The sequence below is a fragment of the Streptomyces sp. NPDC059166 genome (genome assembly GCF_042755185.1).
Classification (GTDB): domain Bacteria; phylum Actinomycetota; class Actinomycetes; order Streptomycetales; family Streptomycetaceae; genus Streptomyces.
Genome location: NZ_JBHZCI010000011.1, coordinates 57,672 through 113,458, shown reverse-complemented (window position 1 = coordinate 113,458; position 55,787 = coordinate 57,672). Strand labels below are relative to the sequence as shown.

The following is a 55,787-nucleotide window of genomic DNA, read 5'->3' as shown; positions in this document are numbered from 1 at the left end:
CCGTGGCGAGGGGGAGCAGCTTCGTCCGTACGGAGTCGAGGGCCTCGGCCGCCAGGAGCGCGTCCCCGTGTTTGGAGACGCCGACGGGGTCGACGACGACGGGTGCGCCGGTTCCGGCGAGGAGTTCGGCGACGGTGTCGACCAGGACGGCCGAGGAGAGCATGCCGGTCTTCACGGCCTGTACGCCGATGTCGTCGACGACGCTGCGGTACTGGGCGCGTACGGCTTCGACGGGCAGGTCCCAGGCGCCCTGCACGCCCAGCGAGTTCTGCGCGGTCACCGCGGTGAGCACGCTCATCCCGTGTGTGCCGAGGGCGAGCATCGTCTTCAGGTCGGCCTGGATGCCCGCACCGCCGCCGGAGTCCGATCCGGCGACGGTGAGAACACGGGGCGGTGCCACGGCAGGTGAGGTCATGCCCCGGAATCTACTGCGCGTCCTCGATCGATCCGAAATGGTCCCAGCCGCCCTTGCTCGTCCAGGGAGCCCCGTCGACGGTGACCTGGGGCAGCGCGGAGGGGTTGACCACCTCTCCGATGACCTTCCAGCGGGCGGGGAGTTTCACGTCCGCCGGGAAGGTCGCCACGATCGCGTGGTCCTCTCCCCCGGTGAGCACCCACTGCAGCGGGTCGATCCCGACGGCCTGCCCGATGTCGGACATCTGCGAGGGGATGTCGATGAGTCCGGAGCGCAGGTCGATACGGACCTTGCTGGCCTCGGCGATGTGCCCGAGGTCGGCGACGAGTCCGTCGCTGACGTCCGTCATGGCCGTGGCGCCCAGCCCGGCCGCCGCGGGGCCCGCGTGGTACGGCGGTTCGGGGCGCCGGTGGGCCTCCACGAAGGCCCGTGGGGAACGGAACCCGCGGGAGAGGACGGCGAATCCGGCGGCGGACCAGCCGAGCCAGCCGGTGACGGCCACCACGTCGCCGGGCCGGGCACCGGCGCGGGTGACGGGTTCGTGGTTGCGCAGGTCGCCGAGGGCGGTGATCGAGACGGTGATGGTGTCCCCGCCGACGACGTCGCCGCCGACCACGGCCGCGCCGGCCACCTGGCACTCGTCGCGCAGCCCGTCCATCAGCTCGGCGGCCCAGGTGACCGGCAGGTCGGCCGGCACGACCAGGCCCAGCAGCAGCGCGGTGGGCACAGCGCCCATGGCCGCGATGTCGGCGAGGTTCTGGGCGGCTGCCTTGCGGCCGACGTCGTACGCGGTGGACCAGTCGCGCCGGAAGTGCCGCCCTTCGAGCAGGATGTCCGTACTGGCCACGACCCTGCGGTCCGGAGCGGCGACGACCGCGGCGTCGTCGCCGGGCCCCAGCCGCACCGCCGGAGTGGTGGTGAGCCGGGACGTGAGCTCTCTGATGAGCCCGAACTCCCCCAACTCGCCCACGGTTCCCTTCACCGAGTGTCACCTCTCATCTATCGCACCGGACATCCGTCCGGGCTGATTCAGCGGGCGGAGCCCCGGTCCGGGGCCGTACGGCCCCGGGGGCTCCCCGGCCCCGTGGCGTTCAGGCATCCCGTCCCCCTTCCGCCCCGGCGGGCTTGCGGTCGCGAGCCCCGTCTGCTGTCGGTACCGTCAAGAGATACGTCAACTTCTGTGGTGCGTACGCCACGCTGTGGACGTCTTCCGGCCCGCAGGTCTCCCCTCGGCGCGGGGCGACGCGATAACGTGGCGTCCCTTTCCCCCACATGATCCTCGTGGCCGCCCTGGAGGTTCCGTGGTACAGGCGTACATCCTTATCCAGACCGAGGTGGGCAAGGCGTCGATCGTCGCCGAGACCATCGCCAAGCTCCCGGGAGTGATCCAGGCCGAGGACGTCACAGGCCCCTACGACGTGATCGTGCGCGCGCAGGCCGACACGGTCGACGCCCTCGGCCGCATGGTGGTCGCGAAGGTCCAGCAGGTGGACGGCATCACGCGCACTCTGACCTGCCCGGTCGTGCACCTCTGACCCCTGTCTACGCTGGTCCGGTGACTCACACCCGCCGCCGGTCCCCCGGATTCCGTGTTCTCGCCCCGTCAGCCGCCGCTTTCGTGCTGGCCGTGGCGGGCTGTTCCGCGGGCGACGGACAGCCCTCGGTGCCGGTCCCCACGCCGTCCCCCGAGGCGGCCGGGTACTGCGGGAAACTGCACGAGGCGCTGCCGGAGTCCGTCGCCGGTCTGGAACGGAGTGACCCCTCGCCGGATTCGGACCTGACCGCCGGATGGGGGGACGGGGCGATCGTACTGCGCTGCGGCGTTCCCCGGCCCGCGAGGATGGACGATTCCCAGGCGAAGGCCGTCGACGCGGACGGCGTCAACTGGCTGCTGGAGCAGCGCGACGACGCCGGCCCGCGGTTCACCACCACCTACCGCAAGGCGTACGTCGAGGTGACGCTGGGCACGGAGTACGCCCATGACATCACCCCGCTGTCCGCGTTCGCCGTACCCGTGCGCAGGACGGTCCCCGACAGCCTGTGAGGCCGCCCCCGCCGGGGGCGGCCCCGTGCGGGGTCAGCGCAGGCCGGTCGGGCGGTCGAGCGCGGCCTGGATCAGCCGGTCCACGAGCTCCGGGTACTCCACGCCGCTCGCCTGCCACATGCGCGGGTACATGGAGATCGGGGTGAAGCCCGGCATGGTGTTGATCTCGTTGATGACGAAGCCGCCGTCCTCGGTGAGGAAGAAGTCGGCCCTGACCAGCCCTTCGCAGGCGGCCGCCTCGAAGGCCTCGACGGCGAGCCGCTGGACCTCGGCGGTCTGCGCGTCGGTGAGCGGTGCGGGGACCAGTCCCGCGGCGGAGTCGATGTACTTGGCCTCGAAGTCGTAGAACTCGTGCGCCGTGACGGGCGGGATCTCGGCGGGCACGCTGGCGCGCGGCCCGTCCTCGAACTCCAGCACGCCGCACTCGATCTCCCGGCCGCGCAGCAGTGACTCCACGAGGAACTTCGGGTCGTGCCGGCGGGCCTCCTCGATGGCCTCGTCGAGTCCTGCGGCGTCGTCGACCTTGGTGATGCCCATGGAGGAGCCGCCCCGGGCGGGCTTGACGAAGAGCGGCCAGCCGTGTTCGGCGGCGAACTCCATGATGCGCTTGCGGGCGGCGGGCCGGTCGGACTCCCACTCGCGGGGGCGGACGACCTCGTAGGGGCCGACCGGCAGCCCGAAGGAGGTGAACACCCGCTTCATGTACTCCTTGTCCTGGCCGACGGCCGAGGACAGAACCCCGGCGCCGACGTAGGGCACCCCGGAGAGCTCCAGGAGTCCCTGGAGCGTGCCGTCCTCGCCGTAGGGGCCGTGGAGCATGGGGAAGACGACGTCGACCTCGCCCAGGACCTTGGGGACCGCACCGGGTTCACCGACGACGACGTCGCGGTTGCCGGGGTCGACGGAGAGCGTGACGACGCCCTGCGCGGATGCGGCCAGCTGGTCCACGTCCGGCACCTGCCGGTCCGTGATGGCCATCCGGGCCGGGTCGTCGGACGTGAGGACCCAACGCCCGTCCCTGGTGATACCGATCGGCAGGACGTCGTACTTCGTCCGGTCGATGGCGCTCATGATGGCGCCGGCCGTGACGACGGAGATGCCGTGTTCGGAGCTGCGGCCGCCGAACACGACGGCCACGCGCGGCTTGCGGCCCGGCGCGGAGCTCCGCTCGGAGCTCAGGGGGCTCTCAGGGCTCTGGGGGAGGTTCTGGCTGCTCATATCGCGTTGAGCGTACCTGCTGGTAGGGCCGGAGTCAGCGCCGCTCGGGCTTGGCGCTGCGCGCCATCAGCTCCTTGAGCGCGACGACCGGCGGCTTGCCCTCGTGGACGATGCCGACGACGGTCTCGGTGATCGGCATGTCGACGCCGTGCCTGCGCGCCAGATCGAGCACCGATTCGCAGGACTTGACGCCCTCGGCGGTCTGGCTGGTGACGGCGACGGTCTCCTGGAGCGTCATCCCGCGCCCGAGGTTGGTGCCGAAGGTGTGGTTGCGCGAGAGAGGCGAGGAGCAGGTCGCCACGAGGTCGCCGAGTCCCGCGAGTCCGGAGAAGGTGAGCGGGTCGGCGCCCATGGCGAGCCCGAGGCGGGTGGTCTCGGCGAGACCGCGGGTGATGAGGGAGCCCTTGGCGTTGTCACCGAGGCCCATGCCGTCGGCGATGCCCACCGCGAGGCCGATGACGTTCTTCACCGCGCCGCCCAGTTCGCAGCCGACCACGTCGGTGTTGGTGTACGGGCGGAAGTACGGGGTGTGGCAGGCGGCCTGGAGACGCCGGGCGACGTCCTCGTCGGCGCAGGCGACGACCGCCGCGGCGGGGCGGCGTTCGGCGATCTCCTTGGCGAGGTTGGGTCCCGTGACGACGGCGACGCGGTCGGCGGTGACGCCGGTGACGTCGGTGATGACCTCGCTCATCCGCTTGGCCGTGCCGAGTTCGACCCCCTTCATCAGGGAGACGAGCACGGTGCCGGGCTCCAGATGGGGCGCCCAGTCGGCGAGGTTGGCCCGCAGGGTCTGCGAGGGGACGACCAGTACCGCGAAGTCGGCTCCGCGCAGCGCCTCGGCGGCGTCGGTCGTGGCCCGTACCGAGGGGGGCAGTTCGACCCCGGGGAGGTACTGGGGGTTGGTCCGGGTGGTGTTGACCGCCTCGACGACCTCGGAGCGGCGGCCCCAGAGCGTGACCTCGCATCCCGCGTCGGCGAGGACCACGGCGAAGGCCGTGCCCCATGAGCCGGTTCCGAAGACGGCCGCCTTTGCGGGGTGTGTCACGTCGTTCCCTTTCCCTCTGCCTTGCGCCGCTGTTCAGCACGTGCCTTGCGGTGATCGTAGAGCTCGGCGGGGGCCTCCTCGCCTCGTACCTCCTCCAGCTGTGCGGTGATCGCGGCCATGATGGTCTCGGTGGCCTGGCGCAGGACGTCGGGGGTGGGCTCGAGGCCGTGGAAGCGGGAGAGGTCGACCGGCGGCCCGGCCTGGACCGTCAGCGTCTTGCGGGGGAACAGCCGGAGCTTGTTCTCCTTGGCGTAGGGCGGCATCGCGAGGTTGGCGCCCCACTGCGCGACGGGGATGACCGGCGCCTTGGTCATCAGGGCGACGCGGGCGGCGCCCGTCTTGCCGGCCATCGGCCACATCTCGGGGTCGCGGGTGAGGGTGCCCTCCGGGTAGAAGGCGACGCACTCCCCGCGCTCGATGGCGTCGACGGCGGCACGGAAGGCGTCCAGCGCGTTGGTCGTCTCGCGGTAGACGGGGATCTGACCGGTGCCGCGCAGCATCATTCCGACGAAAGGCGCCTTGAAGAGCGCCGCTTTCGCCAGCAGACGGGGAACACGGCCGGTGTTGTACTGCCAGTGCGCGTAGGACAGCGGATCCAGGTACGAGTTGTGGTTGACCGCCGTGATGAATCCGCCGTCGGCCGGGATGTGCTCCATTCCCCGCCAGTCGCGCTTGAACAGAACCACCAGGGGCGGTTTCGCGATGACCGCGGCCAGGCGGTACCAGAAGCCGATTCTGCGGCGGGACACTCGGACGCCTTCCTCTAGGACCTGTGCTGCTGCGGGGCCTGCGGTCCGTGCTGCCTCGCCCCGGGGCCCTGCTGTTGTGGAGAACACCGTACGCCTCACCTGTGGGGGTGGACCTCCGGGTTGTCCTACCGGCAGGCGAGAATAGGGGCTGATGCGTACGGAGGGGGAGATCGCCACGAACACCGACCCGACCGGCCCCTGGTCCCTGGTCGTCCCGCTGAAACCGCTGGCACGGGCCAAGAGCAGGCTCGGCCGGGCGGTGGGCGGGGATCTGCGCGCGGGTCTGGCCCTGGCGTTCGCGCAGGACACCGTGGCCGCCGCCCTGTCCTGTCCCGGGGTGCGGGATGTGGTGGTCGTCACGGACGATCCGGTGGCGGGGGCGGCCGTGACGGCGCTCGGCGCCCGCACGGTGCCCGACACCCCCGCGGCCGGCCTGAACGCCGCTCTCAACCACGGGGTGCGCGCGATTCTCGCCCGGCGCGGCGGCGCGGCGGTGGCCGCGCTGAACGCGGATCTGCCGGCACTGCGTCCGGAGGAATTGGCGCGGGTACTCGAATTCTCTTCGCGATTTCCGCGCGCATTTGTTCCGGACGCCCAGGGAATCGGCACGACATTTCTTTCCGCCGCTTCGGGCACGGAATTGTGTCCGTCGTTCGGCGGCCCGTCACGGGCGCGGCATCTGGCCTCGGGCGCCGTGGAGATCCGGCTGCCGGGCCTGGACTCCGTGCGTCGCGACGTGGACACCGGCGAGGACCTGGAGGCGGCGCTGGCACTGGGGGTGGGGCCGTTCACCGCGGGTCTGGCGGCACCGGCGGTGCCGGTGGCGGAGCGATAGGCTGCCGCTCATGCAGGCGACCTCGTTCACGTACGACCCCGAGACCCGCACCGGCAGCGTGCTGCTCGACGACGGCACACCGGTGGACTTCGACGCGGCCGCGTTCGACGCGGGCGGGCTCCGGCTGCTTCGTGCGGGTCAGCGGGTGCGGATCGAGACCGAGGGAACGGGTGCCTCGCTGCGGATCACCCTGGTGACGCTCCAGACCCTCTGAGCGCCCTCCGCACCTCCCACCCCCTCCGAGCTCCCCTCCAGGCCCGGCACGGGCCCTGAACAGCCCGCGGGCCGGGCTCCCCGAGGGGAGCCCGGCCCGGCGCGTGTGAGGAACGAGCGGTGCCCGGTCTCACTTCTTGCGTGCGGTGGCCTTCTTGGCCGTGGTCTTGCGCGCGGTGGCCTTCTTGGCGGGCGCCTTCTTCGCCGTGGTCTTCTTGGCGGGCGCCGTCTTGGCGGCGGCCGTCTTCTTGGTGGCGGTGGCCTTCTTCGCCGGGGCCGCCTTCTTCGCGGCCGCCGTGGTCTTCTTGGCCGCGGTGGTGGTCTTCGCCGCGGTCTTCTTCGCCGCGGTGGTCTTCTTGGCGGCGGCCGTGGTCTTCTTCGCCGTGGCCTTCTTGGCGGTGGCCTTCTTGGCCGCGGCCTTCGCCGTCGTCCGGGTGGAAGAACCGCCCGAGAGGCTGCCCTTGGGGGCCTTCTTCACGGCCACGTCGTTCTTGGGGAGCTTCTTGGAGCCGCTGACCAGGTCCTTGAAGCCCTGTCCCGCGCGGAAACGGGGCACCGAGGTCTTCTTGACCCGCACGCGCTCACCCGTCTGCGGGTTGCGGGCGTACCGGGCGGGGCGGTCGACCTTCTCGAACGAACCGAAGCCGGTGACCGAGACACGGTCCCCGGCGACGACCGCACGGACGATCGCGTCGAGCACCACGTCGACAGCGTCCGCGGCCTGCTGACGGCCGCCGACCTTGTCGGCAATCGCTTCTACGAGCTGCGCCTTGTTCACGTCTTCCCCTTCGGAGACATTGCCGGAACGAAACTGTTCAGGCGTTTTCGCACGTTAGGCAGATATATACCGCAAATCAAACACGAAACGGGCGAATCACCCTAGTGCCGCAACGAAGTCGACCGCTGCGCTCTCCGCGGAGTCAGTCACCTTCGGGGAATCGGGCCTCATCGAGGTCCTTCATCAGCCGGTCCAGACGCCTTGCCGCGCCTGGGAGATCGTGCTTAGCCGCAGCCGTGACGGCCAACAGCTTCCGGGACAGCGCCATCCGTACGCCCTCCGGGACTTGCAGTGTGCGCACTTTTGCGTGCGCTTCCTTCAGTTGGTCGGCGACGTGACCGTAGAGCTCGAGTTGGCTGTCGCGTTCCATGCACCGATTGTGCCATCTGGGGCGAGTTGTCGCCCGAGGGGGTCTCAACAAGCGACTGCGCCCCCTGCCGGGTGGCAGGGGGCGCAGTTCAGGAAAAGCGCTGCTCAGGCGTCAATCGTGCGCGGCTTGTAGGACGGCCTGGCCGCCTCGTAAGCCGCAATGTCCGCTTCGTTCTGAAGAGTGAGGCTGATGTCGTCCAGCCCGTTCAGCAGACGCCAACGGGCGTTCTCGTCGAGCTCGAAGTCGGCCGTGATCCCCTCCGCCAGCACCTGGCGCTTCTCCAGGTCGACCGTGACCTCGGCGGTCGGGTCCGCCTCAGTCAGCGCCCAGAGGCTGTCGACGACCTCCTGGTCCAGGACGACGGTCAACAGACCGTTCTTCAGGGAGTTGCCCCGGAAGATGTCGGCGAACCGGGAGGAGATGACGGCCTTGAAGCCGTAGTTCTGCAGCGCCCAGACGGCGTGCTCACGCGAGGAACCGGTACCGAAGTCGGGTCCGGCGACGAGAACCGAGGCGCCCTTGCGCTCAGGGCGGTTGAGGACGAAGTTCTCGTCCTTGCGCCAGGCCTCGAAGAGCCCGTCCTCGAAGCCGTCGCGGGTGACCTTCTTCAGCCAGTGGGCGGGGATGATCTGGTCGGTGTCGACGTTGCTGCGGCGCAGCGGGACGGCCCGGCCGGTGTGTGCGGTGAATGCTTCCATGACTCTCAGACTCCGGCGGGCGTACGGACGTCGGACAGGTCGGCGGGCGAGGCCAGATGGCCCAGCACGGCGGTGGCGGCGGCGACCTGCGGGGAGACCAGGTGGGTACGGCCGCCCTTGCCCTGCCTGCCCTCGAAGTTGCGGTTCGAGGTGGAGGCCGAGCGCTCACCGGGGGCCAGCTGGTCGGGGTTCATGCCCAGGCACATCGAGCAGCCCGCGTGCCGCCATTCGGCGCCGGCCGCGGTGAAGACCTTGTCCAGGCCCTCCTCGACAGCCTGCAGGGCGACCCGGACGGAGCCTGGGACGACGAGCATCCGTACACCGTCGGCGACCTTGCGGCCGTCGAGGACCGCGGCGGCGTTGCGCAGGTCCTCGATGCGCCCGTTGGTGCACGAACCCACGAAGACGGTGTCGACGTTGATGTCACGCAGCGGCTGGCCGGCGGTCAACCCCATGTACTCCAGGGCCTTTTCGGCGGCAAAGCGCTCCGAGGCGTCCTCGTACGAGGCCGGGTCGGGGACACCCGCCGACAGGGGCGCGCCCTGGCCGGGGTTGGTACCCCAGGTGACGAACGGAGCGAGCGCGGCACCGTCGATGACGACCTCGGCGTCGAAGACGGCGTCGTCGTCGGTGCGCAGCGTCTTCCAGTACTCCACCGCGGCGTCCCAGTCCTCGCCCCGGGGCGCGTGGTCGCGGCCCTCGAGGTAGGCGAAGGTGGTCTCGTCGGGGGCGATCATGCCGGCGCGGGCGCCGGCCTCGATCGACATGTTGCAGATGGTCATCCGGGCCTCCATCGAGAGCTTCTCGATGGCGGAGCCGCGGTACTCCAGGATGTAGCCCTGGCCGCCGCCGGTACCGATCCGGGCGATGATGGCCAGGATGAGGTCCTTGGCGGTGACGTCGTCGGGGAGTTCACCCTCGACGGTGATCGCCATGGTCCTGGGGCGGGCCATCGGCAGCGTCTGGGTGGCCAGGACGTGCTCGACCTGGCTGGTGCCGATACCGAAGGCCAGCGCGCCGAAGGCGCCGTGGGTGGAGGTGTGCGAGTCACCGCAGACGACCGTGGTGCCGGGCTGGGTCAGGCCCAGCTGCGGGCCGACCACGTGCACGACACCCTGCTCGACGTCGCCCAGCGGGTGCAGCCGGACGCCGAACTCCGCGCAGTTCTTGCGCAGGGTCTCCAGCTGGGCGCGGGAGACGGGGTCGGCGATCGGCTTGTCGATGTCGAGGGTCGGGGTGTTGTGGTCCTCGGTGGCGATGGTGAGGTCGAGGCGCCGAACCGGGCGGCCGGCCTGGCGCAGGCCGTCGAACGCCTGCGGGCTGGTCACCTCGTGCAGCAGGTGCAGATCGATGAAGAGGAGGTCGGGCTCGCCATCGGCGCGCCGGACGACGTGGTCGTCCCAGACCTTCTCCGCGAGTGTCCTACCCATCGCTTTCCCTCCGGCCGGCGTCATCACCGGCCCAACTAGAGATTCGGGTGCCACCGCTCGCACCCCCCGGCGGGGCGGCGACTGTGGGCCGTCGTGCGGCCGCGGATACAGGTTCGCAAGTTTCGGGGAAAATTGAACTTGCGTTTCACAGAGTGAGACGCGAGTATCGTCGTATGGACAACTCTAGCGGCGTCGGCGTTCTCGACAAGGCAGCTCTGGTATTGAGCGCCCTGGAGTCCGGTCCGGCCACCCTCGCCGGGCTGGTCGCGGCGACAGGGCTCGCACGACCCACGGCTCACAGACTCGCCGTGGCACTCGAACACCACCGCATGGTGGCGAGGGACATGCAGGGCCGTTTCATTCTCGGCCCCCGCCTTTCGGAACTCGCGGCCGCGGCCGGCGAGGACCGGCTCCTGGCGACGGCCGGCCCCGTACTCACCCATCTTCGCGACATCACCGGCGAGAGCGCCCAGCTCTACCGCCGGCAGGGCGACATGCGCATCTGCGTGGCCGCGGCGGAGCGTCTGTCCGGACTGCGGGACACCGTACCGGTGGGCTCCACGCTCACCATGAAGGCGGGTTCCTCCGCGCAGATCCTGATGGCCTGGGAGGAACCGGAGCGGCTGCACCGGGGCCTGCAGGGCGCCCGTTTCACCGCCACCGCCCTCTCCGGTGTGCGCCGGAGGGGCTGGGCGCAGTCCATCGGCGAGCGGGAGCCCGGGGTGGCGTCCGTCTCGGCTCCGGTCCGCGGACCGTCGAACCGGGTGGTGGCCGCCGTGTCGGTCTCGGGTCCGATCGAGCGGCTCACCCGGCACCCCGGCAGGATGCACGCCCAGGCCGTCATCGACTCGGCCGCGCGGCTGAGCGAGGCGCTGCGCCGCACCGGCTGAGGGCGCCTGCCGAAACCCGGGGGCCGACACCCCTTTCACCGCTCATCACCGGACGGACCGAGGGCCACATGACCGCCCCTGCCCGCCGGCACACCTCCGAGGCCGCCCCAGCGTCGTGGCGGCCCCCTCCACGCACCTCCCGCAACAGGCCTGCCCCGCAAGGGAAGTGGCCTCGCGGTTCCCCGACTCCCCCGCCACCGGCGGATATGCGGGAACGGCGCGCCGTGGGAGCCATGCGAAAGGCCCTCCACCGAGGTGAAGGGCCTTTGCCGTACTGCTTGTTGTACCCCCGACCGGATTCGAACCGGCGCTACTGCCGTGAGAGGGCAGCGTGCTAGGCCGCTACACAACGGGGGCGTGGTTACTGCTGACTTGCGCTGGGCTACCAGGACTCGAACCTAGAATGACGGTACCAGAAACCGTAGTGTTGCCAATTACACCATAGCCCATGGTGTGACAAGTACCCCCGACCGGATTCGAACCGGCGCTACTGCCGTGAGAGGGCAGCGTGCTAGGCCGCTACACAACGGGGGCCCTGGCGATCCTCACCCAGCCGGAGCCGGGTGGTGTCACCGCTGGAACCTGGGTGCGACCCGATGTTCCTGCGGGATGGATCTGTACCCCCGACCGGATTCGAACCGGCGCTACTGCCGTGAGAGGGCAGCGTGCTAGGCCGCTACACAACGGGGGCTTGTTACTTCGGTCTTGCGCTGGGCTACCAGGACTCGAACCTAGAATGACGGTACCAGAAACCGTAGTGTTGCCAATTACACCATAGCCCACTGAAACGCAACCCCTGGGGGTCTTGTCTCTGTCTGCGCTTCCCGGCCGGATCTTTCGGCCCGCTCGGGCGGCGCAGAAAGAACATTACCCGAAGGTGTCCGGCGCTCCAAAACGGGTATCGCCGGCCAGCAGCATCGGCAGCTCGTCGAGGCCGGTGATCCGCGTGAGCTCGGGGCGGCCGCCCTGCCCGCGCCGGTCCAGCCACACTCCGACGAGACCCGCGGCCACGGCGCCGGCCGCGTCGATGTCCGGCTGGTCCCCGACGTAGACGACCTCGTGCGGATCCAGCCGGAGCGCCTCGCAGGCCACACGGAAGGCCCGGGCGTCCGGCTTCCACACGCCGAGCTCCTGCGCGCACAGCAGGACCTCGAAACGGTCACGCACACCGAGGGCCCTCAGCTTGCGCTCCTGGTGCTCGACGGAGGAGTTCGACAGGATCGCGTGCCGGTGCGTGGCGGCCAGAGCGTCCAGTACGGGCACGGCGTCCGGGAAGAGCTCCCAGGAGCTCTCGTAGTGCTCCACGTACCGGTGGAACCACGCGTCGGCGTCCTCGTCGCTCAGCTCCGCCTCCAGGAACTCCCGCACCCGGTCCCGGCAGTGCGCGGGCCAGTCGGACTCCCCGGCCGCGACGCGCGCCCAGTGGACGGACGCGATGCGCATCCAGCGGCCGTGGTGGTCCTCGTCGGTCTCGGGCAGCCCCTCCGCCCGGAGATGGCGCAGCAGACCGGTCCGGTCCGAGCCCGCGTAGTCGAAGATCGTGTCGTCCACATCCCAGAGGACCGCGCGAATCACCATGTCCGCGAACCTACCCGCCGCGGGACGCCGGGAAGCGGGAACACGGCAAACCGGACCGCGCTCACCCCCGCGGCCGTTCCGGGCGCCCGGAACGGCCGGAGGCCGGGCCCCCAGGGGGGACCCGGCCTCCGGTGCGTGAAGGGCGTTACGCGGCCAGCTTCGCCAGTGCCGCGTCGATGCGGGCGATCGTCTTCTCGCGGCCCAGGATCTCCAGGGACTCGAAGAGCGGGAGCCCGACCGTGCGGCCGGTGACGGCGACCCGGACGGGGGCCTGCGCCTTGCCGAGCTTGAGGCCGTGCTGCTCGCCGGCGGTGAGCACGGCGGCCTTCAGCGCCTCCGCGTTCCACTCGGCGGCCGTCAGTTCGGCGCGGGCCGTGACGAGCAGGGCGTCGGAGCCCTCCTTCATGGCCTTGGTCCAGGAGGCCTCGTCGTGGACGGGCTCGTCCAGGAAGAGGAAGTCGACGTTGGCGGTGATGTCGGAGAGAACCGTCACACGTGTCTGGGCATGCGGGGCGATCTCGGCGAACTGCTCCGCGTCGAACGCCTCGGGCGCCCACGGCGCGAACGGCGCCCGCAGCCAGGGGCCGCACGCCTCGGTGAAGGTCTTCACGTCGATCATGCGCAGGTGCTCGGCGTTGATGTGCTCGGCCTTCTTCAGGTCGAACCGCGCCGGGTTGGCGTTGACGTCCGCGATGTCGAAGGCGGCGACCATCTCGTCGAGGCCGAAGATGTCGCGGTCCTCCGCGATCGACCAGCCGAGCAGCGAGAGGTAGTTGAGCAGCCCCTCGGGCAGGAAGCCGCGCTCGCGGTAGAGGTTGAGCGAGGCCTGCGGGTCACGCTTGGAGAGCTTCTTGTTGCCCTCCCCCATGACGTACGGGAGATGGCCGAAGGCGGGGATGCCCTTGGCGATCCCCAGCTCGATGAGCGCCCGGTACAGGGCGATCTGGCGGGGGGTGGAGGAGAGGAGGTCCTCGCCGCGCAGGACGTGGGTGATCTCCATCAGGGCGTCGTCGACCGGGTTGACGAGCGTGTACAGCGGCGCTCCGTTGGCGCGGACGATGCCGTAGTCGGGGACGTTCTCCGGCTGGACCGTGATGTCGCCCCGGACGAGGTCGGTGAAGGTGATCGCCTCGTCGGGCATCCGGAAGCGGACGATCGAGGTGCGGCCCTCGGCCTCGTACGCCGCCTTCCGCTCGTCGCTCAGGTCGCGGCAGTGGCCGTCGTAGCCCGACGGCTTGCCGGCGGCGCGGGCGGCGTCGCGGCGGGCGTCGAGCTCCTCCGTGGTGCAGTAGCAGGGGTAGGCGTGCCCGGCCTCCAGCAGCTTGGCCGCGACGTCCTTGTAGAGGTCCATGCGCTGCGACTGGCGGTACGGGGCGTGCGGGCCGCCGGTCTCGGGGCCCTCGTCCCAGTCCAGGCCGAGCCAGCGCATCGAGTCGAGCAGCTGGGTGTAGGACTCCTCGGAGTCCCGCGCCGCGTCGGTGTCCTCGATACGGAAGACCAGGGTGCCCTTGTGGTGACGGGCGAACGCCCAGTTGAACAGGGCGGTGCGGACCAGGCCCACGTGGGGGTTGCCGGTCGGCGAGGGACAGAAACGTACGCGCGGGGGTACCCCCTGCCCGAGCGGGGTCGAGACCTTGGGGGCAGGTGCGTCTGGTGCGTTAACCACGCTTGATCACCTTGTTGGTGAGAGTGCCGATACCTTCGATGGTGACGGCGACCTCGTCGCCGACGTGCAGGGGTCCCACCCCTGCGGGGGTCCCGGTGAGGATCACGTCGCCCGGGAGCAGCGTCATCGCCTCCGTGATGTGGACGACCAGGTCCTCCACGGAGCGGATCATGTCGCTCGTCCGGCCGAGCTGGCGCTGTTCGCCGTTGACCGTCGCCTGGATGGCCAGATCGCCGGGGTCGACGTCGGTCTCCACCCAGGGGCCGATGGGGCAGGAGGTGTCGAACCCCTTCGCCCGGGCCCACTGGCTCTCCCGGCGCTGGACGTCGCGGGCGGTGACGTCGTTGGCGCACGTGTAACCGAAGACGACGTCCTTGACCCGCTCACGCGGGACCTCCCGGCACATGCGGCCGATCACCACGGCCAGCTCGGCCTCGTGGTGCAGTTCCTCGGAGAAGGAGGGGTACTCGATGGAGTCGCTGGCGCCGATCACCGAGGTGGTGGGCTTGAAGAAGGCGACGGGCACATCCGGGACCTCGTTGCCCAGTTCGGCGGCGTGTTCCGCGTAGTTGCGGCCGATGGCCACGACCTTGTTGGGAAGCACGGGCGGCAGCAGCCGGACCTTCTTCAGCGGGACCTTGGTCCCGGAGAGTTCGAAGTCGGTGTACGGGATGCCCTTGATGATGTCGAGGACGAGGCTGTCGGGGCTGTCGCCCTCGACCGCGCCGAAGGCGACATTGCCGTCGATGGAGAACCTGGCGATGCGCACGGGATGCTGTCGCCCCTCACTTGCTGGCTGGCTGAAGACTGACGCTCCAGGCTAGCGCGCGTGAGGGGGACGGACGTGCGCCTCGCCCCGCGGGGCTCCGGGGCTACCGGGCCGCCGTGACCGGGGCCTCCATGAGGATGGTGCGCCGCGGGTTGGCCGTCTGGCTGGGCAGGTCGACGGCGTGCTCCCGCTGCTCCGGACCCTGGGGCACGTCGGCGCCGTCGAGGTGCGCCAGCGTCGTGCGCCGGGGGTTTGCGATGTTGCGGGAGACCATCGTCGTCTTCATATGCCGTTCGGATCCTTGTCGCTGGGGCGCCGCCCTGAGGTGCGCCGGTTGTCGGATTCGCCATCCGTGTAAAGCGCCAGGCTAAACATCCCGATCCCCGGGTTGGCCGGGATGAGACGGCGATCATCGTGTGAGTTTGCTCACCAACTTGCCGACAAACCGCTCATTGCAGGCAGTTGATCACGTGCAGCAAACCCGGCGTTACCTGCCCGAATCTGGCATTCCGCTCCCGATCATGGCGTGTGGGACACCCTCCACCCCCTGGATGATCACCCTGAATGGACCGTTTTGACCGTGAACACGTTCCACACCTCGTGACACGGCCGTCACACCGTGTCATACACGTCACAGCACGGTACGCGGGCCTTGTTGGAGATCCGCCACTGTGCTGGAATTCCACGCACCGCCGCGGGTTTCAGGCCCAGCGCGCAGGGGCGCAACGCAGCGCCGAGTGGCGGCGGGAGGGGGAAGTACGCCGGTCACTCACGACCACCATCGGGGCGCGCCCAGTGCCCCACGACGCCGACACCGTCCCGCCGTGCCACGCGCGGAGGGGCGCCTGGTCAAGAGGTTGCGACGCTAGTGCAGGGACGTTTCAAGAGGGATGGCATGGGGTCGCCCCAGCCCCGCCAGGGCCGAGGGGACAACTCGGCCGATCAGGAGCCGCGCGGCGGGAACGACCGTGGTTCCTCGCCCCAGCACGCCCCGAGCCCCGGCCCCGCCGGTGACGGCGGCGACGGCCGGCAGCGCTCCGCCGCTCCGGGTGCCGGCGCCGCGGAGGCTTCGGCGCCCCTCAAGCCGGTCGGCCCTCCCGACGCGGGTTCTCGCATAGCCCTGCGCAACTGGCGCATCAGCACCCGTCTGGTCTCCCTGCTCGCCCTTCCCGTGGTCGCCGCGACCACTCTGGGTGGTCTGCGCATCAACGAGTCCATGAACGACATGGACCAGCTGGAGCACATGCAGCTGCTGACCAAGATGACGAAGCAGGCGACCGCGCTCGCCGACGCGCTCCAGCAGGAGCGCGACAGCTCGGCCGGCCCGCTGTCGAACGGCGTGAAGGCCACCGACTACAAGGTCACCCAGCCTCGTGACCGCACGGACCGTGCGAAGGACGCCTTCTTCGAGGCGACCGACGAGATAGGCAACACCCCCGGCGACGCGACGCTGGACAGCATCCACGCGAGCGTCAGCCAGATCGGCATGCAGCTGGGCAACATCACCAGCATCCGCAAGGACGCGTACGCGGGCGACAGCCCCAGTCTCAACACGGTCGACCGGTACAGCCAGCTGATCACCTCGCTGCTGAGCCTGTCCCAGGACATGGCGCAGGCCACCAGCAACCCCGAGATGATCAAGCGGACCCGTGCGCTGGCCGCCTTCTCCTCCTCGAAGGAGTACGCCTCCGTCGAGCGCGCGATCATCGCCGCGGCGCTGCCGGGCGGCGACAGCACCAAGACGCACCTGAACGACAACGACCAGGCGTTCGGCCGCAACGCGCTGGAAAAGGCGAGCACCACCCTCAAGACCTTCGAGACGACCTACGAGTCCACCGGCAACAGCTCGGCCGAGCTGCTGGCGCCGCTGGACAGCGGGAATCCGGAGATCACCGCCGCGGACATGTACGCGCGCAAGGTGCTCGACAGCCCGCTGGGCATGGAGGGCAGCAAGGCCCGCACGTACATGGACTGGTACGACCAGAGCTCCAACAAGATCCAGGCCATGAAGACCATCGAGCAGACGCTGCTCGGTGAGATGGAGGCCAAGGCGCGCGAACTCCGCGAGGAGTCGCAGCGGGACGCGATCCTGAACGGTGCGATCATCCTGATCGTCCTCGGTGTGTCGCTGGTCGGCGCCTTCGTCGTGGCCCGGTCCATGATCCGCTCGCTGCGGCGTCTGCAGGACACCGCGACCCGGGTCGCCCAGGACCGTCTGCCCGAGCTCGTCAAGCAGCTCTCCGAGACCGACCCGCAGGACGTCGACACCTCCGTCGAGTCGGTCGGTGTGCACTCCCGTGACGAGATCGGCCAGGTGGCCGCGGCCTTCGACGACGTGCACCGCGAGGCGGTCCGTCTGGCCGCCGAGCAGGCGCTGCTGCGGGGCAACGTCAACGCGATGTTCACCAACCTCTCGCGCCGCAGCCAGGGCCTCATCCAGCGTCAGCTCTCGCTCATCTCCGAACTGGAGTCGCGCGAGGCCGACCCGGACCAGCTGTCCTCGCTCTTCAAGCTCGACCACCTCGCCACGCGTATGCGCCGTAACGGTGAGAACCTCCTCGTCCTCGCGGGTGAGGAGCCGGGACGCCGGTGGACGCGGCCGGTTCCTCTGGTCGACGTGCTCCGTGCCGCCGCGTCCGAGGTGGAGCAGTACGAGCGCATCGAGCTGGCCGCGGTGCCCGCGACCGATGTCGCCGGCCGCGTCGTCAACGACCTCGTGCACCTGCTCGCCGAGCTGCTGGAGAACGCCACGTCGTTCTCCTCGCCGCAGACGAAGGTCCGGGTCACCGGTCACGCGCTGCCCGACGGCCGTGTGCTCGTCGAGATCCACGACACCGGTATCGGTCTCTCCCCCGAGGACCTGGCCGCGATCAACGAACGGCTCGCCTCGCCGCCCACCGTGGACGTCTCGGTGTCCCGGCGCATGGGTCTGTTCGTGGTCGGCCGGCTGTCGCTGCGTCACGGTATCCGGATCCAGCTGCGTCCCTCGGACTCCGGCGGTACGACCGCGCTCGTCATGCTGCCCATGGAGGTCGCGCACGGCGGCAAGCAGCCGCCGAAGCCCGGCCAGCAGGGCAAGGGCCAGGGGCAGGGCCAGCAGAAGGGCGCGCCCGGCGGCCTCCTCGCCGGCGGCGCTCCGTCCGGCGGCGGCCGGCGTCCCGCCGGTCCGGAGAACGGGCTGGGCGCGTCGGCACCGCGCGGCGAGGTCGGCGCAGGCGCCGCCCCGCGCGCCGCGCTGCCCGCCCGCGACGGTGGCCCCGGCAGGCCCCAGCAGGGGCCCGGCGGTCAGGGACCGCGCCAGGGCGGCGGCCTCGCCGGCGCCTTCAGCGGCGCCCGGGGCGGGGCACGTCCCGCGCCCGACTCCGCCACGGGACCGAACCTGTTCGGTCACTCCGGCCCGCAGAGCGGCCCGCCGGCCCGGCAGACCCCGCAGGCCTCCCAGCAGGCCCAGCCCGGCCGGCCCGGCCCGAACGGCCCGCAGCAGCCCGGTGGCCCCGGCCGTCAGCTGCCTCCCTCCGGCGGCCCCCGCGCCGAGCTGCCCGGCGGTGCCCCCCAGCAGCCCGGGCGTCCGGCGGGAACCAGTTGGGGTGCCCAGGAGCAGAACGCTCCCCGGCGTCCGCAGCAGGACACGCCGCGCGGTCACGAGGAGCACGACACCGGCCGGTTCGCCCGGCCCGGCACCTCCGCGCCCGACCAGCAGTTCCCCCCGGCGGACCGGCGTCCGCCCATGAATGACCGTCAGGGCCCCGGCAGCACCGCGGAGTTCGCACGTCCGGACTTCTCGGCACCGCGCCCGCAGGCTCCGCAGGCCCCCGACCCGGCGAGCACCGCGCAGTTCGCCCGCCCGGACTTCGACGCGCCCGCGCCCACGGGCTTCCCCGCCCGGCAGGCTCCCGCTCCCCGCCAGGCCCCCGACGCCGACTTCGGCGCCCCGCGGCCCCCGGCGCAGTTCGCCGCCGAGCCGCCGCGTCGTCCGGCCCTGCCGCAGCAGCCCGAGGTGCTCCCGCCGGCCGGTCCCGGTGACGGGCGTACACCGCTGTACGACACGCTGGAGACGAACTGGTTCCACGGCCCGCAGCAGGGTGGCCAGCAGCCGCCCGCGGCCGAGCCGCAGGCACCGGCCTCTCCCCAGCCCGCCGGCACTCCGCCTCCCGCCATGCCCAGGCGTGGCGCGGCCGATTCCGGTGCCACCAGTTCATGGCGCGCCTCGCCCAACGACGAACTCGTGCGGCAGGCGGAGCGCGTCAAGAAGCCCGCCGCGGGCGGGATCACCACGTCCGGGCTGCCACGCCGCGTCCCACGTGCCAATTTGGTGCCGGGCACCGCTCAGCAGCAGAATCATCAGTCCGGACCTCAGGTTTCGCGTGCGCCGGATGACGTACGCGGCCGTCTGACCAATCTCCGCCGGGGCATCCAGCAGGGACGACAGGCCAACAGCGGCTCGTCTACCGGCAGTTTCCAACTCGGCCCCACTCACCAGCAGGAGCGTTAGTTGAGCCCCATGAGTCAGGCCGCGCAGAATCTGAACTGGCTGATCACCAACTTCGTGGACAACACCCCAGGGGTGTCGCACACGGTGGTGGTCTCCGCCGATGGCCTGCTGCTGGCGATGTCCGAAGGATTTCCGCGCGACCGCGCCGACCAGCTGGCGGCTGTCGCCTCGGGCCTGACGTCGCTGACGGCGGGTGCCTCCCGGATCTTCGAAGGCGGGGCCGTGAGTCAGACGGTCGTGGAGATGGAGAGAGGGTTCCTCTTCCTCATGTCCATCTCGGACGGCTCGTCACTGGCCGTTCTCGCCCACCCGGACGCCGACATCGGTCTGGTCGGGTACGAGATGGCGCTCCTCGTCGACCGTGCGGGGACCGTCCTCACCCCTGACCTCCGTGCCGAACTACAAGGCAGTCTGCTCCACTAGGCGGTCATGCGGCAGACACCTGACACGATCCCCCCAGGTACTACAGAAAACCCTCACCCGTCCGGCCGACACAGCCCCCCACCGGCCACCTTCAGACGGCAAGCCGACATCCTGCTGTCACGCCCGGAGGACTTATGACCCCGCCACCCGCCTCACCCGATCCGTACGGCGCACTGCACCACGCGTCGTACGACGGTGAAGGCGACCAGCCGCTGGTACGTCCGTACGCCATGACCGGTGGCCGGACCCGGCCCCGGTACCAGCTCGCGATAGAGGCACTGGTCAGCACGACCGCGGACCCCGCACACCTCGGGACGCTGCTTCCCGAGCACCAGCGGATCTGCCACCTCTGCCGTGAGGTCAAGTCGGTGGCCGAGGTGTCCGCCCTGCTGTCCATGCCCCTGGGTGTGGCACGGATCCTCGTGGCGGACCTGGCGGAAGCCGGCATGGTGGCCATCCACCAGCCGGGCAACGGAGAGGCCGGCGGCGCGCCGGATGTGACACTGCTCGAAAGGGTGCTCAGTGGACTTCGCAAGCTCTAGCGGCGGTACGGCCCGTGCCACCACCTCGGCGAAGATCGTGGTGGCAGGGGGCTTCGGCGTGGGTAAGACCACGTTTGTCGGTGCCGTCTCGGAGATCAATCCGCTGCGTACCGAAGCCGTGATGACGTCCGCCTCCGCGGGCATCGACGACCTGACCCACACCGGGGACAAGACCACGACCACCGTGGCCATGGACTTCGGACGCATCACCCTGGACCAGGACCTGATCCTCTACCTGTTCGGCACCCCCGGACAGGACCGCTTCTGGTTCATGTGGGACGACCTGGTCCGCGGCGCCATCGGCGCCGTCGTCCTCGTCGACACCCGCCGCCTCGCCGACTGCTTCCCCGCGGTCGACTACTTCGAGAACAGCGGCCTGCCCTTCGTCATCGCCCTCAACGGCTTCGACGGACACCAGCCCTACACCCCCGACGAAGTACGCGAAGCACTCCAGATCGGCCCCGACGCCCCGATCATCACGACGGACGCACGGCACCGCGCCGACGCCAAGAGCGGCCTGATCACCCTGGTCGAGCACGCGCTCATGGCCCGCCTGAAGTAGTCGCAAGTCGGCAGTGATCTACGGAAGTTGCCGTAGTCACACGCGGGGGCGGCCTGTGTCCTTTGACACGCTCCGCCCCCGCGTTCATAACATTTCGACAGAGAATTCGAGCCCCGTCGATACCCGATGCGCACGGGCGGTACCACTGCGCTCATACGAGCCCCGCCTTTTGACGGGGCTCGCTCTTTATGCCCGATTTATCTACGGGCAGGCGCACTCGGAACCGCGCATTCCGACTGTTTGGAACGCGACCCATCCGCGTGCTGCAATGCCTCGAACTACCCAGTAGTACGGCCCCCTGAACGTAATCCGGCACAACGTAGGTGCCGACGCCGAGAGGTTGTTGGTCGAGTGAGGCGAAGCAACGAGGGCTCCGCGGCGCAGCCGGAACGGGGCAACTTCACCCCGCCGCAACGCGCTGTGGTGCCTCCGCCCGCGGACACGGTGTCCGAGGCGGAGCCGGCGGGCGGCACCGGCAGCCGTCTGTCACCGCGCAACTGGCGGGTGCCCACCAGGCTGAACGCCATTCTCCTGATCCCGGCGCTCGTCGGTCTGGTCATGGGCGGCTTCCAGGTGAAGGGCTCGCTCGACACCTGGAACGAGGCCCAGGACGCCGAGAAGACGGCCCTGGTCGTCCGCGCCGCCGCGGAGTACGGACAGGCGCTGCTGAACGAGCGTGACCTCACCGCACAGCCCCTGCTGTCCAACAAGCGCACCGCGCCCGAGGTCGAGCGGGCGCGGGCCACCACGGACAGCGCCGCCGCGAAGTTCGACGCCGCCGTGCAGAACATGCCGGACAAGGAGGGCCTGCACCGCCGCCTGAAGCTCTTCAAGGTGGAGGAGCCGCTCCTTCCCGATCTCCGCAAGGCCGCCTACGCCGAGGCGATGGACCCGGTGAAGACGGAGGAGGGCTACACCAAGGTCCAGCACTCGCTGATGGAGTTCTCCAACGAGCTCGGCCTCGGTACCGGCAACATCACCAGCTACGGCCGGACGGTGTACGCGATCGAGCTGGCCAAGGCCGCAGAATCGCTTCAGCGCTCGATCGGCATGCACCTGCTGGTGCGCCCGAGCCAGGAGACCCGTAACTTCAACGGCCAGGTCACCGCGTTCAGCTCGTACAACTACCTGGAGCAGATCGCCCTCGGCGAGTTCGTCTCCGGTGGCACCGAGGCCGACGCGGCCCGCCTCAAGGAGGTCATGGCCGGCAAGGCCGCCGAGGGCGCCAAGCAGCTCAAGGCAGCCCAGGCGCAGGCCAAGGCCGCAGGCAAGCCCTTCGTGGCACCCCCGAGCATCGACGGCTCGGTGTTCGACGGCATGGCCCAGCAGATCGGCCAGGGCAAGCAGCCGGACGAGCTGAAGGCCAAGGGGATCACCCCCGAGACCTGGATGGCCGCGGCCACCGCGAAGTTCGACGGCTACACCACGGTCGAGAACGAGCTCGTCGACAAGGCGGTGACCGAGGCCGCCGCGATCTCGGCGGACGCCCGCAACGACGCCGTCGTCAACGCCGCGATCGTGATCGTCGCGCTGCTGGCCGCCTTCGTCATCGCCGGGCTCATGGCCCGCCAGATGAGCCGTTCGATGCGCCAGCTGCGTACCGCCGCCTTCAACATCGCCGAGCAGCGGCTCCCGATGCTGGTCGACCAGCTGTCGCGGACCGAGCCCGGCCGGGTGGACACCCGGGTCCAGCCGATCCCGATCAACAGCCAGGACGAGATCGGCGAGGTCGCCCGCGCCTTCGACCAGGTGCACCGCGAGGCCGTCCGGCTCGCCGCCGAGCAGGCCATGCTCCGTGGGAACGTCAACGCGATCTTCACCAACCTGTCGCGCCGCAACCAGTCGCTCATCGAGGGCCAGCTGACCCTGATCACCGACCTGGAGAACAACGAGGCCGACCCGGACCAGCTGGAGAGCCTCTTCAAGCTGGACCACCTCGCCACGCGTATGCGCCGCAACGGCGAGAACCTCCTGGTCCTCGCCGGCGAGGAGCCGGGCCGCCGCTGGAACCAGCCTGTTCCGCTGGTCGACGTCCTGCGGGCCGCCTCCTCCGAGGTGGAGTCGTACGAGCGCATCGAGCTCACCGGCGTCCCGGAGAGCGAGATCCACGGCCAGGCCGTGACCGACCTCGTGCACCTGCTGGCCGAGCTGCTGGAGAACGCCACCACGTTCTCCTCCCCGCAGACCAAGGTCCGCGTGACCGCGACCCGGCTGCCCGACGGCCGTGTCATGGTCGAGATCCACGACAAGGGCATCGGCCTCACCGCCGAGGACTTCGCCGACATCAACCACAAGCTGGCGAACCCGCCGACCGTGGACGCCGCGGTGTCCCAGCGCATGGGCCTGTTCGTGGTCGGGCGGCTGGCCGACCGCCACGGCATCCGGGTCCAGCTGCGCCCCTCGGGCGAGCAGGCGGGCACCACGTCGCTGGTCATGCTCCCGGACGCGATCACGCACGGTGGCGGCGGCGAGTCCGCCCAGGAGGACGACTTCACCGTCTCCTCGATCATCCCCGAGCAGCGGCAGGCCCAGGGCTTCGACGGCGGCCACTCGCTCGCCCCGATGCGTACGGCGGCCGAACTCGGCTTCGACGACTCGCGCTACGACACCGAAGCCGCGGACTCCCCGCAGCTGGACCCGGTCAACCGCTCGCTGATGCGTGAGGAGCGCCGGGCGGCGCTGGAGGCGCAGTCCTCGGACGAGCGGTCCCTGTTCCAGGCCGGAGGCCAGGCGCAGCCGCAGGACTACTCCCAGGAGCACTACCCCCAGGAGCAGTTCGGCCAGGAGCAGCAGTACGCGCCCGAGCAGTACGCCCCCGAGCAGCAGCAGGGGTACGCGCAGCCCGGCTACGAGGGCGGCTACGACGCGTACGCGGGCGACGGCTACCAGGAACCGCAGAACTCCTTCGCGGAAGCCGCGTACCCGGCTCAGGACGGCCTGCGGGAGCAGTACGCCGATCCGTTCGCGGCTCAGAACGGTGCCCCCCACCAGGGGGACTGGGCCGGGCAGGGTTCGTACCAGGGCTCCTACGAGCCCGAGGCGCCGGCCGAAGCGGAATCCACGCCGAGCACGCCCGCCGGGTCGTCCGAGCGCGTAGGCTTCGAGCGCCCGGGGCCCAGCCCGAACCCTGGTCACGACCTGACCGAGGCGGGGCTCCCGCGCCGGGGCGCCGGCCAGCAGCACTGGCAGCCCACCGGCCGCGGAAACGATCAGCCCGCACCTCCTGAGCAGCGGCAGCGGCCCCGGCAGGAACAGCCGCAGACGCAGCCCGAGCAGGCGGACGCGGACACGCACGGCGACTGGCGCTCGGCGAACGACGAGCGCTGGGAGCGGGCCGAGAAGCTCCGGGATCCGAAGGCGGGCGGGATCACGCCTTCCGGACTCCCCCGGCGCGTGCCCAAGGCCAATCTGGTCGAGGGCACGGCGGAGCAGACCCAGCAGGGCGGCCCACAGGTCTCCCGCGCCCCCGAGGACGTACGGGGCAGGTTGAGCAACCTGCGCCGCGGGGTCCTGCGGGGACGTTCCGCGGGGTCGGACACAAGTAATACCTACAACCAGGAGCGTTAGTGTGAGCCCGATGAGCCAGGCGGCGCAGAATCTGAACTGGTTGATCACCAACTTCGTGGACAACACCCCAGGGGTGTCGCACACGGTGGTGGTCTCCGCCGACGGACTCCTGCTGGCGATGTCCGAAGGTTTCCCACGGGACCGCGCCGACCAGCTGGCGGCCGTGGCCTCCGGCCTGACGTCGCTGACGGCGGGTGCCTCCCGGATCTTCGAGGGCGGCGCCGTGAATCAGACCGTTGTGGAGATGGAGCGAGGATTCCTCTTCATCATGTCCATCTCTGACGGATCCTCACTGGCCGTTCTCGCCCACCCGGACGCCGATATCGGCCTGGTTGGGTACGAAATGGCACTTCTCGTGGACCGTGCGGGAAGTGTTCTGACCCCGGACCTCCGTGCCGAACTCCAGGGAAGTCTTCTTAACTAATAGACAGACAGTGCGTTTCTCGTCACCGCGCCATAAGGTGCGGTGGCGCGGCACCACTGGGATGGCGACCGGCAGTCGGAGGAGGAATCGTGGCAGCACCCACAGGCGGGCACCCGTACGAGGGCGATGGGCGGGTCCCGGGTGAGCAGGGTGACAACCGTTTCGACACCCCCTCCATGCCCGGCAGAATGGGCCCGCAGGAGTCCTACCAGCCGTATCAGCAGTACCAGCAGCCCTATCAGCAGGCGCAGCAGGGCCCACAGGGCGGCGACTGGCAGCAGCCCGGTCCCGGCTGGACCCAGCAGCATCCTCCGTACCAGCAGCCGCAGCACGAGCCACAGCAGCCGCAGCGGTACGAGACGCCGCCGTCGCGCATCCAGCCCGTGCAGCGGCAGGCACCCGCGCCCGCGAAGCCCTCGGGACACAACCCGCTGGTCCGTCCGTACGCAATGACCGGTGGCCGGACCCGGCCCCGGTACCAGCTCGCCATCGAGGCGCTGGTGAGCACCACGGCTGATCCTGCCCGGCTGCAAGGGCAGTTGCCCGAGCACCAGCGGATCTGCCGGCTGTGCATCGAGATCAAGTCGGTGGCCGAGGTGTCGGCCCTGCTCTCGATCCCGCTCGGCGTTGCCCGGATCCTCGTCGCCGACCTGGCCGAGGCCGGACTCGTCGCTATCCATCAGCCCGGCGGCGACGAGGCCGCCGGCGGCCAACCAGACGTGACACTGCTCGAAAGGGTGCTCAGTGGACTTCGCAAGCTCTAGCGGCGGAGCGGCCCGCTCCACTACCTCGGCGAAGATCGTGGTGGCAGGGGGCTTCGGCGTGGGTAAGACCACGTTTGTCGGTGCCGTCTCGGAGATCAATCCGCTGCGTACCGAAGCCGTGATGACGTCCGCCTCCGCGGGCATCGACGACCTGACCCACACCGGGGACAAGACCACGACCACCGTGGCCATGGACTTCGGACGCATCACCCTGGACCAGGACCTGATCCTCTACCTGTTCGGCACCCCCGGACAGGACCGCTTCTGGTTCATGTGGGACGACCTGGTCCGCGGCGCCATCGGCGCCGTCGTCCTCGTCGACACCCGCCGCCTCGCCGACTGCTTCCCCGCGGTCGACTACTTCGAGAACAGCGGCCTGCCCTTCGTCATCGCCCTCAACGGCTTCGACGGACACCAGCCCTACACCCCCGACGAAGTACGCGAAGCACTCCAGATCGGCCCGGACACCCCGATCCTGACCACGGACGCACGGCACCGCGCCGACGCCAAGAGCGCGCTGATCACCCTGGTCGAGCACGCACTCATGGCCCGCCTGCGCTGAACCGGCCGCCGCACACGGTGAAGGCCCCGTACTCCTCGAGGAGTACGGGGCCTTCACCGTTGCACGGGAGCCGCCCGGGAAGAGCCCGGGCGGGCCGTTCTCAGCCCTGCCAGCTGTGCGGGGCCCGGAAACCGGGGGTGCGCTCCAGGCGGCGCCATCCGGCCGTGCTGCGGCCGCGGTGGGCGGGCGCCTCGGGCTGGGCGGCCGCGCGGGCGAGCAGGACGGCGGTGATGGCGGCGAGCTCCTCGGGGCCGGCCTGGCCCCTCTCGACGCGCAGGACGGAATCGGCGGGAGTGGTCATGGTGTCTCCGTCTTCTGGGCAGTGGGCGGACGTCTGCGGGGTTGCCGCGCGGTCGGCTACTGCGGGGGGTTGCCGTGCTTGCGGGACGGCAGGTCGGCGTGCTTGTTGCGGAGCATCGCGAGCGAGGCGATCAGCACCTCGCGCGTCTCGGCCGGGTCGATGACGTCGTCGACCAGGCCGCGCTCGGCCGCGTAGTAGGGGTGCATCAGCTCGGCCTTGTACTCCTTGACCATGCGGGCCCGCATGGCCTCGGGGTCCTCGGCGTCGGCGATCTGCCGGCGGAAGATGACGTTGGCGGCACCTTCGGCGCCCATCACCGCGATCTCGTTGGTCGGCCACGCGTAGGTCAGGTCGGCGCCGATGGACTGGCTGTCCATGACGATGTAGGCGCCGCCGTAGGCCTTGCGCAGGATCAGCGAGATCCTCGGCACGGTCGCGTTGCAGTACGCGTACAGGAGCTTCGCGCCGTGCCGGATGATCCCACCGTGCTCCTGGTCGACGCCGGGCAGGAAGCCGGGTACGTCCAGGAGAGTGATGATGGGGATGTTGAACGCGTCACACATCTGGACGAACCGGGCGGCCTTCTCGGACGCCTCGATGTCCAGCACACCGGCCAGCGCCTGCGGCTGGTTGGCGACGATCCCGACGACCTGGCCGTCGAGGCGGGCCAGGGCGCAGACGATGTTGCGGGCCCAGCGCTCGTGGACCTCCAGGAAGTCGCCGTCGTCGACGAGCTCCTCGATGACCTTGTGCATGTCGTAGGGGCGGTTGCCGTCGGCGGGGACCAGGTCCAGCAGGACGTCGCCGCGGCGGTCGGCCGGGTCGTCGCTGTGGACGACCGGCGGGTTCTCCCGGTTGTTGGAGGGCAGCATCCCGATCAGGTAGCGGACCTCGGCGATGCAGGTCTCCTCGTCGTCGTACGCGAAGTGCGCGACGCCCGAGGTCTCGGCGTGCACGTCGGCGCCGCCGAGGCCGTTCTGGGTGATCTCCTCACCGGTGACCGCCTTCACGACGTCCGGGCCGGTGATGAACATCTGCGAGGTCTCACGGACCATGAAGACGAAGTCGGTCAGGGCGGGGCTGTAGGCCGCGCCGCCCGCGCACGGGCCGAGCATCACGGAGATCTGCGGGATGACACCCGAGGCCCGGGTGTTGCGCTGGAAGATGCCGCCGTAGCCGGCGAGCGCCGAGACGCCCTCCTGGATGCGCGCGCCCGCGCCGTCGTTCAGGGAGACCAGCGGGGCACCGGCCGAGATGGCCATGTCCATGATCTTGTGGATCTTCGTGGCGTGGGCCTCGCCCAGCGCCCCGCCGAAGATCCGGAAGTCGTGCGCGTAGACGAAGACCGTCCGGCCCTCGACCGTGCCCCAGCCGGTGATGACACCGTCGGTGTACGGCTTCTTGGCCTCCAGGCCGAAACCGGTCGCCCGGTGCCGGCGCAGCTGCTCGACCTCCTTGAACGAACCCTCGTCCAGCAGCAGCTCGATGCGCTCCCTGGCGGTCAGCTTGCCCTTGGCGTGCTGCGCCTCGGTCGCCCGGTCGCTCGGTCCACGCCGGGCCTGCTCACGCAGCGCCAGCAGTTCGGCCACCCGGCCACGCGTGTCGCTCGACTCACCCGGGATTTCGTCCACAACGGTCATACGTCGACCCTACGAACCCGACCGCGTAAACCCCGCCGTTCACTCCGGACAGTCTCCTGACCGGTTTCCTGGTGGCACCCGACAGAAGGCGGGCGCCGTGCAGCCCATCCACCAGCCCGGAGGGCCTCTCCTTTGTCGGGCTCCGACAAAGGGAGCGGGTGTGGCTCCTGACACACCACGGGCCACGCCACGCCGTGGATCCACCGGAGCGGACGACCCGGACCCACCGCTACGGAGGGGCGGCTCCGGCGCGCCGGCCTGGCACGGAGACGCGCGCCCCCACCGCGCGGCCATCGCGCGCCGGGGCGGCGCCAGGCCGGAAGCCGGCCACCGGCGTACGCCCTGACGCCGACCGGCGGGCTGCCCGGCGTCCGGGGCGTACGCGCGGGAGAGGCGCACCGCCGGGCCGGCCCCGGGACGGCGGGGCGGGGACGCGGGACCGGGGCCTTCTCCGCCCGTCACGCGGGCGACCGGTTGCCCGCGTGACGGGCGGGCAGCCGAGTGCCCCGGAAGGCACGCACCGCTCCCCGGCCCGCTCCCCGGACGGGCGGAACACCCGGCGTCCACCCCCCGGACGGGTGTCCGCCCCGCTCGCCCCGGGACGGACGCCCGCGAGATGCCTGTGGGACCCGGGGGACCATACCCCGCACCCCGGTCCGCCCAGGCCCCGGCCTCCGCGCCGTCGCCACCCCGGTCCGGGCCTTCAGTTCCCGTCCACCTCGCGCGCCGGGGCGCCGACACGTCGGCCACGGGTCGTCAAATCCCGTCATCAGGCGTCGAGTTGTGAAGATCAAGGCCTTCTTGAGAGCGCTCTCAGTCATAACTCTTGACGCCGTACGGGGGCGTCGCGAGAGTGGTGCGCACCGCAGGCGGCCCCCCACGGCTCGACCTCGCCACACCCCCTGCCCTCCCCGTCTGCGCCCCCCACCTCTCGGGAGTTCCCTCGTGATCTCACGCCGAATGTTCCTGACCGGCGCCGCCGCCTCCGCGACCGCGCTCACCTATCCCCTCTGGGGCGGCAGTCTCAGCCCACGCGCGTCGGCGGCCGCCGCGACCTGCGAGCTCGCGCTGGAGAACCGCTCGCTGCCCGGCACGGTCCACGCGTACGTCACCGGCCACGAGCAGGGCACGGACCGCTGGGTGCTGCTGCGCCCGGACGGCAGTGTCTACCGCCCCGACTCCCCCGGCGCCCCGCAGACGCCCCTGCCGGTGGACTGCGCCATCCCGCTGAAGGGAGCGGGGGCCGGACCCGTCGTACTGACCCTGCCCCAGATGTACGGCGCGCGGGTGTACTTCGTCCGCGACGACAAGCTGGACTTCTACCTGAACCCGGGCCCGTCCCTCGTCGAGCCGGCCTTCGCGACCCCCACCGACCCGAACTACGGCAGGACCTGGTCGTTCTGCGAGTTCACCTTCAACCCGCAGCAGCTGTACGCGAACATCAGCTACGTCGACCTGGTGACGGCCCTGCCCATCGGCCTCACCCTGGAGGGCGACGAGACGCACACGGTGGCCCCGCTGCCGGACGGCGCGGTGCAGCGCATAGCCGACGACCTCACCGCCCAGGCGGCGTCCGACGGGCAGCCCTGGGACAAGCTGGTCACCCGTGGCCAGGACGGGCAGGTCCTGCGGGTCGTCTCTCCGCAGAACCTGATGGCGCCGTACTTCGACCGGCCGGACGAGATGCCCTTCCGGGACCTGTTCACCGCCCAGATCGACGAGGTCTGGGAGAAGTACCGCTCCACCGACCTGCGGATCGATCTGCAGGGCGGGCGCGGCACGCTCGCCGGCCGGGTCAGCGGGGACACGCTGACCTTCGAGGGCGGGCACACCTTCGTGAAGCCGACGTCGAAGGACATCTTCACCTGCAACCACGGCCCCTTCACGAACAACCCGGGTGACTCCGACGACAAGAAGGCCCTGCTGGCCAGGATCGCGGCGGGATTCAACCGCTCGATCATGCTCAGCCACCCGCAGCAGCCCAACGGAACCTCCGTGGCGGACTACTACAAGGGCGCGGTGACCAACCACTGGTCGCGCGTCGTCCACGCGAACTCGCCCATCGGCTACGCGTTCCCGTACGACGACGTGCGCCCGGACGGCGAGCCCGACGTGTCAGGCGCGGCGCACGACGGAACCCCCGGGGGTTGCTGGGTGTGGGGGGGCACCTGCCCCCCCCCCGCCACGGGGCCGCCCCCCGCTGGTGGGGGGGGCACGGCCCTGTCGTGTGCGTACGGCACCCGGCGTCCGGCCGGACACGCCCCGTGGAACGGAAGCGGATCATGTAACTCCGCGTACACGTCAGCCTATTGACTTCGCAACATCCGGAATGGAGAGTGCCGGGCACTGCACTGTACTTGTACATGCCATTGGACCGGAGGCGCCCGTGTGCGACTTGCACGATCCCAGTGATCACGACCATGCGGTACGGACCGGCGACGGGCTCAGCCGCCGCCGGATCATGCAGATGCTCGGAGCCGCGGGAGTCGCCACCACGGCGATGGGCGCGACCGCGGACCCGGCCATGGCGGCGGCGTCCGACGAGGCCGCCGGCTCAGCGGTGGACGCCGCCTCCTACTCCGCCCCCGAGGGGCTGGCCGGCGACTCGGAGGCCAAGCGGACGGCGCTCGGCTGGATCGAGCGGAACACGGCCCGTATCAACGCACTGAACGACGAGATATGGGAGCACGCGGAACTGAGCCTGCGGGAGTGGAACTCCTCGATCGCCGAGGCGGAGTTCCTCCGCAAGGCGGGCTTCGAGGTCGAGTTCGGGACCGCGGGCTTCCCCACCGCCTTCACCGCGACGTACACCCGGGGCAAGGGCGGCCCGGTCCTCGGCTTCAGCGGGGAGTACGACGCCCTGCCGGGCCTCTCGCAGAAGAAGGGGGTCGGCGAGCACGACCCGAAGGAGTACATCCACGACCCCTTCGCCCCGAGCTACGGGCCCGGTCACGGCTGCGGGCACTGCGCGCTGGGTACGGCGGCCGCGGCCGCCGCCGCCGCTGTGGCGGAGGCGTCCCGGCGCCACAAGCTCGACGTGACCGTGAAGTTCTTCGGGTCCACCGCCGAGGAGCAGCTGATCGGCAAGACCTACGCGGTCAGCAAGGGCGTCTACGACGGGCTCGACGCCTTCCTCGACTGGCACCCCTCGACCGGTAACGCCACCGGCTGGGGCACCACCAACGCGATGACGGCCGTCACCTTCACCTTCCTCGGTGTCGCGGGCCACGGCGGCACCCCGCTGGGGAACAAGAGCGCGCTGGACGCGGCCGTGATGATGGCGACGATGTCGGAGTTCCTCCGCGAGGAGAGCATGGCGCCGTCGGCCCGGCTGCACTGGGTGATCAACAACGGCGGGGACATCCCCAACGTGACCCCGGAGATCGCGGAGATCTCGTACTACGTCCGCGAGGGCAGTGTGGATCGGGTGACCGCGCTGCTCGACAAGGTCATCGCGGTGTCGAAGGCCGCCGCCACCGCCAGCCGGACCTCGGTGCAGCACCGGATCACCTCGGCCTGCTGGAACCAGCTGCCGTCGAAGTCGTTCGCGGAGCTGCTGCACGACAACATGCGGCAGATCGGCCCGCCGGTCCACTCCGAGGAAGCCCAGCGCCTGGCCAAGGAGCTGCAGAAGTCGCTGGGGCTGCCGGAGAGCGGACTGCACGACAAGATCGGTGAGCTGAATCCGCCCAACCCGGTCTTCCTCGGCGGCGGTTCCACCGACGTGGCCGACATCAGCTGGCAGGTGCCGACCGTCTCCATGGGTGCGGCGGTGGCCCCGATCGGGTCGAAGATGCACACCTGGTCGACGGCGTCCTGCGCGGGATCCTCACCCGCCCACGCGGCGATCCCGGCCGCGGCGTCCTATCTGGCGGCGACGGCCGTCGACCTCCTGGTGAAGCCGGAACTGCTGCGGGGCATCAAGGAGGAGTTCGAGAAGCGGACCGAGGGCCTGACCTGGAAGACGGCACTGCCCGAGGGTTACGAGCCCCCGATGTACGAGCCGCCCGCCTGGTTCCTGAAGAAGACCCGGCAGAGCTGGCCGCCGGAGAACATCACCTGGCCGCCGCGCAGGATCGTGAGCAAGGAGAAGTTCTCCTCCCTCGGGCCGGCGCTGGAGCCGCAGGTCTGAGCACACCTCGGGGGTGTCCCGTCGGCGCACGGCCCGCGTCGACGGGACACCCCGGGTGATCCGGGCGCCGTCCGCCCCACGGCCGGCGCACCGTGTCGGTCATGGGTACGGACATCTACGGGTTCATCGAGTGCCGCCACATGTACTCCGCCGACGGCGACCCCGCCCCCTTCCGGCAGCCCGCCGTCGAGCTGGACCACCTCCACGACGCCCGTGACCACGCCGCGTTCGGCAGCCTGTTCGGCGTCCGGAACCCCCAGCGGGCGTCCTGCCGAGGGGCGAGCCCCTGACCCGCCGCCAGACCGTGCACACCGCGACGTAGTCCCCCGTCCTGACCGTCATGCGGGTGCCGGCCGAACGCCACGGCGCGGCGTGCGTGCGCCTGGTCGTCCGGTTCGACTGAGACGGCCCTCGCCCCGTGAGTACAGGGCGAGGGCCTCAGCGCGTACGGTCAGCAGCCGCCGCAGTTGTAGTAGGTCACGTCCCAGTGGTTGCCCTCGTCGGCGTAGACGTTGCCCGAGCCGGACTTGTACTGCGGCGCGCCGTCGCCCCGCAGACCGATGTAGCTGAAGACGCCCTTCACGTAGTTCGTGAGGCAGGTGGTCTTGCCGAAGTCGAGCTTGTAGCCGTTCCAGTGCGAGTACGTGCCGCTCGCGTGCCCGGTCTCGGTGCCTCCGGTGATGTTGAGCGCGCAGCCCGACGCGCTCTTCAGGGTCTGGGCGCCCTGGGCGCTGGTGAGGTTGAGCTGGTCGAAGGACGTACAGGTGGAGACGTTCCGGTTGGAACAGCCGCCGGACGAGGACCAGGTGATCCCGGACGAGGAGAAGCGGGAGGTCGCCTGGGAGTGGGTGAGCTTGGTGGCGGCATGGGCCTCCGTGGCGCCACCGCCGAGCACACCGACGCCGGGCGCGAACAGGGCGCCGAGGACGAGGGCGAGCGCGGTCAGGACCGAGCGGAATCGGGGACGGGTCAGCATGGGGGGAGTCCTCCTGCTCATGACAATACGGGCAGGGAGATAGTGCCCCAGCTCTACGCGCGTCCGCCAGGGTGCGGCGGACCCCGGCGGATGCGCCCCGGCGATTTCCGGACCGGCCTGGACCCTTGATGTTGAACTTTGAACTAGATGGGTCTACAGTGAATCTCGTTGAAGGTTAAACCAAACGTTCGGCGGCCCGCCCCTGCGGAACGCGTCGGAACCCGTCCCGAGGAGGAGCCATGGCTCTGTTCAACCGCAAGAACACCGCCCCGTCCACCACCGCCACCCTCGCCGTGGACCCGGCGCTGGCGGCCCTGACCGGCACGTACACGATCGACCCGGCGCACAGCAGCATCGGCTTCACCGTGCGCCACGCCATGGTCACCAACGTGCGCGGCTCCTTCGGTGAGCACGAGGGGACGCTCGAACTGGACGGCGCGAACCCGGCGGCCTCCACCGCGACGATCGACGTCAGGATCGCCAGCGTCGACACCCGCATCGCCGACCGCGACGGCCACCTGGTCAGCGGCGACTTCTTCGACGCCGAGAAGTTCCCGCTGATGACCTTCCGCTCCACCGGCGCGGAGCAGCTCGGCGGCGACGCGTACCGCATCACCGGCGACCTCACGATCAAGGACGTCACCCGGCCGCTCTCCATCGACCTGGAGTTCAACGGCTCGGCCACCGACCCCTACGGCAACCAGCGCGTGGGCTTCGAGGGCAGCGCCGAGATCCTCCGCTCCGACTGGGGCCTCACCTACAACGCCGCGCTCGAGACCGGTGGCGTGCTGGTCGGCGACAAGGTCAAGCTGAACTTCGACATCTCCGCGATCAAGGCCGCCCCGGCGGCCTGACCCGGGAAGACCGAGCGCGCCGGCCGCCACTCCCCCACCGGAGAGGGGCGGCCGGCGCGTTGCAGTGCGTCGCCCGTGAGGCGGTCACCTCCTGTCACGGAGGAGGAGCGACCCGCTCCCCTCCTCGTCATGCTTCCGTGCCGTACCGGCGAACTCGCACCAGACGGCCTTGCCCGGGTCCCGTGCCCTCACTCCCCACGCCGCGGCCAGCGCGCCGACGAGCAGCAGTCCGCGTCCGTGCTCGGCACAGGGGGCGGCCGGGGCCGGGTCCTCCTCGACATGCCCGCCACCGCTGTCGTGCACCTCGATGCGAAGCACCTCGTCGCAGGTCATCCGCACCTTGAAGCCTCTTCCGGGAGGGACGCCGTGGATCAGCGCGTTGGTGGTGAGTTCGCTGACGCAGAGCAGGACGTCGTCGTGGTCCGCCTCGTACTCCCAGTCGATCAGGGCCTGGTGGACGAACTGCCGCGCGAGAGGTACGGATGCGCGCTCACGCCGGTAGAACGCCTCGCGGAAACAGGAGGGTTGCGTCGGTTCATTCACAGGACGACTCTCACAGGACGCCACTACTCTGGGTCACCGCATGGGCTCGTACACCGTGTTTGTACGAGCGCTGACGGGTCCGCCGGGACTCGCGTACGGGGAGGGGCACGGCATGCACTCGACGAAGAGGAACAAGCGGGTCACGTCCTGGCACGTCATCGGCGCCCAGCTCGCGGCGTTCCGCAAGGCGGCCGGCCACACCCAGACGTCGCTGGCCGACCGCTTCTGCGTGGGCGAGGACACCATCGCCTCGATCGAGCAGGGCCGCCGACCTCTCCAGGCGGATCTGGCACGGCAGTTGGACGACCTCCTGGGCACCAAGGGAGTGCTCGCCGTCGCGGTGGCGAAGGTGCCGCAGAGGGAGCGGTTCCCGGCCTTCGTACAGGACTTCGTGGAGTACGAGCAGGAAGCGGTGACGCTGCTGTCGTACCAGAGCCAGGTGGTGCCGGGGCTTCTCCAGACGGAGGCCTACGCGCGCTTCCTCTTCTCCTGCCTCTACCCGCCCCTGGAGGAGGAGCAGCGGGAGGAATGGGTCGCGGCCCGGCTGGGACGGCAGCGGCTGCTGGAGCGGCGGCCGCGCCCCATGCTGCACTTCGTGCTGGAGGAGAGCATCCTTCGCGGCGTCGTCGGTGATGCCGAGGTGCGCAGGGAGCAGCTTCAGCACCTCAGGCGGTGCATGGAACTCCCCTTCCTGGGGCTCCAGATCATGCCCATGAGGCTCCCCAAGCACGCCGGCCTGGCCGGCCCCATGGTGCTGCTGGAGACACCGGAACACGATCATCTCGCCTACGTGGAGGGCCAGCTGACCAGCGTCCTGCACGACGACCCGGACGACGTGAGTGTGCTCCAGCAGAAATATGGGATGCTGCGGTCGCAGGCGCTTTCCGTCGAGAACAGCGCGCGCCTACTGGACGACCTGCTTGGAGAGTCATGACTCCCGCTGCTCGCGGCACATCCCTCACATGGTTCAAGTCGACCTACAGCAGCGACCAGGGTGGCGACTGCCTCGAAGTCGCCTACCGCCCCACCTCCGGGCGCGCCGAGGGCTCCGCGCGCCCCGACGCGGTGCACATCCGCGACTCCAAGGCCGGCGACGGCGGCCCGGTCCTGACCGTGCTCCCCGCCGCCTGGACCGCGTTCGTCGCGTCCGCCGTCGCGGTCTGACCCGCGTGCCGCTCCCCGACGACGCCCTGGCCCGGATCACCGGCCGGGTCCGCCCGCCCGCCGTACCCGTCGACGGGTCGGGCGACTGGGGCGCGAGCGAGGAGGCGATCGGCACCCGGCTGCCGGAGGACTACAAGCGGCTGGTCGAGACCTACGGACGCGGGGACTTCTGGGGCGCCCTCTGCCTGCGTACGCCCTTCGGGGAGGACAACCCCGTCCGGCTGGCCGCAAACCTCCTGGACGACTACGGCCCGTTGCGCGACGACTTCCCCGAGGACTATCCCTACCCGCTCTTCCCGGAGCCCGGCGGGCTGCTGGCCTGGGCGGTCACGGAGAGCGCGGCGCACGTGTGCTGGCTGACCGAGGGGGCTCCGGAGGCCTGGCCCGTGGTGATCTGGTCCCGGGACGACGACTACGAACGCTTCGACTGCGGGGCGGCGGACTTCCTGGACCGCCTGACGAGCCGCACCATCGCCCCTGAACTCCTGCACCACACACCGGAACTCGCCCCCTGGTTCGATCCCGCCGTCCAGCTCGACCATGTCTACCTCCGCCTGGGCGAGGGCACTCTCCCGTACGCCGAGCGGCTTCGCCTTCTCCGCGAGGCGCTGGGCCCCACCTCGGACCGCGGGGGTTTCGAGAACGGCGGCCAGCGGCAGGACCACTTCGCCGTCGACCGCTCCGGCTGGCTCCTGACGTACGAGACGGCGTACGGCCACCAGCTCCGGGTGGCGTTCCCCCCGGCCGACGAGGGCCGGGCCCGCGATGCCGTGCTGGCGGCGGTTGAGCTCATCGGGTGCCCCGTGCTGTCGGCCGACACGGTCCACGGCACCTCGTCCTGGGCACCCGGCACCGGCGCCTGACCTCGGCCTTTCCTGACGGGCACCCGCACTCCCCCTGTGCAGGACGGCTGTCGGCGCTGTGCCGGACGGCTGCCGGCGCCCGCCCGCGCCCCGCCCGGCTCCGTGCACCGCTCTTCGGCGAAGCCGGTCAGATGTCTATCGCGCGCGGGCGCACCGGTGTACGGTCACGGGCCGACGGACCCCTGGGAGCGCTCCCACGCTCTCCCGTCGAACCGCTCCCCCCTTCCCGCACGGAGGAACCCCATGAAACGCCTGCTCGCCTTACTCGCTGCCTTCGCGACCGCTCTGGGCCTGCTGGCGGCCTTCGGCCCACAGGCCTCGGCCGCGTCGGGCTGCAAGGTCGAGTACACCGTCGTCAGCCAGTGGAACGGCGGCTTCCAGGGTGGCGTGAAGATCACCAACCTGGGATCGCCCGTCTCCGGCTGGACGCTGCGCTTCACCATGCCGGACGCCGGACAGAAGGTGGCCCAGGGCTGGAACGCGACCTGGTCCCAGGCCGGTTCCGCGGTCACCGCCACCGGTGTCGACTGGAACCGCAACCTGGCCACCGGCGGGACCGCCGACGTCGGCTTCCAGGGCACCTTCACCGGCGCCAACCCGAAGCCCACGGCGTTCGCGCTCAACGGTGTCACGTGTACGGGCTCGGTCGGGCAACCCGATCCCGACCCCACACCGACCCCCGACCCCACCCCGGACCCCGGGGACGACGACGGCACCCCGGTGGGCATCAACGGGAAGCTCCACGTCTGCGGCACCAACCTCTGCAACCAGTACGACCGTCCCATCCAGCTGCGGGGCATGAGCACGCACGGCATCCAGTGGTTCAGCGAGTGCTACAACACCGCGTCCCTGGACGCGCTGGCGAACGACTGGAAGTCGGACCTGCTGCGCATCTCGATGTACGTGCAGGAGGAGGGCTACGAGACCGATCCGGCCGGCTTCACCGCCCGGGTGAACGGCCTGGTGGACCAGGCGGAGTCGCGCGGGATGTACGCGCTGATCGACTTCCACACCCTGACCCCGGGTGACCCGAACTTCAACCTGCAGCGCGCCAAGACGTTCTTCGCGTCCGTCGCCGCGCGCAACGCGTCCAAGACGAACGTCGTCTACGAGATCGCCAACGAGCCCAACGGCGTGAGCTGGTCGGGCATCAAGTCCTACGCCGAGCAGGTCATCCCGGTGATCCGCGCCGCCGACCCGGACGCCGTCGTCATCGTCGGCACCCGCGGCTGGTCCTCGCTGGGCGTCTCCGACGGTTCGAGCGAGAGCGAGATCGTCAACAGCCCGGTCAACGCCACCAACATCATGTACGCCTTCCACTTCTACGCCGCGAGCCACAAGGACAACTACCGTTCCACGCTGAGCCGGGCTGCCGCCCGACTGCCCCTCTTCGTCACCGAGTTCGGCACGGTGAGCGCCACGGGCGGCGGGGCGATGGACACCGGCAGCACCAACGCGTGGCTGGACCTGCTGGACCAGCTGAAGATCAGCTACGCGAACTGGACCTACTCCGACGCCCCGGAGAGCAGCGCCGCGTTCAAGCCCGGCACCTGCAGCGGCTCCGACTACAGCAGCAGCGGCGTGCTGAACGAATCGGGAGCACTGCTCAAGAACCGGATCAGCACTCCTGACAACTTCCCCACCAGCTGACGCCCCGGCGGGGCTCTGGCACACATGCCGAGCCCCGCCACGGGATCCCCCATCCGCACCCTCATCCCCCACCTCGGAGGCCTACCGTGCACATCCCACTCGTCCGATTACCGCGCCGGCCCTGGGCCGTGGCGCTCACCGCCGCGCTCGTGCTGCTGACCCCCGGATTCACCACCGCACCCGCGCACGCCGCGGACTGCGGGGGCGCCCTCATCTGTTCGGACTTCGAGGACCAGGCGGGCCCCGCCCCGTCCGGCGACTGGCAGTTCACCGCGCCCGACTGCCAGGGCACGGGGATGGCGGCAGTGGACACCGAGGTGGCCCACGGCGGCAGCCGGTCGCTGCGGGTCGACGGCGGAACCGGCTACTGCAATCACGCGTTCGTCGCCTCGACGGCGGACCTGTCGTCGGCCGGCCCGGTACTGCATGTGCGCATGTGGGTGCGGCACACCACGGCACTGCCCACCGCCCACGTCACGTTCGTCTCGATGCCCGACGCCTCCCAGAGCGGGCGCGGCCTGCGGGTGGGCGGGCAGAACGGGGCGCTCCAGTGGAACCGGGAGGTGGACGACGCGACGCTGCCCGCCCAGAGCCCGGCGGGCGTGGCACTGAGCAGGCCGCTGCCGACGGATGTCTGGCAGTGCCTGCGATTCTCGGTCGACACCACCGCTCCGGGGCTGGACACCTGGCTGGACGACGAGCTGGTACCCGGTCTGCACGCGGACACCACCCCCACCCAGGACGTCGACCAGCAGTGGCTCGCCCGGACCACCCCGCCGCGGCCCACCGCCCTGCGTCTCGGGTGGGAGAGCTACGGGACGGGTGAGGACACCCTGTGGTTCGACGACGTGACGGTGGGGACCACCCCCCTGGACTGCTGACGCGGCGTCCGGACTGCCGACGCGGCGTCCACCACGCACTCGGTGCCCCCGGCCCTCAGGACCGGGGGCACCGGCGCGTATCCCGCAGGGGCGCCGGTTCGTCCGCCCGCCCGGCCGTCCGGAACGGCCCACCACCGGAAGCCGGGCCTGACGGCATTGGTATGGACATGTCGAATGCGCGGGACTAGCCTCGGGCTTGGTCTAGACCGCTGCGGACTCCAGTCTTCCGTTCCGACCCGCCGCCCCGCACCGGACCGGCCTCACCACGCGCGGCGCCGGACCGTGAGAGGGCGCGCCGCACGGCCGGACCTCCCCCCACCGCACCCCCCGCGCGCAGCCCACAGAAAGGTCCCCCCACCATGGTTCGACCGACGCGAGGCAGCACGAGAAGCACCCGCACCGCCCGGCTCCTGGCCGTCGCACTGGCCGCCGCCGGCGCCGCCCAGGCCCTCATCGGCACCGCACCCCCGGCCACGGCGGCCGACGCCTCCCCGGCCGCCGCCACCTGCGCCCTGAAGTCCCGGCCGCAGGGCAAGGTGCTCCAGGGGTACTGGGAGAACTGGGACGGGGCCGCCAACGGCGTCCACCCGCCGTTCGGCTGGACCTCGATCGCCGACCCGCAGATCCCGCAGCACGGCTACAACGTCGTCAACGCCGCCTTCCCGGTGATCCGTTCGGACGGCACGGTGCTGTGGGAGGACGGCATGGACGCCACCGTCAAGGTGCCGACACCCGAGGAGATGTGCGAGGCGAAGGAGGGCGGGCTCACCACCCTGCTGTCCATCGGCGGCGCGACGGCCGGGATCGATCTCAGCTCCGCGGCGGTGGCCGACCGTTTCGTGGAGACCGTGGTGCCGATCCTCAAGACGTACAACTTCGACGGCATCGACATCGACATCGAGACCGGCCTCAGCGGCAGCGGCGACATCGACACGCTCTCCCCCTCGCAGGCCAACCTGATCCGGATCATCGACGGGGTACTCGCGGCGATGCCCCCGGGCTTCGGCCTGACCATGGCTCCCGAGACCGCCTACGTCACCGGCGGCAGCGTGACCTACGGCTCGATCTGGGGCGCCTATCTGCCGATCATCAAGAAGTACGCCGACAACGGCCGGCTGTGGTGGCTGAACATGCAGTACTACAACGGCAGCATGTACGGCTGTTCGGGCGACTCCTACGAGGCCGGCACCGTGCAGGGCTTCACCGCCCAGACCGACTGCCTGGACCGGGGGCTGGTCGTGCAGGGGACGACCATCCGGGTCCCGTACGACAAGCAGGTGCCGGGGCTGCCCGCGCAGTCGGGGGCGGGCGGCGGCTACATGGCCCCCTCGCTGGTCTCCCAGGCGTGGAACGGCGTCAGCGGGCTCAAGGGGCTGATGACCTGGTCGCTCAACTGGGACGGTTCGAGGAACTGGACCTTCGGCGACAACGTCAAGTCTCTCCAGGGGCGTTGAGACCCGCAGCACCGCTGCCGTCCCGCACCGGCCGAGGGGCCGGGTGCGGGACGGCGTCCATCGGAGGCGCCTCGCTCCTGCCATGGAACTCCCGTCTGCGGGAAGACGACCGGCCATGGAGACCAGGATGCGCACCCACGGATGGCGATCCGCCGCACTGCTGGCGGCCTTCGCGCCCCTCGTCGCGGCATGCGGCGGTCACGGCGGGGTCCCGGACGGGCGCCTCGGAGCGAGTGCGCCGCCCCGGATGTCCCAGGGCTCGCACCTGGTGATCTCCACGGACAACGGCGTACGGCTGCGCCCGGCGGACGGCGACCGGGCGGGGATCGCCCCGCACGTCACGAGCCACTGGTCCAGGGACGACCGGACGTGGGCGCTCGACCTGTCCTGCACGGACCGCGACGGGCACGAGGATCCCGCGTGCCCCCGTATGCCGGTCGTCGCCGTGCCCTCCGGCACCTCGGTCACCGTGACGGCGCGGAACGCCGGCATCGACGCGGTGGGGATCGGGGCTGAGCTGGACCTGACCACCGTCAACGGCGATGTGACCGTGACCCGTTCGGGCCGCGACGACGCCTCCGTGCGGCTCGTCACCCGCAACGGTTCGGTCCGCACCGAGGCACTGGACTCCGGGCGTCTGCACGCCGAGACGGTGAACGGGGACGTCACCCTCGCCAGCGCCACCTCGCCCGCCGGCCTCACCGCCGCCACCACCAACGGCTCGGTCCGGGTGACACTCCCCCACGACGCCCCCGGCTACCTCACCACCGCGACCGCCCGCAACGGCCGCAGCTCGGTGACCGTCCCGGCGGCGGCGAAGGGGGCAGGGCACGAGATGTCGCTCTCCACCGTCAACGGGGACGTCAGCGCGGCGCGCAGCTGAGGCGGCGGATCACAGTCTCCCGGCTGAGGCGGCGGATCACAGTCTCCCGGCTGAGGCGGCGGATCACCGTCTCCCGGCGCCCCGGTTCACCGGGGCGCCGGTGACGAGCTCGAGCCACCCCCGGTACGCCGAGGTGAAGGGCTCCACACCGCTGTCACGTCCGCCCGCCTCCCTCAGCCAGGCACAGGCGCGCAGGGCCTCTTCGACGACGCCGGCGGGGTAGCCGTAGCTCAGCCGGTGTTCGGCGAACTCGTCCTCGTCCTCGGTGTACGCCTCACCCCCCGGGGGCCGTACGACGTCGAGATCGAGGTCGACCGTCCGCAGCACGGTGGTGCCCCCGTCCTCGCCCCACTCCGGCACCGTGCAGACGTCGACGTACAGCTCCGGGCCGGGTGCGGCGCAGAACGTGGCGATCCACCACCGGCCGCGCGGAACCAGCAGCACATGGTCGAACCGGTTCGCCCAGCCGCCCCCGGACGCCTCGACGGGCACGCCGCGCGCCGTGCCGAGCCACACGCCGTGTTCGTCCTCCCCCAGACGCACGGCGGTCCATCGCCCGCTCACCCGGCCGTCGTACTTCCTGACGTCGACCAGCACCGGGCTCTTCTCGGTCGTCATGCGCCCAGCATGCCCGGTGAACCGTCACGGCAGACCCTCACGGATGCGCGCCCGGCCCCTCGGTGTTCGGGGCGAGGCGGGTGGGTGAGAGCGCGGTGTCCTCCTCGCCGGGCTCCAGGAGGGTGTGGGCGGCGCCCACGATCAGCGGGTCCGGGCGGCCGACGGCCTCGTGGTCCTTCGCCGCGTAGTCGACGCGGGCGAGCAGGCTGCGCATGACCTCCAGCCGCGCCCGGCGCTTGTCGTTGCTCTTCACCACGGTCCACGGCGCGTGCGCGGTGTCGGTGGCGCGGAACATGTCGATCTTCGCCGTGGTGTAGTCGTCCCAGCGGTCGAGCGAGTCGATGTCCGTGGGCGAGAGCTTCCACTGGCGTACGGGGTCGACCTGCCGGATGGCGAAACGCGTGCGCTGCTCGGCCCGGGAGACGGAGAACCAGAACTTCACGACGACGACGCCGTCGTCGACGAGCATCCGCTCGAACGCCGGGCACTGCCGGAGGAAGAGTTCGTACTCGGGCTGGGTGCAGAAGCCCATGACGCGTTCGACCCCGGCCCGGTTGTACCAGGACCGGTCGAAGAAGACGATCTCACCCGGGGCCGGCAGGTGCGCCACGTAGCGCTGGAAGTACCACTGGCCGCGCTCGCGGTCGGTCGGCTTGTCCAGGGCGACGATGCGCGCGCCGCGGGGGTTCAGGCGCTCGGTGAAGCGCTGGATGGTGCCGCCCTTGCCTGCCGCGTCCCGGCCCTCGCAGACCACCACGACCCGGGCGCCGGTCTCCCGGGTCCACCGCTGGAGCTTGAGGAGTTCGATCTGCAGGATCCGTTTGGTGCGCTCGTACTCCTTGCGCCGGACCTTGCGGTCGTACGGGTAGTTCTCCCGCCAGGTCTTGATCGGCCGGCCCTCGTCGTCCAGCAGGATCGGCTGCTCCGGCCTGCTGTGGTCGACCGTCAGGCCGTCCAGCAGTTGCTTCTCCATCCGGTCACGGTCCACCGGCTCAGGGTGTCACCCGCCGGTGCCCCACGCCACCAGCGGCGTGGGGCGTCACGGGGTGTCTACTTCATCTTCTCGGCGAAGAGCGGGACGACCTTGTCCAGGGCGTAGACGGTCGACAGGACCGAGTCGGTGGCGAAGGCCTGGCTGATGCCCTGGTCGTCGAAGACGAGGGAGTGTCCGGCCTTCACCGACGGGACCGCCTTGTACAGCGGGTCGCCGCTGATGTCGGTGGCCGGGATGCCGATCGGGGCCATGACCGTCAGGTCGGCGTCCAGGAGGTCCAGGTTCTCCTTGGAGACGGAGACGGAGAAGCCCTCGCCGGCCTTGGCCTCCACGGCCGGGTTGTTCTCGAAGCCGAGGCGCTCGACGAAGTCGACGCGGCCGGTGCCGGAGACGTAGGCGCCGTAGCCCTCGGAGGTGCGGGAGCCGAGGGTGATGGTGCTGCCCTTGAACTCGGGGTGGGCCTTCACGGCGTCGGCGAACTTGGCCTCGTTGCCCGCGATCAGCTTCTCGCCCTTGTCCGGGACGCCCATGGCCGCGGCGACCATCTCGGTCTGCTTCTCCCAGGAGATCTTGTACTGGTCGCCGCCCTTGGGCACGCCCACGGTGGGGGCGATCTTGCTCAGGGTGTCGTACCGCGTCCGGTCACCGCTGGACTTGGTGTCGAGGATGAGGTCGGGCTGCAGGGCCGCGATCTTCTCGTACTCCGGCTCGAGCGTGCCGATGATCTCGGGGCTCTTGTCGTACATGCCCTTGGCCCACGGTCCGACGCCCTCGCCGCCGAACGCCAGCCAGTCGCTCGCCCCGACGGGCTGCCCGCCCAGCGCGAGGACCGTCTCCGCGTCGCCCCAGCCGAGCGCGACTATGCGCTTGGGGGCCTTGTCGACGGTGACCTCGCCGAACTTCGTCGCGACCTTCGCGGGGAAGGCCCCCTTCGCGGCGCCGTCGGAGGAGGCGGAGCCGGATCCGGTGGAGTCGTCGGAGGAGCCGCAGGCGGACAGGCCGACGAGCAGGGCCGCGACGACGCCCGCCATGAGGGCGGGGGTGCGACGGAGGCGGCGGGGACGGGAAGCGGAATCGTTCATGCCGATGAGGATAGCCTCACCTAACCAATAACTTCACACGGGGTGGCTCATCGTGTCCTTGACGTGATGACGCCCGAGCGGGACCACCATCGGCGTGCCCGACGCCGGGTCCTCCATGACCGAGCAGCGCATCCCGAAGACCTCGCCCACCAGGGATTCGGTCACGATGTCGGACGGCCGGCCCTCCGCGGCGATCCGCCCGTCCTTCATGGCGATCATGTGGTCGGCGTAGCGGCAGGCCAGGTTGAGGTCGTGCAGGACCGCGACCATGGTGACGCCGTGCTCGTGGTTGAGGTCGGTGAGCAGGTCGAGCACGTCCAGCTGGTGACTGGCGTCCAGGAAGGTCGTGGGCTCGTCCAGCAGCAGGATGTCGGTGCGCTGCGCGAGCGCCATGGCTATCCACACCCGCTGGCGCTGGCCGCCCGAGAGCTCGTCCACGGCGCGGTCGGCGAGCTCCAGGGTCCCGGTGGAGAGCAGCGCCTGGGCGACGGCCGCGTCGTCCTCCGGGGTCCAGCGCCGGAACCACCCCTGGTGCGGGTAGCGGCCCCGGCCGACCAGGTCGGAGACGGTGATCCCCTCCGGCGCCGAAGGGCTCTGCGGGAGGATGCCGAGCACTGCCGCGACATCCTTCGTCGGCATGTCCTGGACGCTCCGGCCGTCGAGGAGCACCGCCCCCTCGGAAGGGGTGAGCAGGCGTGCCATGGCGCGCAGCAGGGTGGACTTGCCGCAGGCGTTGGGGCCCACGATGACGGTGATCCGCCCGGGCGGGACGGTCACGTCCAGACCGGACACGATCTCCCGGTCGCCGTAGCCGAGGCGGACGCCTTCGGCTCGGAGGGTGTGCTCAGCCACGGCTCGGCCATGCCTTTCCGCTGGGGTCTTTCGTTCGGATCGTCACGGGTGTACGCGCGTCAGCCACCGGTGCCGCCCCTGTTGGCGCGGGCCAGGAGCAGGAGCAGGTACGGGGCTCCGATGATGCTGGTCACGACGCCGACCGGAAGCTGCACCGAGGGCAGCAGGTGCTGGGCGGCGAAGTCGGCCACCAGCACGATCAGGGCGCCGGTCAGGGCCGCGTGCGGCAGGGCGGCCCCCCGCCCCGGGACGAGGCGGCGGGCGATCGGACCGGCCACGAAGGCCACGAAGTTGACCGGTCCCGCCGCCGCGGTCGCGACGCCCGCGAGCGCGGTCGCGCAGCCGAGCAGCGCGAGCCGGCCGGGCTCGACCCGGGCGCCGAGGCCGGCCGCCGCGTCGTCCCCGAGCTGCAGCGGGCCCAGCGTGCGGGAGGCCAGGGCGGTGAGCGGTACGAGGGCCGCGAGGGCGGTCAGCAGCGGCCAGACCTGGCCCCAGGAGCGGCCGTTGAGGGTGCCCGTCAGCCAGAGGTAGGCCTCCTGGGCGTCGGTGGTGTCGGAGCGCGCCATGACGTACCAGACCACGCTGGTCAGTCCCGTGCCGAAGCCCACACCGATCAGCACGAGGCGCTGCCCCGCGACCCCTTGGCGCCAGGCCAGGAGGTAGATGGCCGCCCCGGCGGCCACGGATCCGGCCAGTGCGCTCGCGGACAGGGCGAGGCCGCTGACCTGGAAGAGCAGTGACGCGGTGATGGCGAACGCGCTCGCGCCCGAGCTGATGCCGATGACATCGGGGCTGGCCAGCGGGTTGCGCAGGACGGACTGGAAGACGGCCCCGGAGAGGCCGAAGCCGACGCCGACGAGGACCGCGAGCAGAGCACGGGGCAGCCGGAGTTCCAGCAGGACGAACCGTGAACCGCCGTCGCCGCCCCCGGTCAGCGTCGCGAGGACCTTGGAGAGCGGGATGACCATGTCGCCGACGCAGAGCGACAGGGCGAACATCGCCACCACCGCGCCCAGCAGAGCGGCCGCCACCAGCACCGAGCGCGTACGCCCCCGCTCGCGGGTGCGCCTCACCACGCGTACGGCTTCCTCCAGGCGGTCGCCGGGGGCCTCCCGGAGCCCGGTCGCGGTCACAGTTCCACCTGCTTCCTGCGCCGGACGAGCCAGATGAAGGGGACGCAGCCGATGGCCGCGGTGACCACTCCCACCTGCACCTCGCCCGGCGGGGCGATCACCCGGCCGACGATGTCGGCGAGGAGCAGCATCACCGGGGCGAGCACCATGCTGTAGGGCAGCACCCAGCGGTAGTCGGGGCCGGTGATCAGCCGGGCGGCGTGCGGGACGGCGAGTCCGACGAAGCCGATGGGCCCGGCGACGACGGTGGCGGCGCCGCACAGCAGCACCACGGCGAGTGCGGACGTCAGCCGGGCGAGTCCGACCCGCTGACCGAGGCCGCGGGCCAGGTCGTCGCCGAGTGACAGGGCGTTGAGCTGCGGGCCGAGCAGCAGGGCGAGGACGGTGCCGGCGGCGATGAACGGCGCCACCTGCCACAGCACCTCGGCGTCCCGCGCGGTGAGCGCACCGAGCTGCCAGAAGCGGAAGCGGTCGTAGCTGTCACTGTCCTGGAGCAGCACCGCGCTGGTCACCGAGGTCAGTACGGCGCTGGTCGCCGCGCCGGCGAGGGCCAGTTTGACCGGGGTGGCTCCCTCACGGCCCAGGGAGCCGACGCCGTAGACGAGGAGGGCGGCCAGGAGCGCGCCCAGGAAGCCGAACCAGATGTACTGCGTGGCGAGCGTGAGTCCGAAGAAGCTGATGGAGCACACCACGGCGACCGAGGCGCCCGCGTTGACGCCGAGGAGCTGAGGATCGGCGAGCGGATTGCGGGCGACGCCCTGCATCACCGTGCCGGCGAGGCCCAGTGCCGCACCCGCCATGAGACCGGCGACGGTCCGCGGGATGCGGACCTCCTGGACGATGAGCTGCCCCTTGACCGTGAGATCCGGGTCGAGGACACCGTGCAGCACGTCGCTGAAGGGGACGTCGCCCGAACCGACGGCGAGGCTCGCCAGCACGGTGAGGAGAAGGACTGCCAGCGCGGCCAGCAGGCCGAAGGCCAGGGCGGGCCGGCTGCGCGCGGGGCGGCGCTCGGGTGTCCCGGACTCCTGCTGGTCCGCACCCCGGAGAACCGTGCCGCTCACAGCCGGTACGCCCGGGGCGGCGACATGCGGTTGCGCACTGTTCCTCACCCTTGCTCGTCGCCCCCGGGACGGGGCGCACCCGCGAGCATAAGTAAGGTTAGCCTAACAGTGTTTTCCGGCCGTTCCTCAATCGCGGCCGCCCTTCACGAGGTACGGAGAGCCCCTTGTCGAATGCAGCGCCCCCGGCCCCCGCCGCCGTGCCCTCCACGGACGGCGACCCGCTGGCCGGGGCGGTGCCCCTGGAGTCGGCGGAGCAGCTCCGGGAGATCCTCGGTGAGCCGTGGCCGGTCGTCATCGAGAAGGTCCACGAAGAGCTGACCGAGGCCGATCTGGGTCTGCTGGCCCGCGCGCCGTTCTGCGCGATGTCCACGTCGGACGCCGACGGGAACTGCGACACCTCCCCGCGCGGCGGCGAGCCCGGTTTCACCCGGGTCCTGGACTCGCGCACCCTGGTACTGCCCGACCTGCCGGGCAACCGGCGCGGGGACAGCTTCCACAACATCCTCGTCAACCCGCACGTGGGTCTGCTCTACCTGATACCGGGCGCGATGACCGTGCTCCGGATCAACGGCCGGGCGCGCGTCATCACGGACGCGCCGTTCTTCGACGACATGGCGGTCAGGGGGCGGCGTCCCGATCTCGCGCTGGTGGTGGACATCGACGAGGTGTACCTGCACTGCCCGGCGTCGCTCAAGCGCTCGGGTGTGTGGGCGCCCGAGACGTGGGAGGGGGCGGCGGCCGCCTGAGGCCGGAGATACGCCGGACCGGTCCACGCGGTGCGCCGCGGGGACCGGCACCGGTCCCGTCTCAGCTGTTCCGGGCTTCCTCCACCACGCCGACGACCGTGGAGGCAGTGGAGGCCGTGGCTCCGGCCGCGCCGTCCACCAGATCGCCGAGGCCCCCGGCGTCGAGGGCTCCGAGCGAGACGGGCTGTCCGGCCGCGTGGGCCGCGTCCCCGTCTCCCGGGTGCGGGCTGAGCGCGGCGATGACCGCGCCGGTGGCGAACGTGAGGACGGCGAGTGCGCTTCGCTTCTTCATGCCGGGTCAACGGTGCGCGGCCCCCGGAGGACACGCGGGATCTCGGCGGCCCTCGCGCGGTCCGCGATCGCCCCACCTCCCTGCAGGCCGCCCCCTTGTGCTGCCTACGCTGTGCGCATGGTGGTCTACGCCCCGGCGGCGCTTCTTCTCCTCGCCTTCCTCGTGAGCGTCTCGCGTGAGCGCAGGAGGTTCAGCAACGCCGTGATCCTCGGGCTCGCGGCGCTCTGCGCGCTGGCGGGCCTGCTGTACAGCCTGGTCTCGTCCGGGTCGGCGTCGGCGCGGGTGGTGGCCGTGTCACTGCTCGTCCCGGGTGCTGTGGCCGTCCTCGTGCTGACGTACTTCCTCTTCCACAACGGCGTGCGGATGCTGCGCAAGGAGGGCCGGAGCCCGTCCAACCTGCTGTCGCTGCTGTGCGCCCTGGCGATCCTCGCCGTGCTCGCCCTGCTCGCCGTCGCCGCCGTGGTACGGACCCCGGTGCTGGTCGCGGTCGCGGCGACGGCCGGCGCCCTGGCGCTCTACTTCTCGTTCCTCTTCCTGTGCTTCGTCTGCTACGCCTTCCTCTACGGGCGCCTGTGGGTGCGCCGCAAGGCCGACTTCGTGGTGGTGCTGGGATCGGGGCTCGTCGGCGGTTCCACCGTGCCGCCCCTGCTCGCGAGCCGGCTGAAGCGGGCGCGGGAGGTGCACGCCAGGCTCTCCCGGCGTGGCGGGTCCCCCGTGCTCATCGCCTCGGGCGGGCAGGGGCCCGACGAGGACCTGCCCGAATCGCACGCCATGGCGGACCACCTGGTGGCCGAGGGGTTTCCGGCGCATCTCGTCGAGCGGGAGGACCGGTCGACGACGACGGAGGAGAACCTGCTGTTCAGCAAGGCGATCATGGAGGAGGCGAATCCCGGCTACCGGTGCGTCGTCGTCACGAACAACTTCCACGTCTTCCGTGCCGCCCTCACCGCCCGACGGGTGCGGATCCGGGGCCAGGTGGTGGGCGCGCCCACGGCCGCCTACTTCTGGCCCAACGCGACGATCCGGGAGTTCGCCGCGATCCTGAGGGACTACCGCCGGAGCAACGCGGTGATGTGCCTGCTGATCCTTCTCGGCGGGGTGGCCGTCTGGTGGACCCGGCTGGGGTGACCACCGGTTCCGTGTGCTCCGGCGAGGCGGATCAGAACCCGCCGCCGTCGAAGCCCCCGCCTCCGCCGAACCCACCGCCGTCGCCGAAGCCTCCGCCGCCGAAGCCGGAGGAGTCGAAGTCGGAGCCGGAGAAGTCGCCGCCGCTCCAGTCGCCTCCCCCGCCACCGCCGAAGTCGCCGCCGCCGTACTCCGCCGCGTAGGCCGGGGTGGAGAGCATCGAGCCGAGCATCGTGCCGACCAGCAGGCCTGGCAGCAGACCGCCGCCGAAGTAGCCGCCGGCCCAGGGGCCGTACGCCGGGCCCGCCTCCCAGTAGGGGCGGCGGCGGCCGTCGCCGACGTCGACCGTACGGCTCATGGGGTCCTCGCCGTCGCGCAGCCGGACCTCGTCCGCGCCGCAGACCGGGACCTCGCGGGCCGCGCCGCCGGAGGGGGTCCACCGGACATCGGCCACGGACGGGCCGTGGCGCGGGTCGAAGAAGCAGGGCGGCCTGCGGGCCGGGAGGGGCCGGCCCTTGCGGCGGGCCTCCAGGACGGCGAGCGAGAAGCGGCCGTCCTCCAGCGCCTGGGTGACCCCGCGTACGTCGGAGGGGTGGCGGGCTTCGCCCATGCGGGACTTGGCGTTCTCGTAGGAGTCGAGCGCGCTCTCGTAGTCGGCGCGCATGGCGTCGTCGGCGCCCTTCTCACCGGGGTGGAAGTCCAGCCGGTCCAGGGTCTCGCCGTACGCGGTGATGTCCTCGTCGACGACCACCCTGAGCTTCTCCAGGGCAGCCTGTTCCTCCTCCTCCTTGCGCCTCCTGTTGCGGCGTAGGACGGTGAACGCCGTCGCGCCGCCGACGAGGACCACGCCTCCCAGCACGACGAGTCCGGCGACCGGGGCGCCTCCGGTGGAGCCGTCGTCCGCGGTGCCGCCGCCGGACCAGGAGGCCGGGGCGCTGCCCCTGGCCTGCTCGACGGCCCGGTCGACGAAGGCGTTGAGCTGGGTCGCGGTGTCCGTGTCCGAGCCGGGCGCCTTCACGGCGGTGGAGAGGTTCGCGACGGCCCGGGTGGGCATCACCTGCGGGTCGGCGCCGGCGTCGAAGCCGTCGCCGAGGCGGACCGCGTACACACCGGTGATCCCGGTGTCGCTGCGCAGGTTCTGCAGGAGGTTCTCCGGCGGGTACTGGGACGTCGCGGGCAGCACGGCCACGAAGACCGGCTTGTCGGCGTCGATGATCTTCTTCTCCAGGGCGGCCTCCTGGGAGGCCGGGAGCTGGGCGGCCGCCGCCGGGTCCACGTACACGGGGTCCTGGCGCAGGGCGCGCGCCGCGTCGTCGATCGTGGCGGGGGCGGCATGGGCAGTGGAGGACATGGCCAGCAGTGCCGCCGTGAGCATCAGCAGCAGGCAGGCCCACAAGGGAGCGAACAGCCTCTTCCGCATACTCCGAAAGTAACCCGGACGGGTGACAAACGCGTCACCCGCCCGGGTCACCTCGCATGCTGTTACACGGCCCGGTAGGCCGTCCGCAGCTTCGCGACCGCTCCGGTCAGGTCACCGGTGAGCAGCAGGTGGTCGGCGTCGGCGAAGGGCTTCGACACCGCCGGAGTCAGCTTTCCGCCTGTCTTGCGCTGGACCAGCAGCCGGGCACGGTCGACGATCTCCTTGCCCACCGCCGTCCTCCCGAGGTGGGCCCGCTCGGCGACCTGCGCGGCGACGGCCAGCGCGGTGAGGGTGACCTCGCCGCCGGACGGCACCGGCTTCAGGGTGGTGAGACCCCAGCCGTAGGGGAACTGCGGGTCGTAGTCCGCGTCGCCGACGTTGACCGGCAGCTGGGACTCCGACTTCGGCCAGGTCACCGGCAGCTGCCCGGTGAAGGGCCGCTTGCCGTAGAGGACGTCGGCGACGCCGTCGCCCTCGGTGCCCGGCAGCCAGGAGGCGACCAGGGCGTCGATGTCGCCAAGCCGGTCCCCGATGAGCTGGGGGCGGCCGGAGACGACGAGGACCGCGCACTTCATGGCGGCGCAGACCGTGTCGACGGCCTTCTTGTCGGCGTCGGTCAGCTCCAGGTCGTGGCCGTTGCCGACGTCGCCGATGCCCTCGGCGTACGGCTTCTCGCCGACGACCACGACACCCACGTCGTAACCGTCGGTCGGGGCGGAGGCGTCCTGGGAGAAGGTCGCCGACGAGGTGTTCTTCTCGATCCCGTCAAGGATGGTGGTGCCGGTGGTGGTGGCACCGGAGGCGCCCTGCCAGCTGACGGTCCAGCCGCCTGCCTGGTTGCCGAGGTCGTCGGCGTTGGAACCGGCGACGTACACCTTCTGGGAGGCCTTGAGCGGGAGCACCGGGCCGTCGTTCTTCAGCAGGACCTGGGACTTGGCGGCGGCCTCGCGGGCGACCGCGCGGTGGGCGGCGGAGCCGACCTCGTCGAGGTTCGAGGTGTCGGCGTACGGCTTCTCGAAGAGGCCCAGGCGGAACTTCTGGGTCAGGATGCGGGAGACCGCGTCGTCGATCCGGGCCTGGCTGATCCGGCCGGCGGTGACCTCGTCCTGGAGGGTCTTCGTGAAGTCCTGGTAGGCGGTCGGGACCATGATCATGTCCAGGCCGGCGTTGACCGAGGTGCGGACGTCGCTCGCGTAGTCACCGGGGATCTGGTCGATGGCCTGCCAGTCGCTGATGACGAAGCCCTCGAAGCCCATCCGGTCCTTGAGCACGCCGTTGATCATCTCGGCGTTGGCGTGCATCTTCACCGGGCCGGCGTCGTCGCCGATGATGTCGAGCGAGGAGTAGGACGGCATGACCGTGCCGACGCCCCGCTTCACCGACTCCTCGAAGGGAGCCAGGTGCACGGCTTCGAGTTCCTGCCGGGTGACCTTGGTGACGCCCTGGTCGATGGTGTACGAACCGGTGGTGGAGGAGCCGAACTCCGTGCCGCCGTCGCCGACGAAGTGCTTGGCGCTGGCCAGCACCTTGTCGTTGCGGTCGAGGTCGCTGCCGTCGGCCTTGCCCTGCATGCCGGTGATGACCGTCTCCATGGCCTCCACCAGGGCGGGGTCCTCGCCGTACGCCTCGTAGGAACGGCCCCAGCGCTCGTCGCGGGTGACGCAGACGCAGGGCGCGAAGTCCCAGGGGATGCCGGTGGCGCGGACCTCGCTCGCGGTGACGGCGCCCGTCCTCTCGGCGAGCTTCGGGTCACGGCCGGCGCCGATGCCGATGTTGTGCGGCATGATCGTCGAGCCGATCACGTTGTTGTGGCCGTGCACGGCGTCCACGCCGTAGATCAGCGGGATCTGGAAGCGGGTGGCCTGCGCGCGCAGCTGGTAGGCGTCCACCATCTTCGCCCAGGCCTCGGGCGTGTTCGGGGTGGGCACCGAGCCGCCGCCGGAGAGCAGGGAGCCGAGGTCGTACGTCGCGATGTCGCCCTGCGACCTGAGGGCGTTGCGCTCGGCCTGCGTCATCTGTCCGGCCTTCTCGGCCGGCGACATCCGCGACAGCAGGTCCTTGACGCGCTTCTCCACCGGGAGCTTCGCGTTCTGGTACGGCAGCCCGTGGGCGTCGATGACGACCTGCGGGTTCTCCTTGGGCGCCTTGGCGCCGGTGACGGTGAGCTCCAGCGGGATGGTCTCCGCCGACTCGGCTCCCTTGTCCCTGGTGGTGGACACGGTCACCGTGTGGGTGGTGCCGGAGGCGGTTCCCGCGGGGAAGGTGTGGGTGCCGGTGACCGGGGTGTAGTCCTTCCCGGCCTCCGCGCTGCCGCCCTTGGTCGTGTACTCGACGGTGACGGGTTCCTCGGTGGGGACGGATCCGGTGGTGGCGACGGAGATCCTGATGTCCGCGGTGCCGCCCTCCTTGACCGTGTGCACGGCGGAGTCGACGACGACGCTCGACTTCAGGGCCGGGTCGGCCTTGCCGTAGAGCTCCACGGCGTCCATGGCGAAGGAGCCGGGGGCGCCGGTCGGGAAGGTGACCGCGTAGCCCCACATCTCGTTCAGGCCGAGGACCTGGTCGATGCCTCCGACGGGCTGGTAGTCGGCCCGGTAGACGAAGTCGGCGAAGGGGATCTCGACCTGGTGCCAGCCCTCCCAGTCGTCGGTGAAGGAGGTCGTCCAGAGCTCGGAGGCGCCGCCGTTGGCTCCGCCGTCCTTGATCTCGAAGTTGATCCGCTTGCCCGAACCGGGCGGCAGCGGCGCGGTGTTCTGGCCGTACCACCAGAAGCGGATGCCCTTGTGGGCGGTCCAGTCGTCCGGGGGCTGGTCCACGGCGAACTCGTGGCTGAACCCGCCGTAGCCGCTGATGTCGTAGGTGCCGGAGAGGACCTTGGAACCCTCGGGGGCGTCGGCGCGGTCCTCGAACTTCATGGCGGGGTGGTCGTCGGCGTCGCCGCCCCAGGTGAACAGGGAGTCGGCGGGCGGGTTGCCGAGCGGCACCTCGCCCTCGAAGCGGTCGACCAGGACGGGTGCGGGTTCGTCGGCGTCGGCCGCCACGCTGGGGACGGCCCCGGCGAGGAGGGAGGCGAGGACGGTGACCGCGGCGAGCGCGGCCGTGGCCGGTCTCGCGCGGTGGCGAGCGCGGGCGTGCGGTGTTCGGGACATGGTGCGGCTCTCTTCCGTGGGCTCGGGGGGGCGCTACTTCTGTTCGACGCGCACCCAGTCGATTTCCGCCTTGACGCCGCCCTGGGCGACCCGGTCGACGCTGGACTGCGGCAGGCCCCAGTAGGGCTGGGTGACCTTGTTCCACCCGGCGGGGTAGGCACCGCCGAGGGCGAGGTTGAGGATGACGTACTGGTTGTGGTCGAAGACCCACTTGCCGCGCGTGGACTCCAGCTTCTGCCGGGAGGTCTGCTGGACGACGCGGTCGTCGACGGTGAAGGTCATGCCCTCGGGCGTCCACTCGACGCCGTAGGTGTGCCACTGGTCGGCGCGGCCGCCGTTCGGGTAGGTCTGCTGCCTGCCGATGTTGCCGTCGGCGGAGTAGCCGGGGCCGTGCAGGGCGGAGCTGGTCCAGTCCCCGTAGCCGATGTTCTCCATGATGTCGGTCTCGCCGGACCCGGGCCAGGAGACGGCGGGGTCGTCGACGTCGCTGCCGAGCATCCAGAAGGCGGGCCAGAAACCGTCCCCGACGGGCAGCTTCATGCGGGCGCTGACCTTGCCGTAGGTGAAGTCGAACTTGGTGTTGGTGTCGATCCGGCCGGAGGTGAAGTCGAAGGTGCCGTTGGGCGTGGAGGTGCAGCCCTTGCAGTACTTCGACTCCAGGACCAGCGAGCCGTTCTCCGTACGGATGTTGGCGGGCGAGTCGACGTACGCCTGCGACTCGCCGTTGACCGGGCCCATCTCCGTACCGGTGCGCACCACACGCCACTTGGAGCGGTCCAGGCCGGAGCCGGTGAAGTCGTCGAAGAACTTCGTGGTGTACGTGCCGCCGGGATTCTTGGGGAGCGCGGGGTAGGCGGCGTTCGCGCTGCCCCCGGTGCCCCAGACCTGGAACTCGTACAGGGAGTAGCCGAACTGGGCGGTGGACGGGGCCGGGTTGTAGAAGGAGCGGCGCTCCTTGCCGAGCATCCGTACGTAGCGGCCGGTGGCGGGCGTGGGCAGGGTGATCGTGTCGTGCCGGCCGACCGCGTCGCCCGGGGACTTCACGTCGGCGCGCCGCGCCTCGACCTCCGCGGCGGAGGGGCGGTGGACGGTGCGCCAGGTCCGGTTGTCGTCGGAGACCTGGATCTCGTAGTCGACGGCGTAGGCCGCCTCCCAGTACAGGTCGACGCTGCTGATGGTGGAGGTGGCGCCGAGGTCGACGCCCACCCAGCGCGAGGCGTTCCAGTCGGAGGACCAGCGGGAGGTGTCGGCCTTGAGGCCGGCAGGCCAGCCACCGTCGGTGATGTAGGCGGGCGAGTTCCCGGCGTGCTGGTAGAGGTCGCCGTAGGCGGGCTGGTTCAGGGCGAGGTTGGTCCGGGTGGTGGAGGCGGGGGCGGGCTCGCCGCCGTACACCTGGAAGGAGAAGAGGGAGTAGCCGTAGGGGGTGGCGCGCTCGACGCCTCGCATCCGGACGTAGCGGCCGGTGACCTCCTGCGGATAGGTGTGGGCTGTGACGGTTCCACCGGTGCCCTCGGTCTCGGTGTAGAAGGGGGTCCAGTCGGTGCCGTTCCTCGACACCTCCAGGACGTACTTCTTGCCGTACGCGGCCTCCCAGACCAGCTTGACCTGGTTGATCCGGATGGTGGAGCCGAGGTCGATCCGTATCCAGGCGTTGTCGGCGAAGTCGCTGGACCAGCGAGTGGCGGCGTCGCCGTCCGTGGCGGCGCCGGGGGCCGTACCGCCGTTCTCGCTCCCGGACGCGGTGACCGCGCCGGGGTTCGCGGCGTAGGCGGACGCCGCCCGGTCCGTGTCCCAGGCCGCGGCGGCGGCCTTCACCGCGGGGTCCGGGGCGGGGGCGGCGAGGGCCATGGGCGTGGCCAGGGAGATCAGTGCGGCCGCGGTGGTCGCCAGTAAGGTCGCGCGAGAGGGCATGGGGGTGCTCCTATTCGGATCTGCCG

52 protein-coding genes, 5 tRNA genes and 2 pseudogenes (2 of these 59 cut by a window edge) are annotated in these 55,787 nt (G+C 70.9%); 26 read left to right on the top strand and 33 right to left on the bottom strand.

The genetic code is table 11. From position 1 onward, the window contains the following. Together thiD and ACFXOA_RS11140 are read right to left on the bottom strand one after the other, a co-directional pair. Positions 1 to 415: the 5' portion of a bifunctional hydroxymethylpyrimidine kinase/phosphomethylpyrimidine kinase gene (gene thiD, locus ACFXOA_RS11145; protein ID WP_385025018.1), read on the bottom strand. 389 nt of this gene lie to the left of the window's left edge; only the first 415 of its 804 coding nucleotides appear in the window; it begins with the start codon at positions 413 to 415; its stop codon lies off the left edge, out of view. Positions 416 to 425: 10 nt separating this feature from the next. Next, positions 426 to 1,397 (bottom strand): thiamine-phosphate kinase, encoded by a 972-nt coding sequence (locus ACFXOA_RS11140; RefSeq protein WP_385025015.1) that lies wholly within the window; start codon positions 1,395 to 1,397, stop codon positions 426 to 428. A gap of 319 nt (positions 1,398 to 1,716) precedes the next feature. Between ACFXOA_RS11140 and ACFXOA_RS11135 the strand changes: the two genes are divergently transcribed. Further along, positions 1,717 to 1,950: an Lrp/AsnC family transcriptional regulator gene (locus tag ACFXOA_RS11135; RefSeq protein WP_056791028.1), complete on the top strand. Its 234-nt coding sequence runs from the start codon at positions 1,717 to 1,719 to the stop codon at positions 1,948 to 1,950. A gap of 20 nt (positions 1,951 to 1,970) precedes the next feature. Next, positions 1,971 to 2,459, top strand: a complete 489-nt coding sequence (locus tag ACFXOA_RS11130) for a DUF3515 domain-containing protein (RefSeq protein WP_385025012.1) — start codon at positions 1,971 to 1,973, stop codon at positions 2,457 to 2,459. 33 nt (positions 2,460 to 2,492) lie between these two features. Here ACFXOA_RS11130 and ACFXOA_RS11125 read toward each other — a convergent pair whose 3' ends face one another. Genes ACFXOA_RS11125 through ACFXOA_RS11115 form a run of 3 tightly spaced genes read right to left on the bottom strand, consistent with a single transcriptional unit; the run spans position 2,493 to position 5,471 of the window. Next, positions 2,493 to 3,677, bottom strand: a complete 1,185-nt coding sequence (locus tag ACFXOA_RS11125) for a D-alanine--D-alanine ligase family protein (protein WP_385025010.1) — start codon at positions 3,675 to 3,677, stop codon at positions 2,493 to 2,495. A 34-nt stretch (positions 3,678 to 3,711) separates the two neighbouring features. Further along, entirely contained in the window at positions 3,712 to 4,722 is a 1,011-nt protein-coding gene (locus ACFXOA_RS11120; RefSeq protein ID WP_385025007.1) for an NAD(P)H-dependent glycerol-3-phosphate dehydrogenase, read from the bottom strand. After that, positions 4,719 to 5,471 (bottom strand): lysophospholipid acyltransferase family protein, encoded by a 753-nt coding sequence (locus ACFXOA_RS11115; RefSeq protein WP_385025004.1) that lies wholly within the window; start codon positions 5,469 to 5,471, stop codon positions 4,719 to 4,721. The genes ACFXOA_RS11120 and ACFXOA_RS11115 overlap by 4 nt, the downstream gene beginning before the upstream one ends. Before the next feature lie 151 nt (positions 5,472 to 5,622). On the opposite strand from ACFXOA_RS11115, the gene cofC reads away from it, so the two are divergent. Continuing rightward, a complete protein-coding gene (cofC, locus tag ACFXOA_RS11110; protein WP_385025001.1) occupies positions 5,623 to 6,306 on the top strand; it encodes a 2-phospho-L-lactate guanylyltransferase in 684 nt (227 codons plus the stop codon). A gap of 10 nt (positions 6,307 to 6,316) precedes the next feature. Continuing rightward, positions 6,317 to 6,520, top strand: a complete 204-nt coding sequence (locus ACFXOA_RS11105) for a hypothetical protein (RefSeq protein WP_385024998.1) — start codon at positions 6,317 to 6,319, stop codon at positions 6,518 to 6,520. Positions 6,521 to 6,649: 129 nt separating this feature from the next. Here the strand turns inward: ACFXOA_RS11105 and ACFXOA_RS11100 are convergent, their stop codons facing one another. The 4 genes from ACFXOA_RS11100 to leuC form a co-directional block, all read right to left on the bottom strand. After that, entirely contained in the window at positions 6,650 to 7,297 is a 648-nt protein-coding gene (locus ACFXOA_RS11100) for an HU family DNA-binding protein (protein ID WP_385024996.1), read from the bottom strand. Positions 7,298 to 7,439: 142 nt separating this feature from the next. Continuing rightward, the gene (locus tag ACFXOA_RS11095; protein ID WP_385024994.1) at positions 7,440 to 7,667 is read right to left on the bottom strand and encodes a hypothetical protein; all 228 of its coding nucleotides are present in this window, start codon (positions 7,665 to 7,667) and stop codon (positions 7,440 to 7,442) included. Between the two features lie 104 nt (positions 7,668 to 7,771). Beyond that, complete coding sequence (gene leuD / locus ACFXOA_RS11090) at positions 7,772 to 8,365, bottom strand: 3-isopropylmalate dehydratase small subunit (protein ID WP_385024991.1); 594 nt, start codon at positions 8,363 to 8,365, stop codon at positions 7,772 to 7,774. 5 nt (positions 8,366 to 8,370) lie between these two features. Continuing rightward, positions 8,371 to 9,795: a 3-isopropylmalate dehydratase large subunit gene (gene leuC, locus ACFXOA_RS11085; protein ID WP_385024988.1), complete on the bottom strand. Its 1,425-nt coding sequence runs from the start codon at positions 9,793 to 9,795 to the stop codon at positions 8,371 to 8,373. Positions 9,796 to 9,968: 173 nt separating this feature from the next. On the opposite strand from leuC, the gene ndgR reads away from it, so the two are divergent. Continuing rightward, the gene (ndgR, locus tag ACFXOA_RS11080; RefSeq protein ID WP_003966003.1) at positions 9,969 to 10,685 is read left to right on the top strand and encodes an IclR family transcriptional regulator NdgR; all 717 of its coding nucleotides are present in this window, start codon (positions 9,969 to 9,971) and stop codon (positions 10,683 to 10,685) included. 284 nt (positions 10,686 to 10,969) lie between these two features. On the opposite strand, the gene ACFXOA_RS11075 is transcribed toward ndgR, so the two are convergent. The 9 genes from ACFXOA_RS11075 to ACFXOA_RS11035 form a co-directional block, all read right to left on the bottom strand. Continuing rightward, positions 10,970 to 11,042: transfer RNA gene (locus ACFXOA_RS11075), tRNA-Glu, on the bottom strand. Positions 11,043 to 11,062: 20 nt separating this feature from the next. Beyond that, positions 11,063 to 11,134 (bottom strand) — tRNA-Gln (locus ACFXOA_RS11070). A gap of 12 nt (positions 11,135 to 11,146) precedes the next feature. Further along, positions 11,147 to 11,219 (bottom strand) — tRNA-Glu (locus ACFXOA_RS11065). Positions 11,220 to 11,303: 84 nt separating this feature from the next. Continuing rightward, positions 11,304 to 11,376, bottom strand: a tRNA-Glu gene (locus ACFXOA_RS11060). Between the two features lie 19 nt (positions 11,377 to 11,395). Then, a tRNA-Gln gene (locus tag ACFXOA_RS11055) sits at positions 11,396 to 11,467 on the bottom strand. An 85-nt stretch (positions 11,468 to 11,552) separates the two neighbouring features. After that, entirely contained in the window at positions 11,553 to 12,263 is a 711-nt protein-coding gene (locus ACFXOA_RS11050) for an HAD family hydrolase (RefSeq protein ID WP_385024985.1), read from the bottom strand. A gap of 145 nt (positions 12,264 to 12,408) precedes the next feature. After that, positions 12,409 to 13,929 carry a glutamate--tRNA ligase gene (gene gltX / locus ACFXOA_RS11045; protein ID WP_385024982.1) on the bottom strand — a complete coding sequence of 507 codons (1,521 nt, stop codon included), beginning with the start codon at positions 13,927 to 13,929 and terminating at the stop codon, positions 12,409 to 12,411. Beyond that, positions 13,922 to 14,698: a fumarylacetoacetate hydrolase family protein gene (locus ACFXOA_RS11040; protein WP_385024979.1), complete on the bottom strand. Its 777-nt coding sequence runs from the start codon at positions 14,696 to 14,698 to the stop codon at positions 13,922 to 13,924. The genes gltX and ACFXOA_RS11040 overlap by 8 nt, the downstream gene beginning before the upstream one ends. 103 nt (positions 14,699 to 14,801) lie before the next feature. Beyond that, positions 14,802 to 14,984 carry a hypothetical protein gene (locus ACFXOA_RS11035; protein WP_385024977.1) on the bottom strand — a complete coding sequence of 61 codons (183 nt, stop codon included), beginning with the start codon at positions 14,982 to 14,984 and terminating at the stop codon, positions 14,802 to 14,804. Positions 14,985 to 15,593: 609 nt separating this feature from the next. On the opposite strand from ACFXOA_RS11035, the gene ACFXOA_RS11030 reads away from it, so the two are divergent. The 8 genes from ACFXOA_RS11030 to ACFXOA_RS10995 all read left to right on the top strand — a co-directional run bounded on the left by ACFXOA_RS11030 (position 15,594) and on the right by ACFXOA_RS10995 (position 26,034). Continuing rightward, positions 15,594 to 19,190 carry a nitrate- and nitrite sensing domain-containing protein gene (locus tag ACFXOA_RS11030; RefSeq protein ID WP_385024974.1) on the top strand — a complete coding sequence of 1,199 codons (3,597 nt, stop codon included), beginning with the start codon at positions 15,594 to 15,596 and terminating at the stop codon, positions 19,188 to 19,190. Positions 19,191 to 19,199: 9 nt separating this feature from the next. Then, a complete protein-coding gene (locus ACFXOA_RS11025; protein ID WP_006127850.1) occupies positions 19,200 to 19,613 on the top strand; it encodes a roadblock/LC7 domain-containing protein in 414 nt (137 codons plus the stop codon). Positions 19,614 to 19,747: 134 nt separating this feature from the next. Next, positions 19,748 to 20,155, top strand: coding sequence for a DUF742 domain-containing protein (locus tag ACFXOA_RS11020; protein ID WP_003966010.1), 408 nt, complete (start codon positions 19,748 to 19,750; stop codon positions 20,153 to 20,155). Next, positions 20,136 to 20,717: an ATP/GTP-binding protein gene (locus tag ACFXOA_RS11015; RefSeq protein WP_015611636.1), complete on the top strand. Its 582-nt coding sequence runs from the start codon at positions 20,136 to 20,138 to the stop codon at positions 20,715 to 20,717. The genes ACFXOA_RS11020 and ACFXOA_RS11015 overlap by 20 nt, the downstream gene beginning before the upstream one ends. A 351-nt stretch (positions 20,718 to 21,068) precedes the next feature. Continuing rightward, positions 21,069 to 24,284 (top strand): nitrate- and nitrite sensing domain-containing protein, encoded by a 3,216-nt coding sequence (locus ACFXOA_RS11010; RefSeq protein ID WP_385024970.1) that lies wholly within the window; start codon positions 21,069 to 21,071, stop codon positions 24,282 to 24,284. 10 nt (positions 24,285 to 24,294) lie between these two features. Beyond that, a complete protein-coding gene (locus ACFXOA_RS11005) occupies positions 24,295 to 24,708 on the top strand; it encodes a roadblock/LC7 domain-containing protein (RefSeq protein WP_006127847.1) in 414 nt (137 codons plus the stop codon). Between the two features lie 89 nt (positions 24,709 to 24,797). Continuing rightward, complete coding sequence (locus tag ACFXOA_RS11000; RefSeq protein WP_385024967.1) at positions 24,798 to 25,472, top strand: DUF742 domain-containing protein; 675 nt, start codon at positions 24,798 to 24,800, stop codon at positions 25,470 to 25,472. Further along, positions 25,453 to 26,034, top strand: a complete 582-nt coding sequence (locus ACFXOA_RS10995; RefSeq protein ID WP_014048542.1) for an ATP/GTP-binding protein — start codon at positions 25,453 to 25,455, stop codon at positions 26,032 to 26,034. The genes ACFXOA_RS11000 and ACFXOA_RS10995 overlap by 20 nt, the downstream gene beginning before the upstream one ends. A 100-nt stretch (positions 26,035 to 26,134) precedes the next feature. Here ACFXOA_RS10995 and ACFXOA_RS10990 read toward each other — a convergent pair whose 3' ends face one another. Then, complete coding sequence (locus ACFXOA_RS10990) at positions 26,135 to 26,335, bottom strand: acyl-CoA carboxylase subunit epsilon (protein WP_385024964.1); 201 nt, start codon at positions 26,333 to 26,335, stop codon at positions 26,135 to 26,137. Positions 26,336 to 26,391: 56 nt separating this feature from the next. Beyond that, the gene (locus ACFXOA_RS10985) at positions 26,392 to 27,975 is read right to left on the bottom strand and encodes an acyl-CoA carboxylase subunit beta (protein WP_385024962.1); all 1,584 of its coding nucleotides are present in this window, start codon (positions 27,973 to 27,975) and stop codon (positions 26,392 to 26,394) included. 960 nt (positions 27,976 to 28,935) lie between these two features. Here ACFXOA_RS10985 and ACFXOA_RS10980 point away from each other — a divergent pair. From ACFXOA_RS10980 to ACFXOA_RS10970, 3 genes and pseudogenes are all read left to right on the top strand, one after another. After that, positions 28,936 to 30,117, top strand: a pseudogene (locus tag ACFXOA_RS10980) (glycoside hydrolase family 64 protein); the annotation flags it as partial. Between the two features lie 244 nt (positions 30,118 to 30,361). Continuing rightward, positions 30,362 to 32,107, top strand: a complete 1,746-nt coding sequence (locus ACFXOA_RS10975; protein WP_385024959.1) for an amidohydrolase — start codon at positions 30,362 to 30,364, stop codon at positions 32,105 to 32,107. Between the two features lie 101 nt (positions 32,108 to 32,208). Continuing rightward, positions 32,209 to 32,397: a hypothetical protein gene (locus ACFXOA_RS10970; protein WP_385024956.1), complete on the top strand. Its 189-nt coding sequence runs from the start codon at positions 32,209 to 32,211 to the stop codon at positions 32,395 to 32,397. A 161-nt stretch (positions 32,398 to 32,558) separates the two neighbouring features. On the opposite strand, the gene ACFXOA_RS10965 is transcribed toward ACFXOA_RS10970, so the two are convergent. Further along, on the bottom strand, positions 32,559 to 33,083 hold the full coding sequence (locus ACFXOA_RS10965; protein WP_385024953.1) for a hypothetical protein: 525 nt from the start codon (positions 33,081 to 33,083) through the stop codon (positions 32,559 to 32,561). Positions 33,084 to 33,322: 239 nt separating this feature from the next. Between ACFXOA_RS10965 and ACFXOA_RS10960 the strand changes: the two genes are divergently transcribed. Next, positions 33,323 to 33,937, top strand: a complete 615-nt coding sequence (locus ACFXOA_RS10960; RefSeq protein WP_385024950.1) for a YceI family protein — start codon at positions 33,323 to 33,325, stop codon at positions 33,935 to 33,937. 84 nt (positions 33,938 to 34,021) lie between these two features. On the opposite strand, the gene ACFXOA_RS10955 is transcribed toward ACFXOA_RS10960, so the two are convergent. Further along, positions 34,022 to 34,480 (bottom strand): ATP-binding protein, encoded by a 459-nt coding sequence (locus tag ACFXOA_RS10955; RefSeq protein WP_385024947.1) that lies wholly within the window; start codon positions 34,478 to 34,480, stop codon positions 34,022 to 34,024. Between the two features lie 112 nt (positions 34,481 to 34,592). Between ACFXOA_RS10955 and ACFXOA_RS10950 the strand changes: the two genes are divergently transcribed. The 7 genes and pseudogenes from ACFXOA_RS10950 (at position 34,593) to ACFXOA_RS10920 (ending at position 41,375) form a co-directional block, all read left to right on the top strand. Further along, positions 34,593 to 35,414, top strand: coding sequence for a helix-turn-helix domain-containing protein (locus tag ACFXOA_RS10950; protein ID WP_385024944.1), 822 nt, complete (start codon positions 34,593 to 34,595; stop codon positions 35,412 to 35,414). Next, positions 35,411 to 35,644, top strand: coding sequence for a DUF397 domain-containing protein (locus ACFXOA_RS10945; RefSeq protein ID WP_385024941.1), 234 nt, complete (start codon positions 35,411 to 35,413; stop codon positions 35,642 to 35,644). The genes ACFXOA_RS10950 and ACFXOA_RS10945 overlap by 4 nt, the downstream gene beginning before the upstream one ends. A gap of 5 nt (positions 35,645 to 35,649) precedes the next feature. Further along, positions 35,650 to 36,507: an SMI1/KNR4 family protein gene (locus ACFXOA_RS10940; RefSeq protein WP_385024938.1), complete on the top strand. Its 858-nt coding sequence runs from the start codon at positions 35,650 to 35,652 to the stop codon at positions 36,505 to 36,507. A gap of 243 nt (positions 36,508 to 36,750) precedes the next feature. Further along, on the top strand, positions 36,751 to 38,157 hold the full coding sequence (locus ACFXOA_RS10935; RefSeq protein ID WP_385024935.1) for a cellulase family glycosylhydrolase: 1,407 nt from the start codon (positions 36,751 to 36,753) through the stop codon (positions 38,155 to 38,157). A gap of 173 nt (positions 38,158 to 38,330) precedes the next feature. Continuing rightward, positions 38,331 to 39,038, top strand: a pseudogene (locus tag ACFXOA_RS10930) (cellulose-binding protein); the annotation flags it as partial. Positions 39,039 to 39,397: 359 nt separating this feature from the next. Beyond that, entirely contained in the window at positions 39,398 to 40,492 is a 1,095-nt protein-coding gene (locus ACFXOA_RS10925) for a chitinase (RefSeq protein ID WP_385024932.1), read from the top strand. A 127-nt stretch (positions 40,493 to 40,619) separates the two neighbouring features. Then, complete coding sequence (locus ACFXOA_RS10920; protein WP_385024929.1) at positions 40,620 to 41,375, top strand: DUF4097 family beta strand repeat-containing protein; 756 nt, start codon at positions 40,620 to 40,622, stop codon at positions 41,373 to 41,375. A 63-nt stretch (positions 41,376 to 41,438) separates the two neighbouring features. Here the strand turns inward: ACFXOA_RS10920 and ACFXOA_RS10915 are convergent, their stop codons facing one another. The 6 genes from ACFXOA_RS10915 to ACFXOA_RS10890 all read right to left on the bottom strand — a co-directional run bounded on the left by ACFXOA_RS10915 (position 41,439) and on the right by ACFXOA_RS10890 (position 47,118). Then, positions 41,439 to 41,993, bottom strand: a complete 555-nt coding sequence (locus ACFXOA_RS10915; protein WP_385024926.1) for a DUF402 domain-containing protein — start codon at positions 41,991 to 41,993, stop codon at positions 41,439 to 41,441. 37 nt (positions 41,994 to 42,030) lie between these two features. Further along, positions 42,031 to 42,966, bottom strand: coding sequence for a polyphosphate kinase 2 (ppk2, locus tag ACFXOA_RS10910; RefSeq protein WP_385025121.1), 936 nt, complete (start codon positions 42,964 to 42,966; stop codon positions 42,031 to 42,033). Between the two features lie 77 nt (positions 42,967 to 43,043). Next, positions 43,044 to 44,069 carry an iron-siderophore ABC transporter substrate-binding protein gene (locus ACFXOA_RS10905; RefSeq protein ID WP_385024923.1) on the bottom strand — a complete coding sequence of 342 codons (1,026 nt, stop codon included), beginning with the start codon at positions 44,067 to 44,069 and terminating at the stop codon, positions 43,044 to 43,046. 33 nt (positions 44,070 to 44,102) lie between these two features. Further along, positions 44,103 to 44,921 carry an ABC transporter ATP-binding protein gene (locus ACFXOA_RS10900; protein ID WP_385024920.1) on the bottom strand — a complete coding sequence of 273 codons (819 nt, stop codon included), beginning with the start codon at positions 44,919 to 44,921 and terminating at the stop codon, positions 44,103 to 44,105. A gap of 59 nt (positions 44,922 to 44,980) precedes the next feature. Then, on the bottom strand, positions 44,981 to 46,054 hold the full coding sequence (locus ACFXOA_RS10895) for a FecCD family ABC transporter permease (RefSeq protein WP_385024917.1): 1,074 nt from the start codon (positions 46,052 to 46,054) through the stop codon (positions 44,981 to 44,983). Continuing rightward, positions 46,051 to 47,118: a FecCD family ABC transporter permease gene (locus ACFXOA_RS10890; RefSeq protein ID WP_385024914.1), complete on the bottom strand. Its 1,068-nt coding sequence runs from the start codon at positions 47,116 to 47,118 to the stop codon at positions 46,051 to 46,053. The genes ACFXOA_RS10895 and ACFXOA_RS10890 overlap by 4 nt, the downstream gene beginning before the upstream one ends. 164 nt (positions 47,119 to 47,282) lie before the next feature. Here ACFXOA_RS10890 and ACFXOA_RS10885 point away from each other — a divergent pair, with 164 nt between their 5' ends. Next, the gene (locus ACFXOA_RS10885) at positions 47,283 to 47,864 is read left to right on the top strand and encodes an MSMEG_1061 family FMN-dependent PPOX-type flavoprotein (protein WP_385024911.1); all 582 of its coding nucleotides are present in this window, start codon (positions 47,283 to 47,285) and stop codon (positions 47,862 to 47,864) included. Between the two features lie 61 nt (positions 47,865 to 47,925). Here the strand turns inward: ACFXOA_RS10885 and ACFXOA_RS10880 are convergent, their stop codons facing one another. Continuing rightward, a complete protein-coding gene (locus ACFXOA_RS10880; RefSeq protein WP_385024908.1) occupies positions 47,926 to 48,156 on the bottom strand; it encodes a hypothetical protein in 231 nt (76 codons plus the stop codon). A gap of 117 nt (positions 48,157 to 48,273) precedes the next feature. On the opposite strand from ACFXOA_RS10880, the gene ACFXOA_RS10875 reads away from it, so the two are divergent. Continuing rightward, on the top strand, positions 48,274 to 49,284 hold the full coding sequence (locus ACFXOA_RS10875) for a YdcF family protein (RefSeq protein ID WP_385024905.1): 1,011 nt from the start codon (positions 48,274 to 48,276) through the stop codon (positions 49,282 to 49,284). Positions 49,285 to 49,315: 31 nt separating this feature from the next. Here ACFXOA_RS10875 and ACFXOA_RS10870 read toward each other — a convergent pair whose 3' ends face one another. From ACFXOA_RS10870 to ACFXOA_RS10855, 4 genes are all read right to left on the bottom strand, one after another. Continuing rightward, positions 49,316 to 50,701 carry a hypothetical protein gene (locus tag ACFXOA_RS10870; protein WP_385024903.1) on the bottom strand — a complete coding sequence of 462 codons (1,386 nt, stop codon included), beginning with the start codon at positions 50,699 to 50,701 and terminating at the stop codon, positions 49,316 to 49,318. 62 nt (positions 50,702 to 50,763) lie between these two features. Then, positions 50,764 to 53,850 (bottom strand): glycoside hydrolase family 3 N-terminal domain-containing protein, encoded by a 3,087-nt coding sequence (locus ACFXOA_RS10865; RefSeq protein ID WP_385024901.1) that lies wholly within the window; start codon positions 53,848 to 53,850, stop codon positions 50,764 to 50,766. A gap of 33 nt (positions 53,851 to 53,883) precedes the next feature. Then, entirely contained in the window at positions 53,884 to 55,761 is a 1,878-nt protein-coding gene (locus tag ACFXOA_RS10860; protein ID WP_385024898.1) for a discoidin domain-containing protein, read from the bottom strand. 10 nt (positions 55,762 to 55,771) lie between these two features. Further along, positions 55,772 to 55,787, bottom strand: the final stretch of a protein-coding gene (locus tag ACFXOA_RS10855; protein WP_385024895.1) for a GH1 family beta-glucosidase. 1,406 nt of this gene lie beyond the right edge of the window; the window shows 16 of its 1,422 coding nt (coding positions 1,407–1,422); its start codon lies off the right edge, out of view; its stop codon occupies positions 55,772 to 55,774.

Coding starts and splice junctions, on each gene's coding strand:
- ACFXOA_RS11125 (WP_385025010.1), bottom strand. CDS start 3,677: ATGAGCAGCCAGAACCTCCCCCAGAGCCCTGAGAGCCCCCTGAGCTCC.
- cofC (WP_385025001.1), top strand. CDS start 5,623: ATGCGTACGGAGGGGGAGATCGCCACGAACACCGACCCGACCGGCCCC.
- ACFXOA_RS11105 (WP_385024998.1), top strand. CDS start 6,317: ATGCAGGCGACCTCGTTCACGTACGACCCCGAGACCCGCACCGGCAGC.
- ACFXOA_RS11095 (WP_385024994.1), bottom strand. CDS start 7,667: ATGGAACGCGACAGCCAACTCGAGCTCTACGGTCACGTCGCCGACCAA.
- leuD (WP_385024991.1), bottom strand. CDS start 8,365: ATGGAAGCATTCACCGCACACACCGGCCGGGCCGTCCCGCTGCGCCGC.
- leuC (WP_385024988.1), bottom strand. CDS start 9,795: ATGGGTAGGACACTCGCGGAGAAGGTCTGGGACGACCACGTCGTCCGG.
- ndgR (WP_003966003.1), top strand. CDS start 9,969: ATGGACAACTCTAGCGGCGTCGGCGTTCTCGACAAGGCAGCTCTGGTA.
- ACFXOA_RS11050 (WP_385024985.1), bottom strand. CDS start 12,263: ATGGTGATTCGCGCGGTCCTCTGGGATGTGGACGACACGATCTTCGAC.
- ACFXOA_RS11035 (WP_385024977.1), bottom strand. CDS start 14,984: ATGAAGACGACGATGGTCTCCCGCAACATCGCAAACCCCCGGCGCACG.
- ACFXOA_RS11030 (WP_385024974.1), top strand. CDS start 15,594: ATGGGGTCGCCCCAGCCCCGCCAGGGCCGAGGGGACAACTCGGCCGAT.
- ACFXOA_RS11025 (WP_006127850.1), top strand. CDS start 19,200: ATGAGTCAGGCCGCGCAGAATCTGAACTGGCTGATCACCAACTTCGTG.
- ACFXOA_RS11020 (WP_003966010.1), top strand. CDS start 19,748: ATGACCCCGCCACCCGCCTCACCCGATCCGTACGGCGCACTGCACCAC.
- ACFXOA_RS11005 (WP_006127847.1), top strand. CDS start 24,295: ATGAGCCAGGCGGCGCAGAATCTGAACTGGTTGATCACCAACTTCGTG.
- ACFXOA_RS10990 (WP_385024964.1), bottom strand. CDS start 26,335: ATGACCACTCCCGCCGATTCCGTCCTGCGCGTCGAGAGGGGCCAGGCC.
- ACFXOA_RS10985 (WP_385024962.1), bottom strand. CDS start 27,975: ATGACCGTTGTGGACGAAATCCCGGGTGAGTCGAGCGACACGCGTGGC.
- ACFXOA_RS10970 (WP_385024956.1), top strand. CDS start 32,209: ATGGGTACGGACATCTACGGGTTCATCGAGTGCCGCCACATGTACTCC.
- ACFXOA_RS10965 (WP_385024953.1), bottom strand. CDS start 33,083: ATGCTGACCCGTCCCCGATTCCGCTCGGTCCTGACCGCGCTCGCCCTC.
- ACFXOA_RS10960 (WP_385024950.1), top strand. CDS start 33,323: ATGGCTCTGTTCAACCGCAAGAACACCGCCCCGTCCACCACCGCCACC.
- ACFXOA_RS10950 (WP_385024944.1), top strand. CDS start 34,593: ATGCACTCGACGAAGAGGAACAAGCGGGTCACGTCCTGGCACGTCATC.
- ACFXOA_RS10945 (WP_385024941.1), top strand. CDS start 35,411: ATGACTCCCGCTGCTCGCGGCACATCCCTCACATGGTTCAAGTCGACC.
- ACFXOA_RS10935 (WP_385024935.1), top strand. CDS start 36,751: ATGAAACGCCTGCTCGCCTTACTCGCTGCCTTCGCGACCGCTCTGGGC.
- ACFXOA_RS10925 (WP_385024932.1), top strand. CDS start 39,398: ATGGTTCGACCGACGCGAGGCAGCACGAGAAGCACCCGCACCGCCCGG.
- ACFXOA_RS10920 (WP_385024929.1), top strand. CDS start 40,620: ATGCGCACCCACGGATGGCGATCCGCCGCACTGCTGGCGGCCTTCGCG.
- ACFXOA_RS10915 (WP_385024926.1), bottom strand. CDS start 41,993: ATGACGACCGAGAAGAGCCCGGTGCTGGTCGACGTCAGGAAGTACGAC.
- ppk2 (WP_385025121.1), bottom strand. CDS start 42,966: ATGGAGAAGCAACTGCTGGACGGCCTGACGGTCGACCACAGCAGGCCG.
- ACFXOA_RS10905 (WP_385024923.1), bottom strand. CDS start 44,069: ATGAACGATTCCGCTTCCCGTCCCCGCCGCCTCCGTCGCACCCCCGCC.
- ACFXOA_RS10880 (WP_385024908.1), bottom strand. CDS start 48,156: ATGAAGAAGCGAAGCGCACTCGCCGTCCTCACGTTCGCCACCGGCGCG.
- ACFXOA_RS10875 (WP_385024905.1), top strand. CDS start 48,274: ATGGTGGTCTACGCCCCGGCGGCGCTTCTTCTCCTCGCCTTCCTCGTG.
- ACFXOA_RS10870 (WP_385024903.1), bottom strand. CDS start 50,701: ATGCGGAAGAGGCTGTTCGCTCCCTTGTGGGCCTGCCTGCTGCTGATG.
- ACFXOA_RS10865 (WP_385024901.1), bottom strand. CDS start 53,850: ATGTCCCGAACACCGCACGCCCGCGCTCGCCACCGCGCGAGACCGGCC.
- ACFXOA_RS10860 (WP_385024898.1), bottom strand. CDS start 55,761: ATGCCCTCTCGCGCGACCTTACTGGCGACCACCGCGGCCGCACTGATC.